We start from the raw sequence: 54,277 nt of genomic DNA, 5'->3' as shown, positions 1-54,277 counted from the left end.
CCGACGCCTGCGGGTTCGCGCGCTTCCACTACGCCGGGGTCTCCGTCGGCGGCGCGATCGGCGCGACCCTGGCGGTGCGGTCTCCCCGGCGGGTGCTGTCGCTGGCGATGCTCTGCTCCTCGGCCCGCTTCGGCGAGCCGGAGACGTGGCGGGAGCGGGCGCGGCTCGTCCGGGCCGAGGGCACCGGGCCGCTCCTGGAGGCCGCGGCCCGGCGCTGGTTCGCCGGGCCCGTCCACCGGGACCTCCTCGACGACCTCGCCGGCGCGGACCCGGCCGGGTACGCCGCCTGCTGCGACGCGCTGGCCGGCTACGACCTGCGCGGATCGCTGGCGCAGATCACCGTCCCCGCGCTGGTCCTGGCCGGCCGTGAGGACCCCGCGACACCACCGGCACACGCCCGGCAGCTCGCCGACGGCATCCGCGGGGCCGCCCTGGTGGAGGTGCCCGGCGCGGCGCACCTGGCCGGCGTCGACCGCCCGGAGGCCGTCACCGCCGCCCTGCTCGCGCACCTGCCCGCCGTGCAGGGCATGGCCGTGGAGGGCATGGCCGTGCGGCGGCAGGTGCTCGGGGACGCGCACGTCGATCGGGCGGTCGCCCGCACCACGGACTTCACCCGTGATTTCCAGGACCTGATCACCCGCTACGCCTGGGGGGAGATCTGGACCCGCCCGGGCCTGGACCGCCGGACGCGCAGTTGCGTCACGTTGACCGCGCTCGTGGCCCGCGGCCACCTCGAGGAACTGGCCATGCACGTGCGCGCCGCGCTGCGCAACGGCCTGACCCCCGACGAGATCGGTGAAGTGCTGCTGCAGACCGCGATCTACTGCGGGGTGCCCGCCGCCAACGCCGCGTTCGCCGTCGCCCAGCGCGTGCTGGACGAGACCGGGGAGGGACCGGTGCTCCCGTGAGGGCGTCCGGTGAGGGACCGGGGCGCCCCTGGCCTTGTGGCGGCCGCATCTCGTGCATCGCGATCACATCGCTCGGCTTGAGGTGCGGCCGGCGTTCAAGGGTGAGGGAAGATCCAAGGCCGCCCGGTACGGCGTCAGGTGGCGACAAGCTGGCGGGTGATGCCGGGATCGCTGATCCTGGCGTCGTCCGCCAGCAGGAACGCCTTCGACAAGATGACCGACAACATCCCGCCGTCCTCCTCGAACGGCAGGAACACCGATGAGGCGGAGGGGTCGCGGCCGGGGACGATGCACAGGTAGGCGTCGTTCGGCTCCATCAGGATGTTGCCCGATCCCAGATGGATCCGGTAGGTGCGCAGGTGCCCGCGCACGCGCAGGAACCGGTCGGTCAACTCCACCCGGTCGGCGATCTTCAGCCGGGGCAGCAGCCGGGCCAGCGCGTCATGCCGCGTTCGAGCGGTCTCGCCCAGTTCGCCGAACCCGTACGACTGCCAGTAGCCGTCATGCCCGGCTGCCGCCTGCTGGTCGAGCCCCAGGGACCCGACCCCTACGGCGAGGTCGGCGTCGCGCAGCAGCTCCGAGAACACCAGCGGCGGCACCTCGGTGAGCGGCGCGTCGCCGGGGAGATCCGCGTGGCGGAACCGGATCGCGTCGGTGGCGGCGCAGGAGGCCGTGCCGTAGTCGTCCTGATGGGGGTCGGAGGCGACCTGCATGCCCCAGCTCGCCTGCCAGCCGGCGAGCGTCTTGACGGCCGCCCCCACGTCGCCGCCGCACTCGTAGTCCCAGTGACCGATCGACAGCCCGCTCCAGCCGCGTTGCTCCAGCAGCGCCTTGGCCTGCCCGTAGCGCACAAAGTGACCCTTGAAACGGTCGGAGTGGGTGCGGGTGCGCTCCTCGGCCGGGGTGAGCAGGTAGACCTCGCGGAACGCCTGCTTGAACGGTTGCCTGACCCCCCGCTCCAGCAGGTGGTCGCGCCAGCCGCGCACCCCCTCGGCGCTCTCCTGGATGGGGTGCCACAACCGGACGGGTGTGTCGGCGCCCGGCCGCACGGATCCGCCGCTCGCGTCGGCCAGTGCCCAGCCGCCGCCGCTCCTGGCCGGCAGCCCGGCGAACCCGTCGGGGAGCCGCCAGATGAGGGCGCGGGTGTAGGGGCCGGTGACCGGATGGTCGAAGAAGTACTGCCCGGCCTCCTGCCAGGACAGCTCGCGTTGGACGATGAGCATCTGCTCCAGGCGCAGCCGTTCGGCGGCCTGCGTGCGCTTGAGGTCTTTCAGCGTGGCCTTGAGATCGGCGAGCACCGGATCCTTGCGGATGGACTGGGGCGCCGACTTGACGACGCGTCCGGACGCGTTGACGAACCGCAGCACCGGCCCGTCGACGTCGAGCCGGACGACGCAGTCGCCGACCTGCTCCTCCCGGACCCCGTCGGGGCCGAGCCCGAAGGCCGGAACCGTCCGGTCGACGAGCTGTTCGTGGCTCAGCCCCTCTTGCACGGCCACCGCGTCGAGGGCATCGGACGCCTTCGCCAGCAGGGCCGGTCTGCGCAGCCTGGCTCGCACGCGCGCGAGCACGCCCACCGTGTCGAGGCCGCCCCGCTCGGCCAGCACGTTCAGTGCGGCGTTGGCCAGCCGCTCGTTGCGGCAGACGGCGGCGCCGCCGGTGCCGTTGCGCCCGATGCCGCAGTTCGTGGCGACGTCGCCGAGCAGCGTGGGCACCCAGGGCGCGTCGATCACCTCGCAGGTCCACAGCATGCCGCGCAGCGGGAGGGCGGTGCGGCGGGCGAGGAAGACCCTGCCGCCGGGCTCGCGGCTCTCGCGGTGGGTCGCCACGCGGGAGAGGATCTCGCGCAGCACCGCCACGCCGTCGTCGGTGAGCAGCGTGCGGACCTTGGCGAGCCAGGCCTCGCTGGGCCTGCCGGCCTTGGCCTTGCACCAGTGCTTCAGCAGGGGCAGCACGGCGGGGTGAGCCAGCCGGTCGGCGTACTTCCCCGCCATGGCACGAGCGATGGGATCGCCGTCCCAGACCAGGCTGCGCACGACCCCGGCCGCCCCGTGCTCCGGGGGCTCGGTCAGGACGCGCTTCAGCTCCTTGCGTAACGCGGCCCGGCCCGGGCTGCGGTGGGCCGGGTGCCACGGCGGCGCGTCACCGAGGATCCGACGGCGTTCGGAGTATCCGAGCGTCGCGATGGCGGCCAGCGGAATCCGGTACAGCTCGGCGTGCCCGGTGTGACCGCAGCTCGACAGCGCGTCGGCGACCTCCCACAGGACGCGTGTGTCCTCGAACGTCCAGGGGATGTCGCCATCGGCCACCTCGCGCACCGAGCGGAGCACCTCCTCGGGGTACTCGTGGCCGCCCTCTTCGCCCAGGCTGAGCCGCAGCTGCACCCACATGCCGAACGCCCTGCGCCCGGCCTCGTCGGCGCCGGGCCGCCCGCCCGCGTCGTACAGGGCGAACAGCTCACGCGGCAACCCCGTGAGGTGGTGGTCGAGCAGGTAGCCCTGGGACTTGGGAAAGTCGTCGAGGACGCCCATGTCAGACTCCGGCCCGCGGCACGGAGCGGACGAGCGCGCGCGGCGGGCCCGCGTCGGCCCGAGCGGGAAGGGCGGTCTCGACCGAGCACCTGGCGGTGGTGTTCTCGTCTCTGAAGGTGGCCGTGGCCATGGGGGGAGCTCCATCGTCGTCGGTCAACGTGACGGGCCATAGGTATCAACGGGCACCGACAATCGCGGTGGGGCCGGCGGCCGGCGGGCGATCCGAGTACAGTCCCGGCCGTGACCGGCCTTCAGACCGCATGCGCGGCCGGGGTCCGTGACATCGGGCCGCGCGGCGACGTGCTGTGCCGCCGTCTTGAACCGCCTGGACGGAGATTTCAGTGGTCGAGGAGCACTCCCTCCACCGTCGGTCAGGGCCGGACGGTGAGGTCGTCGGAGCGGCCGGCTTCGAGGCGCGGCCACTGGGCGATGGGGCGTCCGTCGGTCCGCAGGCTGGAGTCGTCGTCGACCCGCCGCGGTTGCGGCCAGCCGGGAGGTGAATCCTCCTGCGTCTCCTGGCGTCCGTACACGGTGAGGTCCATGAGCGCGTAGCTGTAGTCCATCTCCTCCACGCCGCGGAGGGTCGTCCAGTAGGTTTCGAAGACCCGGTCGCGGTCCCGTACGTAGCACACGAGGTACATCATGCCGAGGCGGCGTCCGACGAGGAGTGTGTCGAGGGAGTCCTGTGCCGAGTACCACGGCATTCGCCAGCCCATGAAGTCGCGGTAGCGGCTGCTTTCGTCGTAGGGCCCCTGGCAGAAGACCGCGTAGGTGATGTCGCGGGAGTGAAGGTAGGACAGCTCCGCGAGATGGGTGTTGCACCACGTGCAGCCTTCGCACTGCCCGGCCGCGGGGTTCCCGGGATACCACATGAAGTAGTAGGCGATGAGCTGCCGGCGCCCTTCGAACGCGTCGAGCAGGGTGGTCGGTCCGTCGGGCCCGATCAGCGTGGTGCCGGCGTCGACCTCGACCATGGGCAGGCGCCGCCGGGCCGCGGCGATCGCGTCGCCTTCCCGGGTGTGCGCCTTCTCCCGAATCCGCAGCCTGTCCAGCTCGGCCTGGAATGCGGCCCGGTCGACGGCCTCGGGCAGGCCCGGCGCGTCGGCGGCGCCGGCCCCCGCCGGCTTCGGCGGGACCGACCCCGCCGCGCAGCAGCCGGAGCCCGGCGACGCCGGCCCGGCGCGATTCGTGGACTCATCCTCCATGGCCGTCTCCTGTCGTCGTGGTCATGTCGGTGCCTCCGCCCGCTCTGGTGACAGCCTGTTCATCATCTTGTTTCCCGCAGGGTCTTCCCTACCCCCACGGGGATGTGCGGTCCTGTCGCTCTATCGGCAAAACGCGACCACTGACTGCTCTCAGCCCTTCGCCTGGGCTACCTCGCCGTCACGAACACCTTCACCGCGCTGCGGTTGCTCCGACGGGCGATCGAGACAAGGACGTCGAGATCCTTATGACGTGCCTGAGTCGCGCACCGCGTCTGAATACGGACCCCCGCTCTGCAGCGGGTCCGGGTGGCTGAGGTACGGGATAACCGGCCTTATCACGTACATCGAGGCTCCTGGAGTGGGAGGCAAGGGGCTTCCGCTGTCCTCATTTATCGAATATCGTCGATGGGCGATGAATGAGAACAAGGGGCCCTTGCCGCGTGCGGAGGCCGAGGAGTACGCGAGCTGGTTCAAGGCACTGGCCGACGCCACCCGCATCCAGCTCGTCTCGCTGCTGGCCCGGCGGCGGGAGCCGATGACCGTCGGGCAGATCGTGGAGGCCTCCGGGGTGGGCCAGTCGACGGTCTCCCACCACCTGAAGGTTCTGGCCGAGGTCCGGTTCGTCCTGGTGGAGCGGCGCGGCACCAGCAGCCTGTACCGGATCAACGAGGCCTGTGTCGGCTGCTTTCCCACCGCGGCCGACGTGGTGATGGGCGCTCCGGCCCCGGCCGCTCCCGCGGCGGAGAAGGACCCTGCGCCATGACCCGTGACGCCGCCGACAGCCTCCGCCCCGAGGCCGCTGGGCCGATCGGAGCGCCCGGGGCCGACGGCCTGGTCGTACGTCCGATGGACGACGGTGACGCCGAGCAGGTGCTGGCGGTCTACCAGGCCGGGCTGGACGGCGGGCAGGCCGGTTTCGAGACGACCGCGCCGAGCTGGCGGGACTTCACCGCGGGCAGGCTCGCGCACCTGTGTTTCGTCGCGGTCGATCCCGGGAGCGGTGCGGTGGCCGGCTGGGTGGCGGCCTCGCCGGTGTCGTCGCGGTGCGTCTACGCCGGGGTGGTCGAGCACAGCGTCTACGTCCACCCCGGCCACCGGGGCCGAGGCGTCGGCCGCCTGCTGCTGGGCGCGCTCGTCGCGGCCTGCGAGGAGGCCGGGATCTGGACGATCCAGTCCGGCGTCTTCCCCGGCAACACTCCCAGCCTGCGCCTGCACGAGGCGTTCGGCTTCCGCGTGGTGGGCGTGCGCGAGCGCATCGGCCGCCACCGCGGCGTCTGGCGGGACGTGGTGCTGCTGGAGCGGCGCAGCACCACCGTCGGCACCTGAGCCCGACGGGAGGCGGCCGGGAAGTGTTCATCCGCCGTTCGCCGACCCCGAAATCGATATCTGCCAATATCGGTGTCCATCGACATAGACGTCAGTCGATGCACGCGGCTGCACGCGCCGACCCGATGGAGGAAGACGATGACCGACACCGACAACCCGGGCGAGCTGACCATCGACCAGCGCCTGGCCGTGGCCACCGCGGCCAGGCGCCTGGGCGAGGAGTTCGCCGGCACCTTCAGCGCCGAGACCATCGAGGGCTTCCTGCACGCCAGCTACGACCAGTTCGCCTCCCGCGCCGCGATCGCCACCTTCCTTCCGCTGCTGGCCGAGCGCTTCGCCCGACAGCGCTTGTGCGCCCTGGCCCGCGTGGAAGGCCACAGCGACGGCCGCCCGATCGTGCTGTTCTTGTGCACCCACAACGCCGGCCGCTCCCAGATGGCGCTCGGCTTCTTCACCCACCTGGCCGGCGAGCACGCCGTGGCCTGGTCGGGCGGCTCGGAGTTCGCGACCGAGATCAACCCGGCCGCGGTGGCCGCCATGGCCGAGGCCGGCATCGACATCTCCCGTGAGTTCCCCAAGCCGTGGACCGAGGAGATCGTCCGCGCCGCCGACGTGGTGGTCACCATGGGCTGCGGGGACGCCTGCCCGGTCTTCCCGGGCAAGCGCTACCTGGACTGGGAACTGGACGACCCGGCGGGCAAGGGCGTCGAGGAGGTCCGCCCGATCCGCGATGAGATCGAGCGCCGCGTCCGGGCCCTGCTGGCCGACCTGGACGTCCCCGTCTCCTGACCGCCGCCGCTCGCCCGGGGCCGCCTTCCGGCCCACCCATCGACATATGTCAATATAGATGGCTGACGAACTCGCTGGACCGACGCGCTGAGCAGGGAGAACGATGGAACCGCTGGAACCGCTGGAGTGCTGCGCGCCGCTGGCCCGCGAGCCGATCGACCCCGGCCGGGCCGCCACCGTGGCACGGGTCTTCAAGGCCCTGGGCGACCCGGTCCGGCTGCGCATCCTGTCGATCGTGGCCAGCCACGCCAGCGGCGAGGCGTGCGTGTGCGACCTGACCGCCGCCTTCGACCTGTCCCAGCCGACCATCAGCCACCACCTGAAGGTCCTCAAAGACGTCGGCCTGCTCACCTCCGAACGGCGGGCCTCGTGGGTGTACTACCGCGTGGTGCCCGAACGGCTGGCCGAGCTGTCGGGCCTGCTCGCCGCGCCTGCCGCCATGACCGAACACTGAAGGAAACGCTCATGTCCTCTCCTGCCCGTACTCCGGCGTCCGCCGCGGTCACCGATCCGGGCGTCCTCAAGGGCCTGTCCGTCCTGGACCGGTTCCTGCCGGTGTGGATCGGCGTCGCCATGGCCGTCGGCCTGCTGCTGGGACGCCTGGTTCCCGGTCTGGACACCGCGCTGGAGGCGGTGCAGGTCGGCGGGATCTCGCTGCCGATCGCACTCGGCCTGCTGCTGATGATGTACCCGGTGCTGGCCAAGGTCCGCTACGACCGGCTCGGCACCGTCACCGGCGACCGGCGGCTGCTGATCAGCTCGCTGCTGCTGAACTGGCTGCTCGGCCCGGCGCTGATGTTCGCCCTGGCCTGGATCTTCCTTCCCGACCTGCCCGCCTACCGGACCGGGCTGATCATCGTCGGGCTGGCCCGGTGCATCGCCATGGTGCTGATCTGGAACGACCTGGCCTGCGGCGACCGCGAGGCCGCCGCCATCCTGGTGGCGATCAACTCGGTCTTCCAGGTCGTCGCCTTCGCCGCGCTCGGCTGGTTCTACCTGGAACTGCTGCCCGGCTGGCTCGGCCTCGGCGAGGGGACCGCGCTGGAGGTCTCCGCGGCCGACATCGCGCAGAGCGTACTGGTCTTCCTCGGCATCCCGCTGCTGGCCGGCTACCTGTCGCGCAGGCTCGGCGAGCGCGCACGCGGCCGCGACTGGTACGAGGGCCGGTTCCTGCCGCGCGTCGGCCCTATCGCCCTGTACGGCCTGCTGTTCACCATCGTCGTCCTGTTCGCCCTGCAGGGCGACACCATCACCTCCCGGCCCGGCGACGTCGCCCGCATCGCATGGCCGCTGCTGGCCTACTTCGTCCTCATGTGGGGCGGCTCGTTCCTCGCCGGGCGGGCGATCGGCCTGCCCTACGACCGCACCGCCACGTTGGCGTTCACCGCCGCGGGCAACAACTTCGAGCTGGCCATCGCGGTGGCGGTCGGCGTGTTCGGGGTGACCTCCGGCCAGGCCCTGGCCGGGGTGGTCGGCCCGCTCATCGAGGTGCCCGTCCTGGTCGCCCTCGTCTACGTCAGCCTGGCCGGCCGGCGCCTGTTCTCCACCGCCCCGAAGGGAACCGCTCATGTCTGACACGCCCGCCAAGCCCAGCGTCCTGTTCGTGTGCGTGCACAACGCCGGCCGCTCCCAGATGGCCGCCGGCTGGCTCGCCCACCTGGCGCAGGGCCGCATCGAGGTCCGCTCCGCGGGCTCGGCGCCCGCCGAGACGATCAATCCCGTCGCCGTGCAGGCGATGGCCGAGGCCGGCGTCGACATCACCGCCGGAAAGCCCAAGGCGCTCACCACCGGGGCCGTGCAGGACTCCGACGTCGTGATCACCATGGGTTGCGGAGACGCCTGCCCGTTCTTCCCCGGCAAGCGGTACGAGGACTGGAAACTGGACGATCCGGCCGGGCAGGGCATCGAAGCGGTGCGCCCGATCCGCGACGAGATCCGCGCCCGCATCGAGAAGCTCATCGCCGAGCTGCTGCCCGCCTGAGCGCCGAAGGCCGGTGCCGGCCGACCGCCGCCCGGATCCGGGCGCGTAGTGCGCTCACACCCACCGACGTTCACGGCCGGGTTCGACCGGGTGAGCGAGATCGCGCTGACGTCGATGCACGTGGTCATCGCCGCGGTGGTGGCGGGCGGGCTGCAACTGCTGGCGCGCCCTTTGACGAACTCGGCCCGAAGCGGTCGTCCGGCCGCCGCCTGAGCTCTCCCAGGGGGTCAGCGGCCCGCCATGGGGGTTGCGTCCGCCGGGAGCGGTTCGGGCACCAGCGTGGGGACGAGGCGGACGAGGACGACCATCGCCACCAGCTCGACCAGCGTCTGGGTGACCACCGCCAACGGGGCGATGCCGAGCGCCGGCGGCAGGGCCAGGGCCAGGGGCAGCACGACCAGGGAGTTGCGGGTGGCGGCGGAGAACATCACCGCCCGCGTGGCCGCCACGTCCAGGCGCGCCGTGCGGGCGGCGAGCCTGCCGACGGCCACGGCGAGCACCACGAAGGCGGCGTACAGCGGGATCACCCGGGCCAGCGCCGTCACCTGGGCGCCGACCGAGGCGATCTGGGAGCCGACGACGACGGCGAGGGTGGCCATCATCAGCGGCACCATCGATGCGGCCATGGCCTCCTCGGCCGCCCGCCCGGCCCGGTGCCGGCGCGCCAGCGCCTGCACGAGCGCCGCGGTGGCCAGCGGCGCGGCGATGAGCACGCCGAACGCCTCCAGAAATGGGGCCATCTCCACCACGGCCAGCACGTCGGGGCCCGCGAAAGCCAGCAGGTAGACAGGCAGCAGCAGCATCTGCACCAGCATCAGCAGCGGCGCGGCCGCCAGCAGCCGCGCTCTTGCTCCGCCGGCCAGGCCGGTGAAGACGATCACGTAGTCGATGCACGGGGTCAGCAGCACCAGCAGCAGCCCGAGCATCAGAGCGCGCTCGTCGGCGACGAACCGCGACAGGCCGTAGACGATCGCCGGGACGACGGCGAAGTTCGCCGTCAGCACCGTCGCCAGGAAGCGCACGTCGCGAAAGGCCCGGCCGACCTCGGCCGTCGGCACGGCCAGGAAGGTCGCGAACAGCAGCAGCGCCAGCACCGGGTTGATCGCGCGTTCCAGTACCGGGGCGGCCTGCGGGGCGAGGAGTCCGGTGAGCGCGCCGGCGGCGATGGCGGTCAGGTAGAGGGCGATCTGGTGCTCATCCCACCAGGCGACCGCGCGGGGCATGCTCACCGTTCTCCCTGGTTCTTCTGGTGCTTCTTCGCGCGCTCGGGCCGGCAGACGCTCTTCGGCTGGGCCAGGAGCAGCTCGGCGATCTCCGGCAGCGGCAGGCCGAGATGCTGGGCGGCCTCGATGAACGCCGGCCGCTCAAGAGCGCTCTCGTCGTAGTCGCGGTAGCCGTTGGGCTCGCGGCGGGCCTCGATCAGCCCGATGCCGTCGTAGTAGCGCAGCGTGGTCGCGGGCACGCCGGACCGGGCTGCGATCTCGGAAATGCGCACCCGGCCAGGCTAGAGGTTCGAGTCGACTGGAAGGTCCAGCCAGGCGTTCGTCACGCAGGCCGTGCGGGCAGGCCGGCGAACCGGAAGGCCCCGCGGCGGCTATTCGGCGGGTGTGGCGCTGCGGCCGCGCCGCCGCCGCAGCGCGACCGCGATGCCGAGCCCGCCCAGAACCAGCAGCGCGAGGGCGACGGTCCAGGAGCCCAGCCCGTCGACCCAGGCGGCCAGCGTGTTCTGCAGCCTGGCGGCGGCAAGGAGTCGGCCTGGGCGGTGATGGGGGTCAGCAGCCCCCGCACCCGCAGCCGGAAGCACCGCAGCCGGAAGCACCGCAGCCGGAAGCACCGCGGCTTTGCCCGGAGGCGGCCGCTCGGGCGGTGCGGCGCCGGTGCAGCCACCACATGCCCGCCGCGGCGGCGATCAGCACCCCGGAGATGGCCAGCAGGGCGTTTTCCAGCAGCGCGGCGCCGGCGCCGGTCAGCAGCCCGCCGGCGATCAGCAACGGCAGCGCGCAGCAGGCCGCGCACGCCAGCACCGCCAGGGCGGCGGCGACCTTGCTGCGGGTCGGGGGCTCGGTGTCCGGGCCCGCCGCGGGGCGGTGGGCGGCGGTGGTCGTGGGCAGGGTGGGGCGGTCGGCAGGCAGCGTCATCGGGGATCTCCTTCGGCCAGGTCGGCGAACGGCAGCGGGCAGTCGGCGCAGGTGCAGTGGGTGAGGCTGTCGCAGCGGGCGGCCACCACCTGCTCCAGGGCCGTGCGGATGGTCCTCAGGTCGGCGATGCGCGCGTTGACCTCGGCGAGTTTGGCTTTCGCGCGCTCTTGCAGGTCCGGGTTGGGGTGGCCGCGCCGGCCGGTGTCGATCAGGTCGGCGACCTCGTCCAGGGTGAAGCCGAGCCGCTGTGCGGCTTTGATCACGCCGAGCAGGGCGACCGTGCCGGGCGGGTAGATGCGGTGCCCGCCGGGACTGCGCTCGGGTTCGGCGATCAGGCCGCGGCGCTCGTAGTAGCGCAGGGTCTGGATGTTGACTCCGGCCCGCTCGGCGACCTGGCCGGTGCGCAGGTGCAGCCCGTCGAAGAAGGTCTCCATCACACGCCCGCCTGGGCCGCGGCGGCATCGGCGGTGCCGAACAGCGCGGCCAGCAGTTCACCGGCGCCCTGCGGCGCGGTCACGGTGAACACCATGCCGCCGGGGCCGACGGTCAGAGTGAAGGTGAAGAACGAGCAGCACGCGAATTCGGCGGCCGCCAGCCGGGCCAGCTCCACCGCGACGTCGGCGTCGTGGTCGTAGGTCAGCCGAAGTCCGCCCCCGACCGGCGCACGCCCCGTGGCGGGGGCCAGCCCGGCCTGCCAGGCAGCGACGCGCTCGCGCATCGCCTCCACACCGCCGCCCAGCGTGCACACGATGTCCGGCCCGTCGGCCGCGACGTCATCGGCCAGGGTCAGCGCGACGCGGGCGACCGGGATACGCGGGGCGGTGACCGCCGACGCCGCGCTCAGGCACGCGCACCCGCCACTAGAGATCTGATCTGCCATGACGGCCTCCCGCCGGTTGGTGTGCTTCGACGGTAAGGCTGTACCTGGGTACCGGATGCAAGTCCGTTACGGCAGAAGTCGCCGGAGAATCTCCGCGACGTCCTGATGGACGTCCGGATGCCCGAAATGGACGGCGGCTAACGCCCTTGCAGAGTCCTGACGTTGTCGCCGAACGTCCAGTTCTTCGAACCGTCCCAGTTGATGGACCAGGTCATCAAACCCTTGAGGCCGCCGTTGAAGGCGTTCCAGCTCTGGGCGACCAGAGCGGGCGACATGTGGCCGCCGCCGGCGCCGGGCTGGGCGGGCAGACCGGGGACCTGCTTGTCGTAGGGAACCTTGATCGTGGTGCCCTGAACGACCAGCCCGTCGTTCAGACAGGTGGTCTGGGCGGTGAAGCCCTGGACCGTGCCCGCGGAGTAGGAGTCGCCGGAGCAGCCGTACATGCTCCCGTTGTAGTACTGCATGTTCAGCCACCAGAGGCGGCCGTTGTCGGCGTACTTCTTGATGATCGGCAGGTAGGCGCCCCAGATGGAGCCGTACGTCACGCTGCCGCCGGTGACGTAGGCCGTCTCGGGGGCCATGGTCAGGCCGAAGTCCGGCGGCATCTGGGCGAGCACGCCGTCGATGATGCGGATGAGGTTGCTCTGGGAGGGCGAGAGGCGGCTGATGTCGCCGCTGCCGGTGAGGCCGGTCTCGATGTCGATGTCGATGCCGTCGAAGTTGTACCTCTTCAGGATCGGCACGATGGTCGCGACGAAGCGGTCGGCGACGGCGCTGGAGCCGAGGTCGATGCCGGCGGTCGCTCCGCCGATGGACATCAGGATCGTCAGGCCCGCGGCCTTGGCCTGGCACATCTCGGCCGGGGTGGCGACCTTCACGGTGGAGTCCATGCCATCCTCCCACAGTACGGTGCCGTCGGAGCGGATGACCGGGAAGGCGGCGTTGACGACGTTGTAGCCGTGCTGCCGGATGCGGGGGTCGGTGATCGGCGTCCAGCCGAACGGCGGGTGCACTCCGTTGACCGCGCCGTCCCAGTTCTCCCAGTAGCCCTGGAGGACCTTACCGGTGGGCCTGCCCTTCACCGCACAGGTGCTCTCCGTCGGAGAGGGCGTGGGAGAGACCGTGGGGGTGGAGGAGACCGTGGGAGAGACGGTGGGGGTGGAGGAGACCGTGGGGGAGGGCGTCGGGGTCCCTCCGGGCCCGTCGAGGCTGACGTCGTCGGCGTGGTAGGTTCCCTGCCCGTACCAGCCGTGCAGGTAGACCGTGGCGCTGGTCTGGCCGGTCGCGGTGGTGAAGGAGACGGTGAGCCGGGTGTAGGCCGCCGCCGACGAGGTCCAGGTGGAAGCGCCGCCGGTCACGCCGAGATAGACGTGGTCGCCGCGCACCCAGGCGCTCAGCGTGTAGGCGGTGCCGGGCTGTACGGGCACGGTCTGGGTGCACCGGGCGGTGTCGGAGTCTCCGGCCGCGCCGGCGAGTGCCTTCGTGCCGGAGCGGACCGGGGAGCCGGTCACCGATCCCCGTGCTCCTGTGCAGGTCCAGGGGGAGAGGGTCCCGCTTTCGAAGCCGGGGTTGCCGAGCAGGTTGGCCGCGTGGGCCCGTACCTGTGCCTGTGCGACGAGCGTGCCCGCGACCGCGAGCAGGAGCGAGACTGCGAGCGTCAGCAGGCGGGAGGTCCGTTTCATGGGCAGCCCTTCGGTCACCCGGCCGTGGGATCACCGGGAATTGACGGGGGAGCCGCGATGACGGAAGTCGCGATCCGCAGATTCAATGAATTATCGGAACAAGCCGCCCGGATGTCCATGGCCGGCGGCCGATCGCGGCCCGGCGGCGACGGTTCGGACGCGCCTGTGCTGCACGCGTCCAGGCGACGATCACCGACCGGCCGCCTGCCACCTGCACCGGCCTGCGCCAGGTCGGAAACGCGGTGGGCCGGGCCTCTCACACGCCGGGAACCTCCACCATCACCCGGGCGAGCGGCTTGCGGGTCAGATCGGGCACCTCGGCGTCGCGCGCGGCATGACCGACCGGGAACAGGATGTAGGGCCGCTCGTTGGCCGGCCGCCCGCAGATGCGGGTGAGGAACGCCATCGGATTGGGCGTGTGGGTGAGCGTGGACAGCCCCATGGTGTGCAGCGCGGCGATGAAGAGCCCGCAGGCGATGCCGACGCTCTCGTTGACGTAGTAGTGCCTGACCCGGGTGCCGTCGGGGCGGACGCCGTACTTCTCGGCGAAGCAGACCACCAGCCAGGGCGCGACCTCCAGATAGCCCTTGTCGGGGCCGGTCTCCAGCGGGGCCAGGGCCTCGCGCCACTCCGGGGTCAGCCGTCCGCCCTCGTAGTTCTCCCGCTCCTCGATCTCCGCGGCCTCCCTGACCCGCCGCTTCGTCTGCGGATCACCGATGACCGCGAACGTCCACGGCTGCTGGTGCGCGCCCGACGGTGCGGTGTTCGCGGTCCTGACCGCCAGTTCGACGCACTCGCGGGGCACCGGCTCGTCACTGAAGAAGCGCACGCTCCGCCGCCGGTCCATGTGCTCGAAGAACTCCCGGCCCCGGGTGACCATCTCCGCTCCGGGACGACGGTCGGGACGGTACGGGACGAACGGGTGGGAGTGCTGTCGCGCCATGAGGGCCTCCATCGCTGCCGGATCTGCCGGCGTAGTCTGGAACACCCTCACGATCCGGGCAACACCCCGGCCGTCATACTGACGAATCGACGGTTCCGGCGAGGTCCCGCACCACGGAGGTGGACAGATTGGCAGCGCGCAGGAGGGGCCTGGACGATCTGGACCGCAGACTGCTCCAGCTGATCAGGGCGCGCCCGCGGACCGGTCTGCTGGAGATCGCCCGCCTCCTCGGCGTCGCCCGGGGCACCGTCTCGGCCCGGCTGGACCGGATGGTCGCCGACGGCGTCATCACCGACTTCGGCCCGAACCTCTCCCCGGACGCCCTGGGCTACCCGGTGCAGGCGTTCACCACGCTGGAGGTGGAGCAGGCCTCCCGCGCCGGGATCTCCGCCGCGCTCACGGCGATTCCCGAGGTGCTGGAGGCGCACATCGTCACCGGTCCCGGCGACGTCTGGTGCCGGATCGCCGGCCGGGACCACGAGCACGTCCAGGAGGTCATCGACCGCGCCCTGGCCATCCCGGGCGTACGGCGGAGCAGCACCGTGATCGCTCTGTCCACCGTGGTCGCCCACCGCGTCCAGCCCTTGGCCGACAGCGCAACGGCTTGAGGTCGCGCACTCGGTGCCGAATCGATTCTTGAAACGGGGCGTCGACCCCGCCGCGTCATTCTGTTTTACCGATAACGGCCGTCGCACAATCAAGGAAACGGCGCATTAAGGATCGGCGAGCACTGAAGCTCTCCCTAATAAACATTAGATTCTTTCGTGGCGCAAGCTGACGGAGGGAAACTTTCCGGTTACAGGCCACGGCAACCGTAGGTAATTCTGGAATTTTTACGAATGGCCAGGTCGTGACAGGCGGGTGAGGAGATTTCTGCGCCTCGTTTTGGCGAGCATATAGATGTCTGGGTATCGCCGTCCGATTCGGGGATTTTGTGATGGTTAACGAAATGTGCCTACCATCGCCCACGTGACAAGATCGTTCTCACTTCCAAGCAAAGGCGCTCGTGAAGACGAGACACCCCTGTCCCGGCACCGCGACTTCAGGCTCCTGCTGTCCGGAGCCGCGGCGAGCCAGATCGGGACGCAGGTCACACTGGTGGCGCTGCCGCTGGTGGCCGTCCTCGGGTTGAAGGCCTCGGCCTTCGAGGTCGGCCTGCTCACCGCCGCGGAGACCGCGGCGTTCCTGCTCGTCGGCCTGCCCGCGGGAGCATGGGTCGACCGGATGCGGCGTCTGCCGGTGCTCATCGGCACCGACGTGGTGCGCGCCCTGGCGATGGCCAGTGTGCCGCCGGCGGCGATGACGGGCACGTTGACCATGGTCCAGCTCTATCTGGTCGCGCTGGTCACCGGCGTCGCGACCGTCTTCTTCGACATCGCGCACCAGAGCTACCTGCCCGCCCTGCTGCCCAAAGGCCGGTTGGTGTCGGGGAACGGCGCGCTGGAGACGGTGCGCTCCTGCGCGCAGGTGGCCGGACCCGGCCTGGCCGGAGGGCTGGTGCAGCTGGTCGGCGCCCCGCTCGCGGTCCTGGTCGACGCGGCCGGCTACATCGTCTCCGCCCTCTTCCTGCGGCGCATCCGCACCGCCGAGCCTCACCCGGCCGCCGACGGCGAACGCCGCTCGCTGCGCGCCGCGATCGGCGAAGGACTGGCGTTCGTGCTGCGCCACCCGCTGCTGCGGGTGATCGCCCTCAGCACGGGAGTGGCGAACTTCTTCTCGGCCCTCCTGCTGTCGGTGCAGACGGTCTTCCTGGTCAGAGTGCTGGACCTGTCGCCCGGCGCCATCGGCCTGACCCTGTCGGGGGCGGCCGCAGGCGGCATCCTCGGGGCGCTGAGCGCGGGGCGGATCGCCGCAGCCGTCGGCCAGGCCCGCATCATCTGGCTCTCCACCCTGGCCACGGGGCCGTTCGCGCTCCTGTGGCCGTTGGCCGCAACGGGTCCGGCCGCCGCGCTGTTCGCCCTCGGCTCCGCGATCGTCTTCTTCGGCGCCGTGGTCTACAACATCGCCCAGGTCAGTTTCCGCCAGACGCTCTGCCCTCCCGACCTGCTCGGCCGGATGAACGCCACGATGCGTTTCCTGGCGTGGGGCGCCATGCCGCTCGGCGCGCTGGCCGGCGGGGTGCTCGCCCAGTCCTTCGGTGCGCGCACCGCCGTGTGGGTCTGCGCCGCCGGATTCCTGACCGTCCCGCTGCCGCTGCTGCTCTCACCGCTGCGAAGGCTGCGTGATCTTCCCTCCGGTACGGCCGGCCGGTGAGCGCGTACGGACGCACGCGGAAGGAAGCCGTGCACCCCACCATCACCCGCCGGTACCTCGACAGATTCCACGCACTCGGCCGGGAGGCCGAAGAGCTGCTCCCCGTGACCGGCGCCCAGCGGCGGTTCCTCCTGCTGCGCAGGCTCGACCGCCGGGCCGGGCCCGACCTCGTCCCGCTCTTCTTCGCCTTCCCGCGCGGTGCGGTGGACCCGCGCCGGCTCGCGGCGGCGGCCGGCCACCTGGCCGCGACGCATCCGGTGCTGCGGGCCCGCCCCGAGGTGGTGCGCGGCACGCCCGTGCTGCGGGCGCACGCCCCCGCCGTCCCGGTGGACCGGGTGCAGGTGCGGCAGGACGAGGACCCGGCCGCGGCCCTGCGCCGGGCCCTGTCCGGCTGGAGCACGCAGGGAGCGCCCCTCCGCCTCCTGCTCGCCGAAGACGCGCAGGAGGAGACACTCGCCGTCGTCATGGACCACGTCGCCTGCGACGAGCAGTCCATCGGCCGCATCCTCGGGGAGCTGTCCGACGCCTACCGGGCCGGCCACGATGCGGCGGACGTCCCACCGCACCGGGTGCGCGACGAGCTGGAGGCCTACCGCGAGGCCGTACGCATGCAACTCGACGCCGAGGAGCGCGCCTCCACCCCGGCGGCCGCGGCCTACTGGGGAACGCGGCTCGCGGGACTGCGGCCCGCCGCTCCGCCGGCGCCCGCCACAGCCCCCGGCGGAGCCGTCCGGCGGCGGCTCCCGGCGGCCGCCGTCGAGAGCAGGACCGCGGTCTTCCCCACGCTGCTGCGGGCGTGCTCGGCCGCGGCGCGCGTGCTGTACGGGGAGGACCACGTGCCGCCGCTGGGCTACCCGTGGGGCGGCAGGCCCCTGGCGGCGCCGCCGGTGCTCGGCTGCTTCCTCAACACCGTCGCCTTTCCCGCCGACGGCCGCGACGATCCCGCGGCCGGCTGGTGGGACGACCTCGACCACGCCGACGTCCCCTTCGACGAGGTGGTCCGGGCGGCCCGCTCCTCAGGCGCGCCGTGGCAGGGCGAACTCGACGGCCTCGTCACCTTCGAGGATCTGCACCGCCGCCCGCCCCTGCTGCTGGGCGCGGTCCAGGGCCGGGAGGTCCACCTCGACGGACGCCCGGTCCGGGCACCGTTCGCCGTCTCCGTCTCCTACGGCGCCGACCTGCTCGTCCGGATGACCTGGAACCGGCAGGCGCTGCCCGACGAAACGGCCAGGGAGGCGTTCGCCGCACTCGTCGAGGCCCTCCTGCTCTCCTGATCCACCTCCGACACCCCTGACCGGCCGTCCGACCGACGGCCCCACCCTCCGACACCCCTGACCGGCCGTCCGACCGACGGCCCCACCTTCCGACACCCCTGACCGGCCGTCCGACCGACGGCCCCACCCGGCGGGCATCCACCACGCCGCGATGCCGCCTGCCATGAAACCCACCACCGAAGGGTCGACCGTGTTCGAACTGTCCGCCTCGCAGCAGATCGTCTGGCTGCACGAGGAAATGCTGCCCGGCAGCCGTGCCTACAACTTCACCGCGACGCTGGACCTGCGCGGCACGCTCGACGAGACGGCGCTGCGCGCCGGGCTCGCCGCGGTCGTGGACCGGCATCCCGGCCTGCGGCTGGAACTCGTCGCCGGTTCGGGCAACCCGCCCATGCAGCGGGTGCGCGAGAACTGCGCGCCGCGGTACCGCACCGAGGACCTCTCCGGCGCCGCCGACCCGGAGGCCGCCTTCGCCGCGCTGCTGCGGGCCGAGGCCGAACGGCCCCTGGACACCTGCCGGGCGCCGCTGCTGCGCTGGTGCCTGGTGCGGCTGGCCGACGACCACCACCGCCTCATCCACGTGGAGCACCACCTGATCCACGACGGCCACTCGTTCGCGATCCTGCTCGAAGACGTGTTCACCGTCTACGGGGCCCGCGTGCGGGGCGAGCAGGTGAGCCTGCCCGAGGCGCGCTCCTACGCCGAGCACGTGCGCGCCGCCGCGGCACGCGACCGCGGGCGGAGCCTCGCCTACTGGGCCGGGGAACTGCACGGCGCCACGTTCGACCTGCCGCTGCCCGGCCTCGTCCGGCCCGGCGCCGTACGCCGGCACAACGGCGGGCAGATCCGCCGGTCCATCGACGCCGGTCTGGCCGAACGGCTGCGCGCCCACGCGCAGGCGGCGGGGCACACGCCGTTCTCCACCCTGCTCGGCCTGTTCGCCGAACTCATGCGCCGCCACAGCGGCCGCACCGACCTGGTCGTCGGGACCGCGGTCGGCAACCGCCCGCAGGGCTTCGAGCAGACCCTCGGCATGTTCGTCAACACCATCCCCCTGCGGTTGCGCCTCGACCCCGCCGCAACCGCGACGGAGGCGGTGGACGAGGTCACCGACACGCTCATCCGCGCGCTGCCCCACCAGGAGGTGCCCGTCCAGGAGCTGACCTCCGCCCTGGGCCTGCACACCGGCGGCGCGGACAACCCGCTGTTCAGCGTCATGTTCAGCGCGCACGACGCGGCCCTGCCGCAGACCGGGACGCCGGGGCTGGAGGTGTCGCTGTACGAGGGGTTCAACACCGGGACCACCCGTTTCGACCTCGACCTGGTGCTGCTCCCCGACGACCGGCGCGGGGTCGGCCCGCGGCGCGGCCCGGCGGGCATGACGCTGGTGTGGGACTACGACGCCGACCTGTTCGAGGAGGAGACCGTCCACCTGCTCGCGGACCGCTTCGCGGCGCTGGTCGAAGCGTACGCGGACGCTCCGGCGGACCGCCTCGGCGCGCTGGCCGCGGCTCCGGCGCATCCGGGGCGCGCCTGCGCCCCGGTCTCCGAGGAGGTGCTGGACGTCCTGGCCGGGCGCGACCCGGCACGGCCCGCGGTGGTCAGCGGCGCCGAGCGGCTGACCTACGGGGAACTGGAACGGCGGGTCGCGGAACTCGCCGACCGGCTGGAAAGGTCGGGGGTGGGCGCGGGGCAGCCCGTCGCCGCGGTGCTGCCGCGCGGCCTGGACTCCGTCGTCGCCCTGCTCGCCTGCCTGCGCACCGGCGCCGTGTACTGCCCGCTGTCACCCGACGACCCGCCCGCCCGCCTGGAGGCACTGCTGGGCGGGCTCGGCCCGGCCCTCGTGCTGGCCACCGCGCAGACGGCGCTGTCCCTGCCCGCCCACAGCCCGCCGCCGGCGCTGCTCGACCGGGCGGGCTTCCCCGCCGCGGTCCCGGCCCGGCGCTTCGACGGCGCGGCCTACATCATCCACACCTCCGGATCCACCGGGGTGCCCAAGCCGGTCCTCGTCGGCCGGGCCGCCCTCGCCAACCACGTCTCGGCCGTCGTCGAGCGGTACGGGCTGGTCGCCGACGACCGCGTGCTGCTCTTCGCCCAGCCGGCCTTCGACGTGGCACTGGAGGAGATGCTGGCGTCGCTGGCCGCCGGAGCGTGCCTGACCGCCCCCCAGGTCGACGTGCCGGCGGGCACGGAACTCGTCGCCGTGCTCGCCGCCCGCCGCGTCACCGTCGCCAACCTGCCGACCGGCTACTTCCTGGCCGTCCGCGACGAGCTGGGCCAGGCGCTGCGCGACGGCCGCTGGTCGCCCCGGCTGATCGTGCTCGGCGGCGAGCGGCTGCCCGCCGACGCCGTGGCGGGGCTGCTGGACGACCTGGAGAGCACGGGCGCGGCCCTGGTCAACGCCTACGGCGTCACCGAGGCCGCCATCACCTCCACCGCGCACACCGTCACCCGCGGCGACCTCGCCGCCGGTGCGGAGATCCCCCTCGGCACGGAACTGGCGGGCGTGCGGGTGCACGTCCTGGACGCGGGCCTGCGCCCGTTGCCGGCCGGTGCGGTCGGTGAGCTGGCCATCGGCGGCTCCGGCCTCGCCGACGGGTACGTCGGCGAGGAAGCGGCCACCGCCGCCCGGTTCGTCCGCGCCTGCGGTGAGCGCGTCTACCTGACCGGTGACCTCGGCTACCGGGACGCGGCCGGGCGGCTGTGGTTCCTGGGCCGCCGCGACAACCAGGTCAAGCTGCGCGGTCACCGCATCGAGCTGGAGGAGATCGAGGTCGCGGCCTCGGCCGAGCTGGGCGGTCGGCCGTGCGCCGTCGTGGCCGTCCGGAACGCCCCGGCCGGCCCGCACCTCGTCGGGTTCGTACAGTCGCCCGTCCCGGTCGACCAGCGGGAACTGCATCTGGCCCTGTCCCGGCGGCTGCCCGCCGCGCTCGTGCCCGGCCGCTGGGTGCGGCTGGAGGCGATGCCGACGCTGCCCGGCGGCAAGCCCGACCGCGCCGCCCTGGCGCGCACCGCGGGCGAGCTGCCGCAGACGGACCGCGACGCGGCGGCCGAGGCGGGCGATCCGGCCGTGGCCGTGCTGATGGAGGGCTGGAAGGACGTGCTCGGGCACGACCGGCTCAGCCCCGACTCCCACTTCTTCCAGGTGGGCGGGCACTCGCTGCTGGCCGCCCAGCTCGCCGCGTGGCTGGAGTCCCGCCTCGGGCACCGGCCGCCGCTGCGCCTGCTGTTCCAGAACCCCGTCCTGGCCGACCAGGCCCGCGCCCTGGCGCAGGCCGCGCAGGCGCCGGAGGTGCCGGCATGACGGCGCCTTCGGCCGTCCTCGAAACCGGGTACGGCGAACTGGTCGGCGCCTTCGAGACGTTCATCCGGCGGGAGCTGGTGCCGCTGGCGGCCGACCTCGGCGAGACCGCGGACCTGCCGCCGGCGGACCTGCGCGACTACACCCGGCGGCGGTCGGCCTCCCTGGGCTTCTACGCCGGTGACTACCCCGAGGAGCTGGGGGGCGCCGGCATGCCGTTCAGCGCCGTGGTGCAGCTGCACCACGCCGCGGGACGCAGCGGCTGCCCGCTGGCGCCGTACGCGCTCGCCGGGTCCGACGGCCCCAGCCCGCTGCTGGTGCACGGCACCGACGAGCAGATCGAGCGGTACCTGGTCCCGCTGGTGCGCGGCCAGGCGGCACGCTGCCTGGCGCTGACCGAGCCGCAGGCGGGTTCGGACGCCTTCCACCTCACCAGCACCGCCACGCGAGACGGCGACGGCTGGGTGCTCGACGGCCGCAAGACGTTCGTCAGCAACGCCGACCACGCGGACTTCGCCATCGTCATCGCCGGCACCGACGCCGGGCCGACCGCGTTCGTCCTCGGCATGGACACCCCGGGCCTGCGCATCGGCCAGCGCTACGAGGGCATGTCGGGCGAGCCGCTGTTCGAACTCGTCCTGGACCGGGCCCGGGTGGGCGGCGACGCCGTGATCGGCGGCGAGGACGGCGTCGGCACCGCCATGGAGCGCGGGATCGACAGCCTGTCGCGAGGCCGTCTGGTCGTCGCCGCGCAGTGCAACGGCATCGCCGAGTACGCCCTGCGGCTGGGCGTGGAGTACGCCCGCGAACGCCGGGCCTTCGGCGAGCGCATCGGCGCCCACCAGCACGTCCAGGAGCACCTGGTGAGCAGCCGCGCCGAGGTGGAGGCGGCCAAACTGCTCACCCTGGCCTGCGCCCGGCTGGTCGACGAGGGCACGGAAGACCCGGAGAACGCGGCCCTGGCCAAGCTCACCTCCTCGCAGACGGCGATGCGCGTGGTGGACCGCTCCTTGCAGGTCCACGGCGCCACCGGCTGGGTGCGCGGCCACCCGCTGGAGTTCCTCTACCGGTACGTCCGGATGACGACCCTCATCGAGGGGACCTCGGAGATCCAGAAAGTGATCATCGCCAGGGCCATGGGCCTCGGATGAAGAACAGTCGGATGAAGCACAGGGAGGACACCATGACCACCGTTCACGGCGGCGAACCCGGCACCGGCCGGGACCTCGGACTCAGCGTCCGGACCGGCGGCCCCGCGCCCGCGGCGCCCGCACCGGGCGAAGGCGTCCTGGACTGGTACGACGCCCAGGTGCGTCGCCACCCCGGCCTGCCCGCCGTCGAGGACGGCGACCGGGTCGTGACCTACGCCGAACTCGACGCCATGGCCGCCGCCGCAGCCGACGCCCTGCGCGGCGAGGTCGGCCCCGGCGACCTGGTCGGCGTCTGCCTGGAACGCTCGGCGGCCCTCGTCGCCACAGCCGTCGCGCTCGCCCGGCTCGGCGCCGTCTACCTGCCGCTGGGCCCGCGCCCCGGCCGGCGGCGCCTGGAGGCCGCCGCCCGCGACCTGCGGGTCCGCTGCCTGGTGGGCGAACCGGCCCTGGTGGGCGAGGGAGAGCGGCTGCCGCTGCCGGGCGCCCCGGTCGCCGCCTTCGCGTCCGCCGCCCGGCCGGCACCGGCCGGAACGTTCTACGCCGTCCTGACCTCAGGGTCCACCGGCGCCCCCAAGGCGGTCGCCGTCGGCGCCGGATCACTCGGCACGCTCGTGCGCTGGTACGGCGAGCGCACCGGCCTCGGACCCGGACAGCGGCACAGCCTGCTCATCGGCGTGGCCTTCGACCCGCACCTGATGGAGCTGTGGACGGCCCTGGCCTTCGGAGCCACGCTCTGCGTCGCCCCCGACGGGGTCCGCTGGGACCACGACGTGCTGACCGGCTGGTGGCGGCAGGCGCAGATCACCGTGTCCATCCTGCCGACCCCGCTGGCCGAGCCGCTGCTCGACCGCGCCTGGCCGGCCGATCTGGCGCTGCGTCACCTGGTGATCGGCGGGGACCGGTTGCGCCGCGCACCCGGAGGCGACGTCACGGCCCGGGTGCACAACGTCTACGGTCCCGCCGAGGCGACCGTGGCCACCACCGCGCACACCCTGCGACCCCGGCAGGCCGACGACGAGGCGCCCCCTCCCATCGGGCTGCCCGTGGCCGGGGCCCTCGTCTGCGTCACCGACGAGCAGGGCCGGCCGGTCCCCCGGGGGCAGGCGGGTGAGCTGCGCATCGGCGGAGCCTGCCTGGCACTCGGCTATCTGGACGCGGAGCTGACCGCCCGGCGCTTCGTCCCGCCGCCGCCCGGTGTGGCCGCGACCGGCCGGGTCTACCGCACCGGAGACCGCGTACGCATGCGGGCCGACGGTGTGCTGGAGTTCCTCGGCCGCCTGGACGACCAGGTGAAGGTGCGCGGGGTGCGCATCGAGCCCGCAGAGGTCGAGGCCGCGCTCGAACGCGACCCCCGGGTGCGGCGGGCCGTGGTGGCGGCCCGCCGTACTCCGGCGGGCCCGGGGGAGGACGGGACGGGCCTGCTGCGCCTGGAGGCCTTCGTGCTGCCGGCACCGGGCGGGCGACCGGTCACCGATCACCTGCTGCAGGCGGTGCGCGACTGGCTCCCCGAGCAGGCGGTGCCCGCGCGCGTCCACCTCGTGGACTCCTTCCCGCTCGACGCCAACGGCAAGGTGGACCGCGCCGCCCTGGCGGCCGCCGTGCCCGCGGCCGGCGAGCGGCCGGCCGCCTCCGGGCACGCGGACGGGCACGCGGACGGGCACGCGGACGGGCACGCTGACGGGGACCAGACGGCGCGGGTGGTCCTGCGCCTGTGCAGGCGGCTGCTCGGCCGCCCCGAGCTGACGCTGCAGGACGGCTTCACCGCCTCCGGAGGCGACTCGGTCACCGCGGCCCGGCTGCTGGCGGCCGTCCAGGACACCTACGGCATCCGCATCAAGGCACCGGAACTGCTGCGCCAGCCCGACCTGCGCGGCCTCGTCGCGCTGATCGACGTCCGGCGGGCCGTCGATGCCTGACCCGTCGCAGGAGGAACCCGCCATGCGCCTCGAACCGGCCGGCGTGCCCGGCATGATCATCGACCACGCGCGACGCCGTCCCCAGGCGCTGGCCGTCACCGACGGCCGGCACACCCTGACCTACGGGCAGCTGGTGACGGCCGCCCGCGCCCTGGCCGCCGACCTGACCGCCCACGGCCTCACCCCGGCGACGGCGGTCGGGCTGCTGGCCCCCCGGTCGGTGCGCGCCGTCGTCGGCCAGCTCGCCATCTGGTGGGCGGGCGGGCACTACGTGCCGCTGGACCCGGCCTACCCGCGTGCCCGCACCGCTCAGATGCTGCAGGACGCCGGCGTCCCGTTCACCCTCGGTGACAAGAAACCCCTGGAGTCGGCGGGCATCCCGGCGCACCGGTCGCTCGTCCTGCCCACCGACCCGCCCGCGGGCGAGACCACGGGCAGACCCGCACCGCCCTGCGACCCCGAGGCGCTCGCCTACGTGATGTACACCTCGGGGTCGACCGGCCGGCCCAAGGCCGTGGCGGTGCCGCACCGCGCGGTGACGCGCCTGGTCACCGCGCCCGAGTACGCGACCCTCACCGCGCGGGACCGGGTGCTGTTCCACTCGCCGGCGACGTTCGACGCCTCGACCTTCGAGGTGTGGGCGCCGCTGGCGTGCGGCGCGGCCGTGGTGGTGTCCGCCGCCGAGCAGCCGTCCCTGGAGGACCTGGCCAGGGACGTGGAACGGCACGGCGTCACCGTCGCCTTCTTCACCACGGCACTGTTCCACCAGCTGGCGACACGCCGGTCCAGGGTGTTCGACGTGCTGCGCACCGTGCTGGTCGGAGGCGAGGCCCTCTCGCCGCGCCACGCGCGTTCGGTGCTGCGGGCCTTTCCCTGGCTGGAACTGGTCAACGTCTACGGCCCCACGGAGGCCACGACGTTCACCACGGCGCACCGGATCCGGGACGGCGACTGCGACGCGGCCGTGCCCATCGGCGTGCCCGTCAACGGAGCGACCGCCCACGTCCTCGGCACGGACGGCGAACCGGTGCCGCCCGGCACGACGGGGGAGCTGTGGATCGGAGGACCGCGCCTGGCCAGGGGCTATCTCGGCCGGCCCGAGCACACGGCGGAGCGCTTCGTCGAGCACGCGTCGGCCGGCCGGCTCTACCGCAGCGGCGACCTCGTCTCGCTCAGACCGGACGGGACCCTCGACTTCCACGGCCGTGCCGACGACCAGGTGAAGGTACGCGGCTTCCGGATCGAACCCGGGGAGATCGAACACGCCCTGCGCGAGCACCCCGCCGTCGACGCGGCGGCGGTGGTGGTGCACCGCTCCGAGACCGGCGACGCGCGCCTGGCCGCCTTCGTCGTTCCCGGCGGGGACCGATGGCCCGGGACCGCGGCACTCCGAACCGACCTGGCCGAGCGCCTGCCCGCCCACCTCGTGCCCGAGCTGTGGACCACCCTGGAGCGGTTGCCGCTGGCCGGCACGGGCAAGGTCGACCGCCGGGCGCTCGCCGGCCTCCCCCCGGCCGGGAACGCCGGGGCCGAAGCCTCCACGCCCCCCGGGCCCGCGGCCATGTCCCCCATCCAGCAGGCCGTCGCCGAGGTGTGGTCCCGCGCCCTCGACGCACCGGTGACCGGTCCGGAGGCGGACTTCATCGCCCTGGGCGGACACTCCCTGCTCGCCCTGGGCATCGTCGAGGACCTGCGCGAAGAGCTCGGGGCCGAGCTCTCCCTGCCCGATTTCTTCGCCTTTCCCACCGTGGCGGGACACGCGGAGCTGATCGAACGAGCCCTGCTCGAACTCCACGGCACCCCGACGGAGGCCGCAGATGAGCACCATGCCTGACCCCGCCCGCGCCGCCCGCCAGGCGGCGCTGCTCGAGCTCGCCCGCGGGCGCGCCGCCGCGCGTCCCCCGATCCCCCGCCGCCCCCCGGGATCCGGGCCCGCGCCGCTGTCCCACGCCCAACGCCGCATCTGGCTGATGGACAGGCTGGGCCAGGGCGGCCATCTCTACAACGTGCCGTTCGCGACCCGGGTACGCGGCCCGCTCGACCTCGACGCCCTGTCAGGCGCGCTCACCGAGCTGGTCCGCCGCCACGAGGTGCTGCGCACCCGCTACCCGCACACCGACGGCGAACCGTACCAGGACATCGCAGCACCGGAGCCGGTCCCGCTGACCGTCGTGGAGGGCGGGACGGAGCAGGTCCTGCAGGAGGCCGGGCGCCCCTTCGACCTGGCCACCGGACCGGTTCTGCGGGCCCTGGCCGTCCGGCACGGCACCGACGACCACACCATCGTGGTGACGTTCCACCACATCGCGGTCGACGGCGGTTCACTCGGAGTGATCGCCTCCGAACTCACGGCCCTGTACGGCGCCGGCCCGGCGGCTCTGCCGGAACCGCCCCCGCTGCAGTACGCCGACCTCGCCCAATGGGAGACCCGGCAGGAGGGCGAGGCCGATCTCGAGGCGGGGCTCGCCTACTGGACGCGGCGGCTCGACGGCGCGCGACCCGGCCTGCCGCCGGGGGCCGGGGCCGCCGCACGCAGCGGTCTCGGCCGGACGCACAGCGCTCCGCTGGCCGTTCTCGACCGGTTGCGCCTGACGGCCAGGGAACACGGGACGACACCGTTCACCGTGGTGCTCGCCGGCGCGTTCGCCGCACTGCACCACGCCACGGGAGAAGAGGATCTGGTCATCGGCTGCGCGAGCAGCCTCAGAGACCGGGCGCAGACGCGCGCGCTCGTCGGGTTGTGCGTCAACACCCTGCCCGTGCGCGTGGACCTGTCCGGCGACCCCGGCTTCGACGTCCTCCTCACCCGGGTGCGGGAAGCGCTGCTGGAGGCGCAGCAGCACCGGCACGTCCCACTGGACCGGATCGTGGAGCGGCTCGGCGGGGCGGCCCGTGACGCCGGAGGGCTCCCGCTGCCGGCCGTGACCGCCGACCTCGTGAGCGCGCCGGCGGCGCTCAGGCTCACCGGCCTCGACTGCGAGGCCGTCGGCATAGAGCTGGGCGCCGCCAAGTTCGCCGTCACCTTCGCCGTCGAGGAGGACGAGGGCACCCCTGCCGCGCGCTGCCTGCTCCAGCACGACAGCGCGATGCTGGAGGAAGAGCAGGGGGCGGCGCTGCTGCGCTCCTTCGCCGGGATCCTCACCGCGGTGGCCGGCGACCCGTCCCTGGCTCTGTCGGAGCTTCCCGGCGGACGGAAGGCGGCCGCCGCGGCGGCCGCGGAGGAGGACACCGCCGAAGACACCTCCGCGACCGCCGGTGGGGGACCGGCGGCCCAGGCCGGCATCCCGGACGTGGAGCGAGCGGCAGGGGTGCTCGCCGGGTTCCGGGAACTGCTGGGCGACGGCGTCGGCCTGGACGGTGACTTCTTCGCGGCAGGCGGGCACTCCCTGCTCGCCGTACGGCTCGCCGAACGGCTCCGGGCCCGCCTCCGCCTCCCGGTCACCGGGCTCGATGTGATGGAGCACCGCACCCCGCGCGCGCTCGCGCTCGCACTCGACCGGCGGGAGGGCGCCCGCCGCGCGGCGGCGGCTCCGCGGCGGACCGCCGGAGCCCGCGCCGGCACGGTGCTGCTGACCGGCGGCAGCGGCGGCGTGGGCGCCTTCGTGCTCCGGGAGCTCGCAGCACAGGGACGTCCGGTACGGGCCCTGGTACGGCCCGAATCGGCCCACCTGGTCTCCGGCGAGGGGGTCGAGGTGGTGGAGGGCGACCTCGCCGACCGAGACAGCCTGCGCGCCGCCGTCACCGGAGTCGACGCAGTGATCCATTCCGCCTGCACCTTCACCTCCCCGGAGGTGGACGTCGCGGCGATGCGCGCGCTCGTGGACGGCTGGCGGGAGGGCGCCCGGGGCGCTTTCGTCTTCGTCAGCAGCGTGGACGCCTACGGCAGACCCGCCGCGTCGCAGGTCGCCGAAGGAGCCCCCACGCAGGAGCCGCTCACCGCCTACGGGCGGGGGAAGGTCGAATGCGAGCACATACTGCTGGAGGGAGCGGACCGCGAGCGGGCCGGTGTGGTCCGTGCACCGCTGGTATGGGCTCCGCACGACCGGTTCCGGGCTCAGCTGCGCTGGGGCGCGACGGGACTGCTCTACCAGGCGGCCCTGGCAGGGGAGGAGATCGTCCTGCCCGATCCGGCCGAGGGGGCGCACCCCTGGTACGGGGTGGCGTGGGTGCACGCGGCCGCGCTCGCCCGTGCCCTCGTCACCTGCCTGGACCGGCCGACGGGCCGGGTGGTCAACGCGGTGAACGGCCACGTGAGCTGGACGGAGTTCACCGATCGGCTCCTGCGGTCGCTTCGCAGCACGAGTGAGGTCCGGCTGTCCCGTCAGGCTCCGGCGGATCTGTGGCATCCGTGGCGTTACGAGGCCGAGGCGCTGGCCGGTCAGCTGGCCGAACAACCGGGGGAGGACTGGCGGAGCACGCTGTCGGTCATGGTCTGACCGCCGATCCGCCTGCCAGGACCCCATGGGCACGCTTCCCCGTCCGGTACATACGGCACCGGACGGGGAACATCGGCTGGAGCCGCCCCGGTCCGGCAGACACGCCGTGCTCTGCGGCTGAGTACGACGACTGGCGGCAGCCGGCGCGGTCCGTCTGCTGCGGCGGGCGTGTCAGAGAAGCGCAAGCGCCTTGGCCAGGCCCGGGTCGTGCCCGGTGGCCAGGTCGAGAGCGGTCATGGGGGCGTGGTGGTCGACCGGTACGCCGATCGTGTCGATGATTTCGCGGGCGGGGCCGAGGTGGCGGACCTTGGGCAGGATCAGGACGCTGCCGTCGTCGAGGAGGTATCCCTCGCCGGGGCCGGAGACGGCCCCGGCCGTGCGGGTCCCGACGAGGGTGCCCAGGCCGTTGCCCTTGACCGCCGCGCTGAAGTCGTCGCAGGCCGAGGCGCACGCGCGATCGGTGAGGACGATCAGGCGCGAGCCGAGCAGCGGGACGCTGTCGTCGGTCCGGTTGGGCACGCAGTCGCCCTTGAGCTGGCAGAAGTAGCTGGTGACCTTGCCGTGCGCGAACGCGCCGAGCAGCCGGGTCACCTCGCGAGGTGACCCGCCGCCGTTGCCGCGCAGGTCGAGGACCACCGCCTTCGGCTTGCCCTGCAGCTTGGCGATGACCTGGTCGGCGGCGCCTTCGTGGAATCCGGGCAGCCGGACGTAGACGGCGCCGCCGGGGAGCGTCTTCGACGTCGCCTTCGGGGGCTGCCGCGTGATGGGGCCCTTCCTGATCTCGACGGTGCGGGTGCGTCCCGTCGTGGGGCGCTTGAGCGTGAGCCGTACCGGGTCGGAGGCGAAGACGTCGATGATGGCCTGGTTCACGGTGTCCCCGATGACCGTCGGCACGCCGTTGGCCTTGACCATGATGTCGCCGGGCCGGATGTCGGCCTTGGCGGCGGGGCTGCCGGGCAGGACCCGGGTGATGAACAGCGGCGGCCGGGCCGCCGGGTCGAACCGCGGGCCCTGCTCGGCCGACACGCCCACGATGCCTATCCCGACCGGCCCGCCCTGCGGCGGCGGGGTCGGCCTGACCCAGCGGGCGTGGTTGTCCTGGAGTCCGGCGACCATGCCGGTGATCGCGGCACGCAGCGCGGCGGGGTCGCCGGTGCCGAGGACCTTCGCGAAAGCGGCCCAGTCGGCGTCGCGGTCACCGGTCAGGGCGGGCAGCCGGAGGTCGGCCCGGTCGGCGCCGCGCCGGATCAGATCCTGGGTGTAGGCGGCCATGGCGCTCTTCAGCAGCGCCCTGGAGTCCAGGACCGGGCCGCTGTAGTAGTTGTCCAGCACGCAGAAGTACGCCTGCCGGAGGGTGTTCACCGAGGTCGGCGGCACCGGCTGCGGCGGTGGCGCCGTGGCGGCGGCGCAACCGCCGCCCGGGGTGGAGACCGGCTGGGGCGTCGAGGCCGATGCGGGCGCGGAAGCCGTCGCGGACACGGTGCAGGCCGTCACCAGGACGGCGGCGCAGAAGGTTCTGATCATGGCCGCCAGCATGGCCGGGGGCCGGTTGCACGGCCGTGAACGCAACCGTTAACGCCGCTGTCACCGCCGTTCGTGTAGGAACGTCGGCATGCGGGTTCTAGTGGTTGAAGACGAACGTGACCTGGCCGATCTCGTGGCGGTGGGACTGCGCCGCCACGCCATGGCCGTCGACGTGGCCTACGACGGGGCCGCCGCGGTGGAACGGCTGGCGGTTCACGACTACGACGTCCTGGTGCTGGATCGGGATCTGCCCGAGATGCACGGCGACTCCGTCTGCCGTGAGCTGGTGGCGCGCGGGAGCCGTACGCGGATCCTGATGATGACAGCGGCGGCGTCGGTGCCGGAGCGGGTGGCGGGTCTGGGGATGGGAGCCGACGACTACCTGCCCAAGCCGTTCGACTACGCCGAGCTGGTCGCGCGGGTGCAGGCGCTGGGGCGGCGCAGCCGGTCGGCGGTACCGCCGGTGCTGACGCGGCGCGGAATCGTGCTCGACACCCACCGGCTGCAGGCCTCGCGGGACGGCCGGCACCTGCACCTGTCGCTCAAGGAATTCGCCGTCCTGGAGGTGCTGATGCGGGCCGACGGCGCGGTCGTGAGCTCCGAACGGCTGCTGGAGGAGGCCTGGGACGAGCACACCGATCCGTTCACCACGGTGGTGCGGGTCGTCGTCAGCCGCCTGCGGACCAAACTGGGCGACCCGCCCTGCATCCAGACCGTCCCCGGTGCGGGATACCTGCTGTGACGACGATCCGGGTACGGCTCACGCTGATCTACTCCGGACTGTTCCTGCTGACCTCGGTCGTGCTGCTGGTCACGGTCAACCTCCTGCTGCGCCAGGCGCTGCACACGCGGATCGCGCGGCTGCCGACGGGAGTGCTGGCACCGCCGGCGCCGGGGGCGCCGACCGGCGGGATCCCGCCGCGCCCGCCGCTGCCCGACCTGGTGGAGGACGTGATCGGCTACCAGTGGCAGGTGACCGGGCTGACGGTCGGGATCCTGACGCTGGTCTCGCTGCTCGTCGGATGGCTGGTCGCCGGACGGATCCTGCGGCCCGTCCACCAGATCACCGCCACCGCGCAGCGGCTGTCCCTGTCGACCCTGCACGAGCGGATCGCGCTCGCCGGGCCGGAGGACGAGCTGAAGGAACTGGCCGACACCTTCGACGCGATGCTCGACCGGCTCGAACGCTCCGTCGCGGCGCAGCAGCGGTTCATCGCCAATGCCTCCCACGAGTTGCGGACCCCGCTGGCCGTCCAGCGGGCGGCGATCGAGATCGGTCTCCCCGAGGACGTCGGCGAGATCCGCGACACGCTCCTGCTCCACAACCGCCGCGCGGAGAACCTCATCGACGCCCTGCTGGTGCTGGCCCAGGCGGAACACGGCCTGGACAGCAGGAGTCCGGTGGCCCTGGACCAGGTGGTACGGCTCGCCGTGGCGGAAGGGGGTTCGGACGGCGTCACCGTGACAGTGCGGACCGAACCGTTCGTCGTCGAAGGGGATCCCGTCCTGCTGAACCGGCTCGTCACCAACCTCCTCGACAACGCGGCCCGCTACAACCATCCCGGCGGGACCGTCGAGGTGACGCTCTTCCGCGGAGTCCTGACGGTCCGCAACACCGGCCCGCACGTGCCCCGGGAACGTCTGGGCGACCTCTTCGAGCCCTTCCGGCAACTGCACACGACCCGCGGGCGGGGCGCCGGACTCGGACTGTCGATCGTCGCCTCGATCGCGAAGGCGCACGGGGCCCGGGTACGGGCCAGTCCCAATCCGGGTGGCGGGCTGGAGCTTGTCGTGGTCTTCGCGGGATCCGACTGACGGCGCTGGTCAGCGTATGGAGGGCTGCCGACGAAACTCCTCGATCCGCGGCGATCCAGGCACCGGTAGGTGCCTGGATCCCACGCCATTAAAGATCGTCTTCCACCTCGCCCGCGCCGGGCCGGGCGATCGGCTGCTCCGGCCCGGCCCTTCGGGCGGGTCAGCTACGGCCGAGCATCTCAGCGGTGAGGATGCCGCCACCGAGGCCCCAGCCGCCATCGGGGACCTCCTCGAGGAGGACCAGGGTGGTCGCCCGGGCGCGCTCGCCGTACACGTCGGCGTAGGCGTCGGTGACGGCGTCGATGAGCTTCTTCTTGGACTCGGGGGTCAGGGTGTCGGCGGGGACCTTGAGGTTGGCGAACGGCATGATGATCACCTTTCGTGTGGTGGTGGTTCAGTCAGAGCGAGGCGGTCGAGGACGGTGCGGTCGACCCGTTGGGTGCGAGGACGTTGACGTCGTAGCCGGCGGCGACGAGGGCCTGTCTCACGGCGGCCATCAGATGATCCCGCCGTTCGCGCGCACGACCTGCCCGTTGATCCAGTGCCCGGCCGGGCTCGCCAGGAAGCAGACGACCTCGGCGATGTCCTCGGGGGTGCCGAGCCGTTCCAGCGGCGGCTGCTTGGCGAGCTGCTGGATCGTCGCTTCGTCCTTGCCGTCCAGGAACAGTTCGGTGGCGGTCGGGCCGGGCGCGACGGCGTTGACCGTGATGTTCCGTCCGCGCAGCTCGCGGGCGAGCACCAGCGTCATCGCCTCGACGGCTCCCTTGCTCGCGGCGTACGCCCCATAGGTGGGGAACTGCAGACCGATCACGGAGGTGGACAGGTTGACGATCGCGCCCCCGGCACGCACGCGACGTGCGGCCTCCCGGGCCATCACGAACGCACCGCGGATGTTGGTGCGGTGCAGGGCGTCCAGCTCGTCCAGGTCGAGGTCGGCGATCGGGGACAGCGACAGCCGCCCCGCCGAGTTGACGACCACATCGACCCCGTCGAAGGACTCCTCCGCCGCGTCGAACATCTCCGCGACGGCGCCCTCGTCGGCCACGTCGGCCTGGACCGGGATCGCCCGGCCACCGGACGCCGTGATCTCCCCGACCACCTGCGCCGCGGCGGAAGCCGCCCCTTGGAACCCCACCACGACCGCACAGCCACGCGCCGCCAGCGCCACCGCGATCGCCTTGCCTATTCCACGGGAGCCGCCGCTGACGACGGCCACACGTTGATCACTCATGGAGAACCCCTTGGCCTTATCGTCGGTATGGATTGGCCGTACCGACGTTACGCCATGACGGTAGCACAGATTCGTACCATCGCTAGTGCCTGGCAGTATCATTGATCGCATGGCAGAGGCAGATCCGCTCCGCGCGGCGATGATCGAGGCCGCGGAGCGGCAACTGGCGTCGTCCTCAGACCACGAGATCGCGACACGCGCGGTCTGTGAGGCGGTCGGCGTGAGCCAGCCCGTGCTCTACCGGTTGTTCGGTGACAAGCGGGGGCTGCTCGACGCCGTCGCCGACCACGGGTACGAGCGGTACGCCGCGCTCAAGGCCGCCCAAGAGCAGACCGGTGACCCGGTCGCCGACCTGCACGCCGGTTGGGACGGTCATATGGCGTTCGCTCAGGCGAACCCGGCCCTCTACCAGCTGATGTTCACTCCGCGGCCGTGGTCGCACTCGACGGCGCGAGATCGCGTGATGGACCTGCTGGTGGCGGCGCTCACACGGTGCGCCGCGGTGGGCGCGCTGAAGCTCGAGCCGCGGGCCGCCGCCCAGCTGATCTTGTCAGCGAACATCGGGACCGCCCTGGACCACATCGCCAGACCGGCCCTGTTCGAGGATCCCGCACCGTCCCACCGCATGCGCGACGCCGTGTTCTCGCACGTGCTCACCGAGACGTCCGTCCAGCAGGACGCCGACCCGCTGCGGACCGCTGCGCTGCGCTTCCGCGCACAACTCCAGCTCGGCGGTACCGAGGCCCTCGAACCGGTCGAAACCGCTCTCCTGCAGCGATGGCTCGAGCGCATCACACAGCCCTGACCAGGTAAGCGACCAAGTGATGTTTCCCGGATTTCGTGGAGTCGCCTTGGTCGACTGGCATGCCCGGCCCTGCAGCGAAGAAGGCGAAGCCCGATCGTGTCATACCCGGGTCTGACACGAAAGAGCAGGCCACGGTCCGACGCCCCGGGCGAGACCCCGCGAGAGGGTCGTGGACATGACATCCGACTTTCCCGGCCGCTGGGCCGGTGGCGCGACCATGGTGGCGGCACCGCTGCTCCTCCTGGCAGGCGCCCTGCTACGCGTGCCGTACGACTTCTTCTACCCTGCTCAGCTCGCCGCGCACGAGAGTGAGCCCGCGCTGCTGACCGCCTCCTACGCCCTGATCGCGGCCGGCACGTTCCTGCTCTGGCCGGCCGTGGCTCTGCTCGCCGCCAGGATCGGGCCGGGATGGGGGCTGGCAGGCGGGCTTCTCGCCATGTCGGGGCTGTTCGCCCGGGTCTTTCACGCAGGCGCCGACCACATGGCGTTCCGGCTGACCGACGTCGTGGGCGCGGACCTCGCCACGGAGGTGGTGTCCGAGACGTACGGCGCCTTCCAGCCGCTGTCGTTCCTGAACGTCGCCATCCTGGCGGGCTGGCCGGTCCTGGCGTTCGGTGCCTGGCGTGCCGAGGTGCTCGGCCCGGTCCGTGCGCTGGCCCTGGCGTCGGCGGCGGCGCTGCCGCTCGGCGTGCTGAAGGGCACCACACCGCTGTCCCTGGTGGCCCTGGCGGGGCTCGCGATCGCGTTCGGCCCGTACGGCTTCGCCGTGCTGACCGCCCACCCGCGACCGAGCAGGGCAGCCGTGCTGCGGTGGGCGCCCATTACGCTGGCCGCGGTCGGACTGATGGTCGTACTGGGGCAGGCGGGATGACATGGAACGATACGGCCGGCACGTGGAGCGGCTGCCGTATGCCGTCGATCTGGTGGCAGCCGTCGCCGTGACCGCGGTCTACCTGGACTTCGCGCGTACGCCCGCCACGGACGGCCTGCCCGCCTACAGCGGTCCGGCGTGGCCGGCCTGGGCTGTCGCGGCGGCGGCCGGGCTGCCCCTCGCGGTGCGCCGCCGTTGGCCGCTGCCGGTCCTCGGCGTCGTACTCGCCGCCCTCGCCGGCGCGTCGATCCTCGACCTGACGCGCGAGCCGTACATCTCAGGAGGATTGGCCGCCTACCTGGTGGGGCTCGCGGAACCCACGCGCCGTTCCGTGCCCGCCCTGGCCGTCGCGCTCCCGGTGGCGGCGGCGGGGGTCTACCTCGGCGAGGCGGTGATCACCCCGTCGGGCGGCGCGCAGGACGCGGCCGGGCTGGTCGCCCTGGTGCTGGTGGTGATCGGCGGCGCGTGGGCGGCCGGGTTCACCGTCCGCTTCCGCAGGGTGGAAAGCCGCCGGAAGGCCGGGCACGCGCTGGTGGCCGAACGTCTGCGCATCGCGCGCGAGATGCACGACATCGTCTCGCACAACCTCAGCCTCATCGCCGTCAAGGCGGGTGTCGCGGCGCATGTGGCGGCGGACGACCCGCAGGAGGCCGTCACGGCGCTCAAGGTCATCGAAGAGACCAGCAGGTCGGCGCTGACGGAGATGCGCCGCGCACTCGGCGTCCTGCGCACCGACGGCGTTCCGATGGGACCGGCGCCCGGTACCGGAGGCCTGGACGGGCTCGCGGAGGAGGCGCGCCGGGCGGGGATCGAGATCGCTCTGGAGGTGCGCGGCCTGTCAGGCCTCAGCGAGGGAACGCAGCTGACGGTCTACCGGATCGTGCAGGAGGCGCTCACGAACGTCGTCAAGCACGCCGCCCCGACCCGCTGCGGTGTCACCGTGACAGCCCGCGGCGGGAGCGTCGCCATCGATGTCGTCGACGACGGGCCCGGCGGCCCGCGCCGCAGACTGCCGGGCGGGCACGGTCTGCTGGGCATGCGGGAGCGGGCCCTCATGCACGGCGGGACCTTCACCGCGGGCCCGCGTGAGGGGGGCGGCTTCGCGGTGTCCGTACGGCTTCCGCCCGAGGGGGAGAACAGCCCTTGAGCGGCGTCCGCGTTCTGATCGCCGACGATCAGGCCATGGTGCGCGGCAGCTTCCGCGTCCTCGTCGACCACACACCCGGCCTCCAGGCGGTGGGTGAGGCGGCCACCGGTGCCGAGGCCGTCGAACTGGCCCGCGCGCGCAAACCGGACGTCGTCCTGATGGACATCCGGATGCCCGACGTGGACGGCATCGAAGCCACGCGCCGCATCTGCGGCGATCCGGCGACGGCAGGCGTCCGCGTGCTCATCTTGACCACGTTCGACCTGGACGACTACGTCTACGCGGCTCTTCGAGCGGGAGCCGCGGGTTTCCTGCTCAAGGACACCCCTCCGGCGGAGGTGCTCAACGCCATCCGCGTGGTCGCCGGCGGGGACGCGCTGCTCGCGCCCTCGGTCACCCGACGGCTCATCGCGGAGTTCGCCTCCCGCCCGCGACCGGGGCGTCCGCCGGCCAGGAGCCTCGACGGCCTCACCTCCCGCGAGCGGGAGGTGCTCACGCTGATCGCCCACGGCTTGTCCAACGCCGAGCTGGCCGCGCGCCTGCAGTTGAGCATGGCCACGGTCAAGACGCACATCGGCCGGCTGCTGGCCAAACTCCAGGCACGCGACCGCGCGCAGCTCGTGATCGTCGCCTACGAGACCGGCCTCGTCTGACATTTCCCGCGTTCCGAGGCATGCGAGCACGTGTGATCGGGACCGTCGGCGGCACGGCGGGGCCGCGGCAGAGGGAAAAGGGATGGATCAGGGTTTCCCTGGTCCGTAGCCTGCCGTCATGGATCGTCTGGAGCGTGCCACCGGTGCGGTGATCGGTTCGGCGGTGGGCGACGCCCTCGGTGCCCCGTTCGAGTTCGGTCCGGCGGGGGCGTTCTCCGCGCGGTTCCCGGCACCGGGCGCCGGGGGAGAGATGCATGCGGGCGGCGGCTGGGAGGCCGGTGAGGCCACCGACGACACGCAGATGGCCGTGCACGTCGCCGAGTCGCTGCTGGAGCGCGGTGGGTTGGACTTGCAGGACGTCTTCGCCCGCTTCCAGCGGTGGGCGGCCGACGATCCCAAGGACATCGGGGTGCAGACCGAGGACGTGCTGAGCCGCGGCCTGCCCTGGGACCGGGCCGCTGCCGCCCACTACCGCAGCAGCCACCGGGCCGCCGGCAACGGCGCGCTGATGCGGGCGACGACCTCGGCGGTGTACTTCGCCCGCGACGGGAGAGCGGCCACGATGGAGGCCGGTCGCCGCCTGGCCGCGCTCACCCATGGCGATCCGGCGGCGTGGGAGGGCACCGCGATCTTCCACGAGCTGGTGCGCCTCGCCCTGGACGGCGCCGACCCGCTGGCGGCGCTGCCGGAGATCCTCGCCGCCGTTGACCCCGAGCACCGGGAGCGGTACACCGTCGTCCTGGACCCGGCCTGGCACCCGAGCCGGGCGACCGAGTTCAACGGCGCCGTCTGGCCCTGCCTGGGCTCGGCGGTGTGGGCGGTGCGCACCACCTCCGCCTTCGAGGACGCACTCCGGGCCGCGGTCGACCTGGGCGGGGACACCGACACCGTGGCCGCGGTCACCGGCGGCCTGGCGGGCGCCGTGTACGGGCTCGGCGCGATCCCGGCCCGCTGGACGGAGCCGCTGCACGTCCCACTGCCCGGCAGCGGCGGCCGGGTGCTGTGCCTGCCGCACCTGCTCGACCTCGCCCGCCACCTGGTGGAGCGGGTCCCGGTGCAGGATGGTCCGACCGGGTGATGTGGTCAACGCCGTGTCCGAGCCGAGCGACTCCAGGAAAGCGGGACGACCACCGGCAGGATGCTGGCCATGGAGATTGAATCTGCAGATTAAAAGCTGACGGATTCACTGCCATCCGGCGCCGCGACGTGCCGACTTGTACTGTTCTGTCCGCCAGTGTCCCCGCCGTTATGCCGGGCGCTGTCGCCGCCGTGCCGTGCCGTACCGCGGCAGGCGAGCAATCACCGAGCAAACATGGCCGCTTGACCCGTTCGGTCGTTCCCGCGGTAGCCGTTTCAGGCGGTGATCACCTGGATTTGGGATTCCAGTCCGGCGAAGTCATCGGGGTTCCGGGTCACCAGAGGAAGACCGTTGGCCGCGGCGACCGAAGCGATCAGCAGATCGGCGAGCCGCTTGCGCGGCTGGCGGCCGAGGTCCAGCACGAGCGCGTAGATGATCCCGTAGGCACGGGCGGCATCGGTGTCGAAAGGGATGGGATCGAAGGTGGACTCCGCCCACTGCAGGACCGCCTGCCGTACGGCTCGCGCGTCGGCGGTCTTGGCCGCGTGCGGACCGGCCGCGAGTTCGGCCATCGAGACGGAGCTGATCGCCGGGTGTAGATCGCCTGGTCGGCAGCCGAGCGTGCCGGCGATGTGCTGCTCGTCGAGCCGTTCGAGATCGATGACGGCGGAGGTGTCCAGCAGGAGGTTGTGCGGGTCGCTCACCGATCGTCCCCGAGCAGGGTGTCGGAGTCGATCGCGGCATCGACGTCACTGCGGAACTCGGCGTAGCCGATGCGTGGCAGGCGGGCGGCGGTGCGCCTGAGCTCGCTCCACGGTACGAAGGTCCGGCGGCCGGTGACCAGCCGGAGCGCGTGGGCGCGGACCTCGACCAGCTGGTCGGGGGTCAGCTGCTCGACGAGGTGGTGCACGTCGTCGTAGTCGTGGGCGGCGGTCATGTCTTCGAGTGTACGCACGACCCCTACCCGGGCGGAGGGAAATACCGTGGGCGCAGGATTCGCGGTCCGGCTGTCGCGGATCCGGATCGCGCCGTCCCATGCCGTGGGGTTCTTGCGGGCCTCGACGGCCAGCCGGGTCGCGCGCTCGCGCAGCTCGTCGGGGTACTTACGGGGAGCAGCCATGATCGGCATCCTTCCGGGTCTTCGATGTCTCCATCAAACCCGGGGCGGTTCACTCGGAGGTGGTCTGGAGTTCGTGGACGGTCCACCAGCGGTGCGCGGCGATCGCCTCGCGTTCGTGGGGCTCCTGGCCGGACGGGGCCACGGTCAGGTGGTCGACGCGGATGAAGAAGAACGAGTCGACGGCGTGCAGGGTGAGCTCGCCGAAGCGGGCGGGGCCGGAGGAGACGGCCACCACCGGGCCGAGCCGCTGCGGAGCGATGACGTGGCCGGTCTCCTCGGACAGCTCGCGTGCCGCCGCCTGAGGGAGGGCCTCCCCGTCGTCGACGCCGCCGCCGGGAGTGGCCCAGAAATGAGAGGCGGGTAGGTCGTCGGATGCGCGGAAGCGGAACAGCAGGAGCCGGTCATCGCAGTCGACCAGCAGGATCCGGGCGCTGGCCCGTACGGCGGGGGCGGTCATTCCGCCGATCCTAGGCGGTGCCACGAGGAAGGGAAGGGGAGGCGCTCAGCCTGCCCATCGGCTGCCGCGTCCGGTCTCGTCGTCGATGACGCCGCACCGCTGTGCGGAGTACGGCAGGCTGTCGCGTGGGCCGGGACTCTGCACCGCTCGGCTCGCCGAGGCACCGCCGTCGTACGGCCGACCGTTGAGGATGTCCATGGCTACTGGCGATCGTGAGGCTCCGGTGCTGACCGTGGTCAGCGGCCCTCCGGGATCGGGGAAGACCACCCTGGCCCGTGAGCTGGCGCGGACACTCGGGTTCCCGCTGGTCTGCCGGGACGAGATCAAGCAGGGGATGGTGCACCGTACTGCTGCGGACGGGCCGGGCGGTGCGGACCTGCTCAACCGGCGGACGCTCGGGGTCTTACGACCCTGCTGCGAGCCGGGGTGAGCGTGATCGCCGAGGCCGCGTTCCAGGACCGGCTGTGGCGTCCGGGCCTGGAACCGCTGGCCGACCTGGCGGAGATCCGGGTGTCCGCTGCACGGTGATGCTGCCGTCGCTCATGAGCGGATCGCCCGGCGCGCCGAGACCGACGCCCACCGGGCCGCGCACGCCGACCACGACCTGCTGGCCGCGATCACCGCGGGCGCGTACTCGACGGACTCCTTCGTCGGGATCTCCCTGCCGGTGCCGACTCTGACGGTGGACACCGGGACCGCGCAGGGCCATGACCCGGCTCTCCAGGACATCGTCGCCTTCGCCTCAGGAGCAGTGGAGCAGGTCACCTGTCGTAGCCATGGCCGCCGCCTACCATGCCATGACGGTGGTCCCCCATGCTCATGTCAGAAAGGCACGGAGCCATCTGGACCCTGTTCCGGGTAGATGCCGTTCTCTTCGTATGCGGAAGAGGATGTCAGAGGTTGATCGATGTTCGTAGAGGCGGCGGTACCACCATCCGTTGAAGGCTCCCGATCGCGTCCGGGGACGTGACCCTCTTCCGCGCTGCTCAACCGTTGCGCGCCCTGCGGGATTCGGACCTGCGACCGTCGGATGAAGAAGTCCGGTGCTCTGTCCAGCGCATCTCCGTGTTCCTGCGGCTGCTCCCGAGAGGCGGCCATGGTGAGAGTGCGGCATTCCGGCGCTCCGGTGGCGGTCAGCGGTTCCGCAGCGCCGGGGCGCCGCTGGAACGCCGTACGGCGGGACGCGTCACAGGCCGATGACGAAGTCCGGGTTCATCGTCTCCTTGTACTGATCGGCGAAGATCTTCGCGATGAGTTCACCGCGGGTCGACACCTCGACCTTCTCGAATATCTGCTTGAGGTAGCCGCGAACGGTGTGGGGGGAGAGGGAGAGCCTGGCCGCGATCTCGGCGGTGGCCAGGCCGGCGGAGACCAGGCGGACGACCTGCTGTTCCCGCGGCCCGAGTCGATACGCCCTGATGATCAGCGGTGCCACCTCGGCGGCCTTGGCCGGTTCGATGACCAGAGCCGTCCTGCCGCCCTCGTTGTTCGCCTGCCGCAGCGCGAAGCCATGGATGACCACCCAGCGGCCGCCGACCTGCAACCGGGCCCGAGCGGTGCCCGTGTCGCGCCCGGCGGCGATGGCACGTGCCTTGTTCACCACCGCCCGCAGTTCCGCGGGTATGGGGACGGCGTCGGGGCCGTCATGGCTCAACCGGGTGAACGGTAACCGCTGCAGCCACGTCTCCGCGGGCTCGTTGAGCGATTCCAGTGCCCCCGTCCGATCGAACATGAGCAGCCCGGGGGCTTCGGGCAGACCGATGAGCGGGGTCGGCCGGAGCAGGACCGAGCGTCGGAAGGACTCCCCGATGGGAGCGGACAGACTCGCGAGCAGCTGCTCCTCGCGGAGGGTGAACGGCTGTGAGCCCTCGGCCCGCCACAGGCACACGTAGCCCCACACCTCGTGGCCGATCCGGAACACGCACCGGAGTTCGTCGCCGAGTCCCAGCGGGAGGTTCACGTTGTGGTAGCGGGAGCTGCGTGCCGGATGCCCGCCGGTGGCGCGGTACAGCGACGCGGCCGGTGTCTTCAGACGGGCCAGCGTGTGGAAGTGGTTGACGTCCTCCACGAAGAACTCGTTCTCCCAGTACCGGTCGCAGGACTCGCCGGAGCCGAGGTTCTCCAGCCGCGAGGGCGAGGTAGCGAGCATCGTCACGGGGTCGGCCGCCGCCCAGAAGGAGGCGTCGAAAGGGATGATCTCGCGCAGCAGGCGCGAGAGCGTGGACAGGAACTCGCCGTCGGCGATCCCCGTCCGGGTCAACCGCTGGATCGACTCGAACGGGCGCCTGGCCGGCGTTCCGCGTAAGGCAGACTCCACCACCTGATCCTGAGCGCCCGGACGCGACCGCGCAACCCCTCGAATATGGGGAATCCGGTGCCTGTCTACCACCCGATCGCGGGGTGCCACGACCGGTGGGCCGCCGTGCAGTCTGGGAGACGACAACAGAGCTGGCCGGGACGGGGTCTCCGGATCGGGGGCTCACGGCGATCTGACCGGGTAACGGAGACGGGGCGCGTTCCCCGGCCCGTCACGCCGGGGTGACGAGCCCCGGATCCCTCGTCGCCGGGTCGTGCCTCCGGGCGCGCTCGGCCATCAGGCCAGGATACGGACACCGCTCCGATCGATGAGGAGGAGACCATGAAACGCGCCGTCCGCGGCGCGGCCGCGCTCGCGGTCGCGGGATTCACCGTCTTCACAACCCTTCCCGCCTCCGCCTCCGCTGGATCCGCCGCCTCCGCCCTTGCGCAGGCGGAACCCTTGAGGAAGAAGACGTTCATCTGGCGCGGTTACATGTCGGCGGGCATGTGCACGATCGAGCCGGGCGCGACATGGACGCTGTACTCCAACGGCACGGCGCGCCTGAACGCCATCGTCTCCAGCCTCGACGGCGACGATGCCTGGCTGATGTGGGCACACCTGAAGGACAGCCGCGGCCGCCAGATCACCGACATGCAGGTGTACGGCAGCACCAGCACCAAGTTCGTCAGGAACCTGCCCGATGGGCGGGACTATCGATGGATCGCCTGGGGCCAGTTCGACCCCGACCTGTTCGACACGATCAAGCGCATGTCGCTGAGCAAGCACTGCTGACCGGGATCCCGGCCCGCTGCACCGCGGGCGATCCCGCGAGGACCCGCCGCCTCTCCCCGCATTGATCAGGCCTTCCCGGTGATGATGGAACGCTCCATAGGGAGGGCCGCGAGATCCGGGCCGGGGTCGCGCTCATGGAGGCGCCCCCGGCTGCGGTGTCCGGGGGCGGCAAGCGATCGCGGCCGGAGCCGCACCCAGGAAAGCCCCCGCACGGGGCCGCGACTTCAGGAGTACGACATGGACCGCCGGATCTACCGTCCTGTGACGGTCGCCTTCGCCCTCTGCGTGGCACTGCCGGGGCTTCCCGCCGGCGCCGGCAGCGCCACGACCGCCACCACGGCGTCCGCCGCGTGCGACCCCGCGTTCCAGCCCTATGGGCTGATCGGTGAGAAGTGGCGGGCCTCGGGCGGGGAGAACGGCGTTTTCGGTTGCCCTGTACGCGCCGAGTACGGCTTTGCCGGCAACAGCGCCCGCAGACAGGACTTTCTTAACGGCCAGATCGGCTGGTCCCCGGCTCTGGGCCCGAGAGCGATGGTCCGAACGTACCGGTCCGGTGACCGAGCCGTCTTCCAGTGGGGGTCGACCGGACGCGACTGGGACTATTTCGAGGTCCGCTACTCCTTCAACGACGGAGCGGTCAAGCGGTACACAGTGAAGCGCCGCGACCCGTGGAACGGCGGGTTCAGCAGGCCGATCACCGGGCCAGGGCCGGAGCCCCTGGGGAGCAACCGCCCCCTCCACTACTTCTCCGTCCGAGGCTGCGATCACAGCGGCCTTCTCCAAGCCGGCTCCGACTGCGGTGGGTGGTCGCTACCAGGGCGGTTGTGAACGCCGCCCGCGCACCACCCCGGCGCTGGCGGCGTGAGGCGCCGTGTCAAAGCGGCACACGGTCGCCGCATGTGATCACATCGCGATCTACCGATCCACGCCATCAGGCGCCAAGATCATGATCTTGGAACGGCCGTGGGGCCACGTGAACGCCCCGCCCCACGTCGAAGGCCACCTCCCGTGATCGGGAGGTGGCCTTCGCGATCCCGTGCGGCGGTGAAACTCGCTTACGGCGACAGGTTCAGTCGCTCACCGAGTCGTTTGGGAGATCGGGAGCATGCGGGCTTTGAACTCGGGATGAAGCAGGCTTCCGGGTCGCTTGAGGGCGGTGGAGCCGGCCGCATCGCTGAGTGAAGGCGGTCAGCCCGTTCCGCGTCAGGCCGGAATCTTCTTCTCGTGCCAGGTGTAGTAGAGGAAGGTGCTGTCGGGCCCGGTCAACGTGCCGTAGATCTGCCAGAAGCCGTTGGCGCCAAGCGAATAGCGGAAGACCTTGTCCCCGGGCCGGTCGTCCACGAACGTCTCACTCGGTGACCCGTTGGACCAGCTCCATACCTCGATCGTGAACGTCGAGTCGTCCGGGACATCGAGGCAGACCTCGTACGTGGTCGGTGACGGGCCGCCGAAGCGGTAGGCGAAACCGTCCACCGCAGGCCTCTCGACATTGGTGGGGACGTAGCTCTTCGAGATCCGGGTGTACCCGCCTGCGGAGCAGTCAATTGCGGAGGTGGCGGCGGAGGCGGGGCTGGCGCCGGTGAGCGTGGCGCCGAGGACGCCGGCGACGAGAACGGAGATGATGCGCTTCACGCTTCTCCTCATCCCTGCAGTGGCTCTCCAACTAAGTAGTTGAAGCTTGTACTAATCCTGACCTAATTGCCACATCCGGACAAGCCTGGGTGGGAATCTGCACATGCCTAAGTCAAGAGGCCACGTTCAGTGAACCGCTCCGGCTTTCATGGAGGCCCCGCACCCGCTTGCCCGCATCGAGGCCGATCGCCTCACCGCCCTGGCAGGACCGCACGGACTGCGAGTCCAGCACCGCCGCCGACGGCTGCGGGTCGCGGCCCTCGGCGGCGCGGACCATCTCGCGCAGCGCGTCATGGACGCGATCCCAGGTGCAGTCGGGCGTCCAGGCGAGAAACCACCGGTAGGCCGCGTCCCACGGCGCCAGGTCATCAGACCGCGTCCCGCGGCGCCCTGCAGGTCATGCGGGACCAGCTGCCAGGCGCAGTCGGTGCCCAGCACATACAGCACCGTGTCGACGATCAACCGGCGCGGGAACTTCAACGGGCGTTCCCCCCCCGGCGCGGGTCCCGCTTCGGCAGCAACGGCGCGATCACCGCCCACTGGGCATCGGTCAGGGACGTATCGTAGGCGGGCTTGCAGGTGCAGACACACATGCCGGTGATCCTGGCGAAGCCGTGATCCGCGAGGATCACCACCCGGCGGCTACAAGCCGAAACCGGTCAATTACCCAACACTTTCTCAGGCGACCTTCACGGTGTGGTCGCCGAAGTCAGCCACCACGTCCAGCGTTCCCCCCAGGGCGGTGACGTAGGAACGCAGGGTGTCCAGGCCGCCGATCTGGCCGTGCTCGATCTGGGACACGCGCGCCTGGGAGACGCCCATACGCTCGGCCAGGAGCTTCTGGGAGACGCCCAGGCGCTTGCGCATCTCGGCGAGCTGGGCGCCGCGCAGTTCTGCCCGGAGCTGCTCGCGGTCGGCCTCTCGTGCGGCGATGCGCTCGGGGGAGTCCCACTCGGGGTCGATCTCACGGACCCTGGCCTTGGTGTCGGACCACTTCACGAACTCGCTCATCGCCGTTCCTCCTCCTTCTCGGCACGGTATGCGGCGTAGCGTTCCTCCGCCAAGGGGATCGCCGTGCGGTACCACCGGTTCCATTCCCCGGTCTTGTCACCGGCGACCAGCACGATGGCCTCCCGGGTGGGATCGAAGACGAACAGTAGGCGAATCTCCGCCTCGCCCGGCACTCGGGGCCGTAGCTCCTTGAGGTTGTGCAGGACGCGGGAATGGTGGATCCGGTCGACCAGCGGGCGGCCGAGCTTCGGACCCTGTAGGGCGAGCTCGTCCAGCGCTTCCTCGATCTTCTCCGCGGTGGCCGGGTCGTTCTTGCAGATGTCGAGGAACCAGGCGTTCACTTCGGCGTGCAGTGTGATCTCCCAGGCCATACAGCGAATATAACAGATCCTTATATTGCGTCCGGGCTGTTGCGGGAAAGTCGTATTGCTTGAGCCATGCATCTCCCCGAAGCGGTCCGCCTGCCGTTCGGCTGACACGGGCCGGGGCGACATCGTGCAGTCGGCCGATGCCGCCGTCACCGAGGTCCGGCGCCGCGTCACCGTCCAGGTACGGGGCCGCCGCGAGCACAAGGGCAACCGTGGGTAGGAACTGCGCGGGCCGGTTGACCCGCTCAGCGGCCCGGAAGCACGGCTCTCAACTCGATCCCGTGATCGAGGACCCGTGCGCACTACCGAAGAAGATCGGGCAGCCGAGCCTGGACGCGTGGAACGCCACGGGAAGACCTCCTGGGTCCGTTGGCTCCGGCTCGTATCCATCCCGAAGGGCATGTCATCGCCGGGTGGTTGTGCTACTTCTACAACTGGTGCGCCGCCTCGGGCCTGCCCGACCTCGAACGTCGCGCCTCCGCGGTCGAAACCTGGTAGCCCGAGATCCTCGCGTTCCTGCGGACCGGGATCACCGACGCGGGCTCCGAGGACACCAACTGTGTGATCAAAACGGTCACCCGGGACGCGTACGGCTTCCGCGATCCCGAGAACCAACGGCTCCGCACCCGCTGCGCCGCCACTCGAAAGAGCCGCGGGCATCCCGGTCCCGCTCGACTTCGAAGAGACCGGATCACGAACCGGATCTGAGCGATCAGTCGATCCATCGGAACCACGCTTGCTCGCCGTCGATGTGCAGGATGAACTCCGCGACCGGCTTGCCGGCGGGGTTCACCAGGGTGAGCTGCCCGTTGATCCGTTCGTAGACGTCTTCCCAGGCGTCACCGTCGAAGTCGTCGTCCGCTTCGACGAGGGCGAGGTCTTCGGCGAACAGCGGCGCTACGGCCGCGAAACCGGGCAGAGGAGTGAAACGGCCGTGCAGCCAGGGGAAATCGGAGTCGTTCACGTGGATCTCCCCGACGGTCTCGTCGCGGCGACGCAGCCACCAGATCGGGGCGTCCGCTCCGTTGCTCATGATCGGTCCTTCGGTTGTGATGGATGTCTGGTATTCCTCACAGATGCCTGGCCGCGCCGTCCAGAACGCAGGCGAAACCGTCGGCTTTGACGATGATGTGCCCGCCGTCGATGGTGGCGGTGGTGTTCGGGACGAAACTGCCGGCGTCGTCCCAGGGTTCGCCGACGATGCCGGGCCACCACAGATACTCCTGCGGTGTCGGGCCACAGACCAAGGCGCTGCAGAAGCCGATGGTGGCGAGGACGTCGTGCTCCCCGTCGGACCAGACCCAGCCATCGGCTGTCACGGTGCTCACCGGGATTCTCCTCGGACCGGGGTAGAAGAGCATGCCAGGAGGGGCCGACGAATCCACCAAGACCGCCGCGCGGCCGTCGACACGGCAGGGATACGCCACCCACATCCGTCTTCACCTCACCCCGAACGTGGGCCGGATCCGGTTGCGGGAGCTGACGGTCCGGGACGTCAGCAGGATGCTCACGGCGCTGGGGGCGCGCCGCTCACCGGCGGGACGCCGGTTGCCGCCGGCGACCGTGGTGCGTATCCACGCCACATTGCGGGCCGCGTTGAACACGGCGGTGCGGACCGGATTGATCCCGGCCAACCCCGCCACCGGAGCCGAACTCCACCGCCCCCGGCGGCCGTATCCGGTGGTGTGGACTGCGGGGCGGACGATTCGATGGCGGCAGGAGGGGGAGCGTCCGGTGGTGGCGGTCTGGACTGAACGGCAGCTCGCGATCTTCCTGACCGGAGTGGCGCAGGATCGCCTGTACGCCGCCTGGTGGCTGGCCGCGCTGCGCGGTCTGCGGCGCGGGGAGGTGGCCGGGCTGCGCTGGACGGACGTCGAGCTGGAGGCCGCGGAGTTGACCGTGGCGCAGCAGCGGGTGCACGCCGAAGGCCGGGTGGTGGTGTGCCCGCCCAAAAGCGCCGCCAGTTGCCGGGTGGTGGCCCTGGACGAGGAGACGGTGCGGGTGCTGACCTGCCATCGGGAGCGCCAGGAGCGGCAGCGTGCGGCCGCGGGGCCACGCTGGAAGGAATCGGGGTACGTGTTCACCACGGTCGAGGGGGCACCGCTGCGGCCGCGGACTACCTCACGGGCCGGTTCCGCAGACTGGTGACGGCCTCAGAACTTCCTCCGATCCGGTTGCACGATCTGCGGCACGGCGTCGCGACACTGGTGCTGGCGGCGCACACCGATCTCAAGGTGGTCCAGGCGATACTCGGGCATGCCAGCGTCGTGCTCACCGCCGACACCTATGTCTCGGTGCTGTCGGTGATCGCCCACGAGGCGGCTCAGGAGACGGCGCGGCTGGTGCTGACCGCCGCGGCGGCTCTCTGCCGTGATCAGAGAGCCTGACTCACATCTGCCTCAGGTTTGCCCCATACCGTGGCGGTCCGCGGGCGTGGTGAGGGTCTCCGCAGGTCAGGCCATGATCAAAAGCGCGCCCTGCAGGATTCGAACCTGCGACCGTCGGATTAAAAGTCCGTGGCTTGAATGCCATCTAATGTCACGGCGTGCCATCTGGTGGCATCCTGTCCGGAGTTGTCCTTTTTGTCCTGTCGGACTGTGTCATTGCGTGCCGGGCCATACCGCGACATGCGAGCAACCACCGAGCAAACATTGGGGCCCTTGACCATTATTCACCAGCGCTCAGCGCGAGCAACCTGATCCGGCGAAACACTGAGTAAAGCCTCGTAAGAGGGGTGCTGAAGCGACACGCGCCCCGCTCCGACCCCTACCTTATGTAAGTGTCCGCGTACAAGCCCGGATCACCCGGCTCGACGTCCGCCGATGTGATCGACTCGGTGATGTCCTCAGGGAGTACCGGCATGCGGCTTGACCTGGACGGATGGATTTTCGGCACCCGCAGCCCTGCCGCCCAGATGATCTATCTAAACGGCATTGGGACGCTGGGCTTCGACCCCGCCCGTTTCCAGACGAAGCCGCCAGCCTGCTACCGGGCCTCCTGGCAGCTGCCCGGCCCGGACTTCCACCGGCAGGCGACGACGAGCTTACGAACAACAAGATCCACCGCTATCTCACGGCTTCACCTCCTGCTCTGCTGGACGCACGAAAAACGCTCAATGGATGACGAATCGAGAATGAACCCCCTCCATCCAGCCCTCGTCTAGCTCTCGTCCCGTTACTCGCCCGACGAGGATCAGGGCCGACGTGATACAGGTGGCGATGGGCGGACTGTAGCCGTTGACGGAGAGCTCCAGCAGATGCGTCCATTCTGGCGGCATGCTCTCGTACGCATCGTTGACCATGTCGTCGTCGACCGCGTCGTACAGGTGCGTTTCCTCCCATGCGGAGTATTCGATCAATCCCGGGAGAAGATCGGGATCACTCTCCCAGGAGGTGTCTTGGTCATCAAACAGGAGGCCACTTGCATAGGAGTCGAGAGCGTAAGGGTCGGTGCCATTTCGCACGCCTGGCCGTGTCGCGCTGAACGCGGTGATGTAGTGCCCGTCGGCTGCGTAGAGGACATCGTGAACCCCGTTTACCGTCCAGCTGACCTGCAGTGCGCGGCGGTTTCCTGCTGACAGCGCCACCGGCGGATCGAACGGTGTGGCACCCAAGACCATGATCTGTGTCCAGCTCTCGGTGAGCGGACCCATCCACACAATGCCGGCCTGGTCGCCAAGGTCCAGACCTGTACTCACGTCGTTCCACCTGCACCTGACCTCCGATGCAGGGTCTGCGCCGATCCGCTTTGCAATGTCGGATAGATCTGCGCTGTCTACCCACAACCCATGGAACGACATGCCCATTCTATACTTATGGGCCAGGTGCCAAAGCCTTTCGGACTGTCTCATTGATCTCCTTATGCTGAGACGGGGCGCCGCTCAAGCGGCGCCCCGTATTGGCCTAGCTCACGGCGACCCAGAAATTGTTGCCGAGGAGGACGCGGTATCTGGCATAGAACACACCAAGATCGCCACCGGCGACCGAGTTATGGTGTCCCAGGACGGCCTGTACCGAGAAGTTTCCTGTTCCGTGTTCGGGATGCTGGTAAGCGCCGCCTTGCATCGTTGAGGCGAAGGGGTATTCGTCACATTCTTGCCATTCTTCCTTCGGTGCCCCATTGGACTCAAGAGGGCGGTCGGCAAAGAACTCGTCGCAAACCGCGTTCTTGGCTTTAGTGTTTGCTTTGTAGCGCGCACTGTTGGCACTGATGCGACTGATTGAGGCCCGTTCCGGGCTTCCCTTCTGGGCATTCCAGTTGCCCGGAATATGCTTCGTAAGGCCATCAGTCTTGAATGGCACAGTGTTCTGAGGTTGCGTGAATGCTTTTTGGATATGCCGGGCGACCTGCCCGTAATCCCAGTTCCAGGCATTCAGGCGTAGCACCCGACTGGCCCCATAGAAGATGCAGCCACCCTTATAGTGTTCGATGGCTCCTCCCATGCCGCGGCTGTCGCAGCGGACCCGCGGTGCGGTCTCACGGAGACGCTCAGGATCCAGGTTCACCCATGACGGGTGACCCCATCCCGGAATTGTCTGCCGGTCGCTGTTACTCGGATTCTTGGGGTTGTTGTACGTCAGCCAAGGTTCGATGGTGCAGCGGCTGATGTTATCACCCGCAGTACCGTCGTCCATGGATCGGACGATGAACTCATTATCGCCCTTGTTGATCCATTTCGCCACGCCTGCCGTACGGTTCGCCCCACTGTTGTCAGCGTCTGAGGCGACAACTGAGCACGCCCTGCTGCCTCCCGTAACTTTAAGCTGAAGCGAGAGCGTCTTTTCGAGAGCCTCGTTGTCGACGCCTTCCCCGCCGATGAGCTGCTCAAGGAATTCGGGAAACTGGGACGAGAAATCGTCTACTCTACTCCAGACCTTGACGTTGCGGGGGTGCATATAGCCGCCGCCGACGACTCCTGTACCACTGCCATTACCCAGATAGGAGTGCATGACGATGGTCCAGTCGAAGTTTAAGAAGTCGTCGATCTCAGTCCACTTTCTTTCGCATTTACACTCCTGGTCGTACGCTTCTGTCTCTTCGTAAATGGCGAAATTGAGATGCCGACTCCAGCAACTCGTATAGGTGACGACCTTGTCCCACCCCAGGGCCCCGGCGTTGATTCGCTATGCCTCGTTTCGGCGGGTTGATCAGATGTTGTAGACGGCGAAGACGTCCTGGCGGTCGAGAAGGTCGCGGCGGGCGTGGGCGATGTTGGCGCGGCCGGCCAGACGAACGGTGCTGATCGCCAGGTTGCGGAAGCCGGCCAGGGCTCTGGGGGCGGTCCCTGTCCTCACCTGGGAGGCGTCTTCGTGAAACGTCACATCCCGGACCCAGTGGAGACGATTCTCCACGCCCCAGTGCGCACGCTCGTAATGGTTGAGGTGCGCAGGACCGGCCAGATCGGCGGGCAGGCTGGTGATGCCGTACACGATCTCTTTGCCGGTCCACACTCCGTCCAGGCCGCCGACGTCGCGGCGCAGCCGGAAGGCCTGCCGGGCACCGGGGAACAAGGTGTCATCGGCGGGAGCGGTGCGGATCGTGCGGCGCTCGCTGCGGCCGTGCCCACGATCACCTTCGGTGGCGGTGGCGGCGCTCCACTCGGCATCCGGGCCGGCCAGCAGGACCTCGATGGCGGCGCGCACCAGCGGCTGGTTGCCCTTCACCAGGAGCACGTAGTGGGCGCCCAACCGCTCGGTGATCAAACGCGCGGTCGCCTTGGTGGTGTGCAGTGCATCCATCGTCAGCACCATCCCGGCCACCGGCAGCCGTTCCAGCAGCGCGCGGGCGGCCGATCCCTCGCCCCGCTTGCCGGCGACCTGGCACTGGCCCAGGATCACTCCGTGCTCATGGCTGATCGCCCCGACCAGGAAGGCCCGTCCGCCCTCGGCGAGGCGGGCTCCGCGGCTGACCTTGCCGTCCAGGGCGGCGCCGGGCAGCAGGCCGGCCGGGGCCCGAGGGGTGAGCCGCCGCTGGGCCGCGCGTCGTTGCTCACGCTCGATGGGGCCGGGTGTGTCGGGGATCTGCGGCACCGGCGCCGCCGTGCGGACCACCTCGGCCACATAGCCGCTGATCGCCGCGTCCAGCGCGTCGGCGTCCAGGTCCGCCAGGACGCGGCGGAAGGTCTTTTCGCTGGGCACGACGAACAGGCCGGTGAACGGATCACGGTAGGCCCCCAGCCGCTTCAGTACGGCTTGCGGGGTCCGGGTGGCCCACTGCCGGATCGCCGTGATGCTGTCGCCGCCGACCACGAGCGTCGCGCACGCGGTCAACGTCAAGATGACCGGCAGCCGGTGCCGCAGCCCGCAGGCCGAGCGCTGATCGGGTACGGCCGCCAGGCGGCGTATCAGCGCTGATTCCACCACGGCCGGATCGGCGGCCAGTTCCGCTTCCCACAGCGCCAGGTCGGCGAGCTGGTCAAGACACGGGACGCGACGGGGGCTGGTCGGGGAGGATGGGGACACGAGCGCGGCTCCTGCGATGATCTTCGGATTCGACACCTGAAAGATCAGCAGAAGTCGCGCTCTTTCGTCTTCTACCTGACTGAACGCTCAACGCTGCCATACCGCATCAGAGCCCAGGAACGCCGGGGCCCTGTGTCCCACCCGTCGGCGTTCGCGTTGCTATCTCCTGCCCGGGCGTCTCGCTCTGCCTCACAGGTGTCCAAGGACATTCGCTCGTAGTCGAAGGCGGGCAGAGCCCGGGGGGTGACGGTTCGGGGCGTGGCCTCTGCGTTCGTGGCGGCATTGGCGGCGGCTGCTGGCAAGGCCAGCAGACCTGAGATTTCCTCCCTGCTCAAGGCTTGTGGGTAGAGGCGGGTGTCGTCAACGTCGCCTTGCATCCGGGCGCCCACCCGCACCTTGGCCGCGCTGTTCCAGGACGGGAAGCTGATCGGTGCGGTCTGCACCAGCTGACCGTTGAGGTAGAGCGAGGCGGTCTTAGCGGTGGCGTCGTAGACGCCAGCCAGATGGAACCACTCATTCACGGGTGGCTCGACGCCGGACTTCACGCCTTCGTGCGTAGAATCCGCGGTGTCCGCGGTGGCCAGGGTAAAGATTAACCCGTGGTCGGGCGTGTTACCCAGGCGGAACGGCGCCTGGTGGACGCCTCTCTGTTCGATGATGCTGTAATCACCGTCCTTGTCAGCCCACCGGACCCACGTCGCCACCGAGAAGCTTTGATCGGTCCGGAGCACCGGCCCCGCCGTTGTCGCGAGCGGCTCTTCGCCTGGATGGATAACGTCCACATGGACCTGTTGCCAGTCCGACCAGGCCGAGGCGGCCTGCTCGGTGACCGCGCGCAGACGCCAGCGGACCTTCCACCCGTCAGTGAGTGTGCCAGCTGGGATGGCGATGCTCGCTTGAGTGCCGGAGGCGACGCCGTCCACGGCGCCGGTCCAGATCTGGCCGGTGCCCTGCCCTTCGGGTGAGGCCGGGTCGTGCTCGATCTCGGCCTCGGCGCGCAGCGCCTGGCCGGTCGGGTGGGTGAGGGTGGCCTGCAGCGTGGGAGTGAGCATGGTGCTCACCGTTACGCCGTTCACCACCTTCGACGGGGTGATGGTCAGGCCGGTGGCGGTGGGCTTGGGCAGGCTGACGGTGAAGGACTGCCAGTCCGACCAGGCCGAGGCGGCGGTGGCCGAGACCGCGCGGGCCCGCCAACGTACCTTCCAGCCGTCGGCCAGTGTGTCTGCTGGGACGGTGATGCTGGTCTGGGTGCCGGCCGGCACGTTGTCGGCGCTGCCTGCCCAGATCTGACCGCTGCCCTGCCCTTCGGGTGAGGCCGGGTCGTGCTCGATCTCGGCCTCGGCCCGCAGCGGCTTCCCGGCCGGGTCGTTCACCTGAGCCAGCAGCGCCGGGGTAAGCGTGGAGGTGACGGTGGTGCCGTCCACCTGCTCGGACGGGGTGACCTGCAGCGCGCCCACAGCCGGTTCGGAGACCGGATCCGGGACGTTGACGGTCAGGGTCTGCCAGTCCGACCAGGGTGAGCCGACCGTGGTGGCGGTGTTGATCGCCCGAACCCGCCAGCGCACCTTCCAGCCGTCGGCCAGCTTCCCCTCGGGCATGGTCGCCGACGCCTGGGTACCGGAGGCAACGTTGTCGAGGCTCCCGGCCCAGATCTGCCCCGCCCCTTGGCCGGTCGCGGCCGGGTCGTGTTCAACCTCGAACTCGGCGCGCAGCGGCTGGGCGGCCGGGTCGGTGACCGTGGCGCGCAGGGTCGGGATCGCACTGGTGGTCACGGTGGTGCCGTCCACCACCTGCGATGGGGTGACCTGCAAGGCGCCGACCGTCGGGTTCGGCACGTCCACGGTGGCCGTCTGCCAGTCCGACCACGCCGAGGTGGTAGCGGCGGTGGCGTTGGCCGCGCGGGCCCGCCATCGGATCTTCCAGCCGTCGGTCAGCTTCCCGGCGGGCACGGTAACGGTGGCCTGGGTGCCGGAGGTGACCGCCGGCGAGGCACCGGCCCAGATCTGGCCGCTGCCCTGCCCGGTGGCGGCCGGGTCGTGCTCGATCTCGAACTCACCGGTGAGGCTGCCGCTCGCGCTGTCGGCAACCGTGGCGGCCAACTGCGGGGTGAGCGAGGTCGTCACCGTGGTGCCGTCCACCGCCTGCGCCGGCGTGATGGCCGGGGCCGAGACGGTCGGCGCGGAGGCCGGGCCGCTGGTGGTGATGGTCAGCTTCGGCGGCATGCTGAAGTCGGTGTCTTCAGAGGGCTTTACGTGAGCTGATGTCCCCTTCGTCGCTTGCACCGGACAGTTCGGGCTGG

The 54,277-nt window shown here is 71.3% G+C and carries 59 protein-coding genes (1 of these 59 cut by a window edge); 30 read left to right on the top strand and 29 right to left on the bottom strand.

All coding sequences use genetic code 11. The features are described from left to right. Positions 1–908: the 3' portion of a bifunctional 3-oxoadipate enol-lactonase/4-carboxymuconolactone decarboxylase PcaDC gene (gene pcaDC / locus IEZ06_RS25105; RefSeq protein WP_373293934.1), read on the top strand. Its footprint begins 211 nt before the window's first position; the window shows 908 of its 1,119 coding nt (coding positions 212–1,119); the start codon falls outside the window, past its left edge; the stop codon is at positions 906–908. Positions 909–1,042: 134 nt separating this feature from the next. On the opposite strand, the gene IEZ06_RS25100 is transcribed toward pcaDC, so the two are convergent. From IEZ06_RS25100 to IEZ06_RS25095, 3 genes are all read right to left on the bottom strand, one after another. After that, positions 1,043–3,439 (bottom strand): DUF4132 domain-containing protein, encoded by a 2,397-nt coding sequence (locus tag IEZ06_RS25100; protein ID WP_189239135.1) that lies wholly within the window; start codon positions 3,437–3,439, stop codon positions 1,043–1,045. 1 nt (position 3,440) lies between these two features. Next, positions 3,441–3,569 (bottom strand): hypothetical protein, encoded by a 129-nt coding sequence (locus IEZ06_RS37300; protein ID WP_268245628.1) that lies wholly within the window; start codon positions 3,567–3,569, stop codon positions 3,441–3,443. A 241-nt stretch (positions 3,570–3,810) separates the two neighbouring features. Further along, entirely contained in the window at positions 3,811–4,644 is an 834-nt protein-coding gene (locus IEZ06_RS25095) for a DUF899 family protein (protein ID WP_189239134.1), read from the bottom strand. Positions 4,645–5,056: 412 nt separating this feature from the next. Here IEZ06_RS25095 and IEZ06_RS25090 point away from each other — a divergent pair, with 412 nt between their 5' ends. The 7 genes from IEZ06_RS25090 to IEZ06_RS25060 all read left to right on the top strand — a co-directional run bounded on the left by IEZ06_RS25090 (position 5,057) and on the right by IEZ06_RS25060 (position 8,953). Then, on the top strand, positions 5,057–5,407 hold the full coding sequence (locus tag IEZ06_RS25090) for an ArsR/SmtB family transcription factor (RefSeq protein ID WP_189239133.1): 351 nt from the start codon (positions 5,057–5,059) through the stop codon (positions 5,405–5,407). Continuing rightward, the gene (locus IEZ06_RS25085; RefSeq protein ID WP_203872172.1) at positions 5,404–5,970 is read left to right on the top strand and encodes a GNAT family N-acetyltransferase; all 567 of its coding nucleotides are present in this window, start codon (positions 5,404–5,406) and stop codon (positions 5,968–5,970) included. The genes IEZ06_RS25090 and IEZ06_RS25085 overlap by 4 nt, the downstream gene beginning before the upstream one ends. Before the next feature lie 138 nt (positions 5,971–6,108). After that, positions 6,109–6,759: an arsenate reductase ArsC gene (locus IEZ06_RS37520; protein WP_189239132.1), complete on the top strand. Its 651-nt coding sequence runs from the start codon at positions 6,109–6,111 to the stop codon at positions 6,757–6,759. Between the two features lie 103 nt (positions 6,760–6,862). After that, entirely contained in the window at positions 6,863–7,213 is a 351-nt protein-coding gene (locus IEZ06_RS25075) for an ArsR/SmtB family transcription factor (RefSeq protein ID WP_189239131.1), read from the top strand. A gap of 11 nt (positions 7,214–7,224) precedes the next feature. Further along, entirely contained in the window at positions 7,225–8,334 is a 1,110-nt protein-coding gene (gene arsB, locus IEZ06_RS25070; RefSeq protein ID WP_189239130.1) for an ACR3 family arsenite efflux transporter, read from the top strand. After that, positions 8,327–8,740, top strand: coding sequence for an arsenate reductase ArsC (locus tag IEZ06_RS25065; protein ID WP_189239129.1), 414 nt, complete (start codon positions 8,327–8,329; stop codon positions 8,738–8,740). The genes arsB and IEZ06_RS25065 overlap by 8 nt, the downstream gene beginning before the upstream one ends. Before the next feature lie 48 nt (positions 8,741–8,788). Next, positions 8,789–8,953: a hypothetical protein gene (locus tag IEZ06_RS25060; RefSeq protein ID WP_189239128.1), complete on the top strand. Its 165-nt coding sequence runs from the start codon at positions 8,789–8,791 to the stop codon at positions 8,951–8,953. 14 nt (positions 8,954–8,967) lie between these two features. Here IEZ06_RS25060 and IEZ06_RS25055 read toward each other — a convergent pair whose 3' ends face one another. From IEZ06_RS25055 to IEZ06_RS25020, 8 genes are all read right to left on the bottom strand, one after another. Then, complete coding sequence (locus tag IEZ06_RS25055; RefSeq protein WP_189239156.1) at positions 8,968–9,963, bottom strand: bile acid:sodium symporter; 996 nt, start codon at positions 9,961–9,963, stop codon at positions 8,968–8,970. Between the two features lie 2 nt (positions 9,964–9,965). Next, entirely contained in the window at positions 9,966–10,235 is a 270-nt protein-coding gene (locus tag IEZ06_RS25050) for a MerR family transcriptional regulator (protein ID WP_189239127.1), read from the bottom strand. Positions 10,236–10,334: 99 nt separating this feature from the next. After that, positions 10,335–10,544: a hypothetical protein gene (locus tag IEZ06_RS25045; protein WP_189239126.1), complete on the bottom strand. Its 210-nt coding sequence runs from the start codon at positions 10,542–10,544 to the stop codon at positions 10,335–10,337. Further along, entirely contained in the window at positions 10,513–10,878 is a 366-nt protein-coding gene (gene merT, locus IEZ06_RS25040) for a mercuric ion transporter MerT (RefSeq protein ID WP_189239125.1), read from the bottom strand. Before merT ends, IEZ06_RS25045 begins: the two co-directional genes overlap by 32 nt. After that, positions 10,875–11,312: a MerR family transcriptional regulator gene (locus tag IEZ06_RS25035; RefSeq protein WP_189239155.1), complete on the bottom strand. Its 438-nt coding sequence runs from the start codon at positions 11,310–11,312 to the stop codon at positions 10,875–10,877. The genes merT and IEZ06_RS25035 overlap by 4 nt, the downstream gene beginning before the upstream one ends. Next, a complete protein-coding gene (locus tag IEZ06_RS25030; protein ID WP_189239124.1) occupies positions 11,312–11,758 on the bottom strand; it encodes a hypothetical protein in 447 nt (148 codons plus the stop codon). Before IEZ06_RS25030 ends, IEZ06_RS25035 begins: the two co-directional genes overlap by 1 nt. Before the next feature lie 137 nt (positions 11,759–11,895). Beyond that, positions 11,896–13,440 (bottom strand): carbohydrate binding domain-containing protein, encoded by a 1,545-nt coding sequence (locus IEZ06_RS25025; RefSeq protein WP_189239123.1) that lies wholly within the window; start codon positions 13,438–13,440, stop codon positions 11,896–11,898. A 256-nt stretch (positions 13,441–13,696) separates the two neighbouring features. After that, positions 13,697–14,383 carry a nitroreductase family protein gene (locus tag IEZ06_RS25020; protein ID WP_189239122.1) on the bottom strand — a complete coding sequence of 229 codons (687 nt, stop codon included), beginning with the start codon at positions 14,381–14,383 and terminating at the stop codon, positions 13,697–13,699. Between the two features lie 128 nt (positions 14,384–14,511). Here IEZ06_RS25020 and IEZ06_RS25015 point away from each other — a divergent pair, with 128 nt between their 5' ends. From IEZ06_RS25015 to IEZ06_RS24980, 8 genes are all read left to right on the top strand, one after another. After that, complete coding sequence (locus tag IEZ06_RS25015) at positions 14,512–14,991, top strand: Lrp/AsnC family transcriptional regulator (RefSeq protein WP_189239121.1); 480 nt, start codon at positions 14,512–14,514, stop codon at positions 14,989–14,991. Between the two features lie 361 nt (positions 14,992–15,352). Further along, positions 15,353–16,636, top strand: a complete 1,284-nt coding sequence (locus tag IEZ06_RS25010) for an MFS transporter (protein ID WP_189239120.1) — start codon at positions 15,353–15,355, stop codon at positions 16,634–16,636. Between the two features lie 29 nt (positions 16,637–16,665). Then, a complete protein-coding gene (locus IEZ06_RS25005; protein WP_189239119.1) occupies positions 16,666–17,910 on the top strand; it encodes an amino acid adenylation domain-containing protein in 1,245 nt (414 codons plus the stop codon). 190 nt (positions 17,911–18,100) lie between these two features. Next, positions 18,101–21,214, top strand: coding sequence for a non-ribosomal peptide synthetase (locus tag IEZ06_RS25000; RefSeq protein WP_189239154.1), 3,114 nt, complete (start codon positions 18,101–18,103; stop codon positions 21,212–21,214). Then, the gene (locus tag IEZ06_RS24995; protein WP_189239118.1) at positions 21,211–22,362 is read left to right on the top strand and encodes an acyl-CoA dehydrogenase family protein; all 1,152 of its coding nucleotides are present in this window, start codon (positions 21,211–21,213) and stop codon (positions 22,360–22,362) included. The genes IEZ06_RS25000 and IEZ06_RS24995 overlap by 4 nt, the downstream gene beginning before the upstream one ends. A gap of 32 nt (positions 22,363–22,394) precedes the next feature. Then, positions 22,395–24,278 (top strand): non-ribosomal peptide synthetase, encoded by a 1,884-nt coding sequence (locus IEZ06_RS24990; protein WP_189239117.1) that lies wholly within the window; start codon positions 22,395–22,397, stop codon positions 24,276–24,278. A 22-nt stretch (positions 24,279–24,300) separates the two neighbouring features. Then, positions 24,301–26,112, top strand: a complete 1,812-nt coding sequence (locus tag IEZ06_RS24985; protein WP_203872174.1) for a non-ribosomal peptide synthetase — start codon at positions 24,301–24,303, stop codon at positions 26,110–26,112. After that, entirely contained in the window at positions 26,096–28,714 is a 2,619-nt protein-coding gene (locus IEZ06_RS24980) for a condensation domain-containing protein (RefSeq protein WP_203872175.1), read from the top strand. Before IEZ06_RS24985 ends, IEZ06_RS24980 begins: the two co-directional genes overlap by 17 nt. A 171-nt stretch (positions 28,715–28,885) precedes the next feature. Here IEZ06_RS24980 and IEZ06_RS24975 read toward each other — a convergent pair whose 3' ends face one another. Further along, positions 28,886–30,238, bottom strand: a complete 1,353-nt coding sequence (locus IEZ06_RS24975; RefSeq protein ID WP_189239115.1) for a S41 family peptidase — start codon at positions 30,236–30,238, stop codon at positions 28,886–28,888. Between the two features lie 88 nt (positions 30,239–30,326). Here IEZ06_RS24975 and IEZ06_RS24970 point away from each other — a divergent pair, with 88 nt between their 5' ends. Beyond that, a complete protein-coding gene (locus IEZ06_RS24970; protein WP_189239114.1) occupies positions 30,327–30,980 on the top strand; it encodes a response regulator transcription factor in 654 nt (217 codons plus the stop codon). Continuing rightward, positions 30,977–32,053, top strand: coding sequence for a HAMP domain-containing sensor histidine kinase (locus IEZ06_RS24965; RefSeq protein WP_189239113.1), 1,077 nt, complete (start codon positions 30,977–30,979; stop codon positions 32,051–32,053). Before IEZ06_RS24970 ends, IEZ06_RS24965 begins: the two co-directional genes overlap by 4 nt. Before the next feature lie 160 nt (positions 32,054–32,213). Here the strand turns inward: IEZ06_RS24965 and IEZ06_RS24960 are convergent, their stop codons facing one another. Together IEZ06_RS24960 and IEZ06_RS24955 are read right to left on the bottom strand one after the other, a co-directional pair. Continuing rightward, positions 32,214–32,420: a tautomerase family protein gene (locus tag IEZ06_RS24960; RefSeq protein ID WP_189239112.1), complete on the bottom strand. Its 207-nt coding sequence runs from the start codon at positions 32,418–32,420 to the stop codon at positions 32,214–32,216. Positions 32,421–32,549: 129 nt separating this feature from the next. Beyond that, positions 32,550–33,284 carry an SDR family oxidoreductase gene (locus tag IEZ06_RS24955; RefSeq protein ID WP_189239111.1) on the bottom strand — a complete coding sequence of 245 codons (735 nt, stop codon included), beginning with the start codon at positions 33,282–33,284 and terminating at the stop codon, positions 32,550–32,552. 109 nt (positions 33,285–33,393) lie between these two features. On the opposite strand from IEZ06_RS24955, the gene IEZ06_RS24950 reads away from it, so the two are divergent. The 5 genes from IEZ06_RS24950 to IEZ06_RS24930 all read left to right on the top strand — a co-directional run bounded on the left by IEZ06_RS24950 (position 33,394) and on the right by IEZ06_RS24930 (position 37,838). Further along, the gene (locus IEZ06_RS24950; RefSeq protein ID WP_189239110.1) at positions 33,394–34,089 is read left to right on the top strand and encodes a TetR/AcrR family transcriptional regulator; all 696 of its coding nucleotides are present in this window, start codon (positions 33,394–33,396) and stop codon (positions 34,087–34,089) included. A gap of 175 nt (positions 34,090–34,264) precedes the next feature. Further along, positions 34,265–34,960: a hypothetical protein gene (locus tag IEZ06_RS24945; protein ID WP_189239109.1), complete on the top strand. Its 696-nt coding sequence runs from the start codon at positions 34,265–34,267 to the stop codon at positions 34,958–34,960. A gap of 1 nt (position 34,961) precedes the next feature. Next, a complete protein-coding gene (locus IEZ06_RS24940) occupies positions 34,962–36,107 on the top strand; it encodes a sensor histidine kinase (protein ID WP_189239108.1) in 1,146 nt (381 codons plus the stop codon). Next, positions 36,104–36,760, top strand: coding sequence for a response regulator transcription factor (locus IEZ06_RS24935; protein ID WP_268245627.1), 657 nt, complete (start codon positions 36,104–36,106; stop codon positions 36,758–36,760). Before IEZ06_RS24940 ends, IEZ06_RS24935 begins: the two co-directional genes overlap by 4 nt. A 118-nt stretch (positions 36,761–36,878) precedes the next feature. Then, the gene (locus IEZ06_RS24930) at positions 36,879–37,838 is read left to right on the top strand and encodes an ADP-ribosylglycohydrolase family protein (protein WP_189239107.1); all 960 of its coding nucleotides are present in this window, start codon (positions 36,879–36,881) and stop codon (positions 37,836–37,838) included. 275 nt (positions 37,839–38,113) lie between these two features. On the opposite strand, the gene IEZ06_RS24925 is transcribed toward IEZ06_RS24930, so the two are convergent. From IEZ06_RS24925 to IEZ06_RS24915, 3 genes are read right to left on the bottom strand one after another with little or no spacing between them, the layout of a single operon-like run. Then, entirely contained in the window at positions 38,114–38,542 is a 429-nt protein-coding gene (locus IEZ06_RS24925) for a type II toxin-antitoxin system VapC family toxin (protein ID WP_189239106.1), read from the bottom strand. Continuing rightward, on the bottom strand, positions 38,539–38,958 hold the full coding sequence (locus IEZ06_RS24920; protein WP_189239105.1) for a hypothetical protein: 420 nt from the start codon (positions 38,956–38,958) through the stop codon (positions 38,539–38,541). The genes IEZ06_RS24925 and IEZ06_RS24920 overlap by 4 nt, the downstream gene beginning before the upstream one ends. Before the next feature lie 49 nt (positions 38,959–39,007). Next, positions 39,008–39,415, bottom strand: coding sequence for an NUDIX hydrolase (locus tag IEZ06_RS24915; RefSeq protein ID WP_189239104.1), 408 nt, complete (start codon positions 39,413–39,415; stop codon positions 39,008–39,010). A gap of 85 nt (positions 39,416–39,500) precedes the next feature. Here IEZ06_RS24915 and IEZ06_RS37725 point away from each other — a divergent pair, with 85 nt between their 5' ends. Beyond that, complete coding sequence (locus tag IEZ06_RS37725) at positions 39,501–39,845, top strand: AAA family ATPase (protein ID WP_373293929.1); 345 nt, start codon at positions 39,501–39,503, stop codon at positions 39,843–39,845. Positions 39,846–39,955: 110 nt separating this feature from the next. On the opposite strand, the gene IEZ06_RS36625 is transcribed toward IEZ06_RS37725, so the two are convergent. Continuing rightward, the gene (locus IEZ06_RS36625; RefSeq protein ID WP_203872178.1) at positions 39,956–40,105 is read right to left on the bottom strand and encodes a hypothetical protein; all 150 of its coding nucleotides are present in this window, start codon (positions 40,103–40,105) and stop codon (positions 39,956–39,958) included. Between the two features lie 496 nt (positions 40,106–40,601). Then, the gene (locus IEZ06_RS24905; protein WP_189239103.1) at positions 40,602–41,732 is read right to left on the bottom strand and encodes a helix-turn-helix transcriptional regulator; all 1,131 of its coding nucleotides are present in this window, start codon (positions 41,730–41,732) and stop codon (positions 40,602–40,604) included. Positions 41,733–42,053: 321 nt separating this feature from the next. Here IEZ06_RS24905 and IEZ06_RS24900 point away from each other — a divergent pair, with 321 nt between their 5' ends. Further along, complete coding sequence (locus IEZ06_RS24900; protein WP_189239102.1) at positions 42,054–42,506, top strand: DUF6294 family protein; 453 nt, start codon at positions 42,054–42,056, stop codon at positions 42,504–42,506. 237 nt (positions 42,507–42,743) lie between these two features. Then, positions 42,744–43,334, top strand: coding sequence for an LGFP repeat-containing protein (locus IEZ06_RS24895; protein ID WP_189239101.1), 591 nt, complete (start codon positions 42,744–42,746; stop codon positions 43,332–43,334). Between the two features lie 375 nt (positions 43,335–43,709). Here IEZ06_RS24895 and IEZ06_RS24890 read toward each other — a convergent pair whose 3' ends face one another. The 4 genes from IEZ06_RS24890 to IEZ06_RS24875 all read right to left on the bottom strand — a co-directional run bounded on the left by IEZ06_RS24890 (position 43,710) and on the right by IEZ06_RS24875 (position 45,520). Beyond that, positions 43,710–44,138 carry a hypothetical protein gene (locus tag IEZ06_RS24890; RefSeq protein WP_189239100.1) on the bottom strand — a complete coding sequence of 143 codons (429 nt, stop codon included), beginning with the start codon at positions 44,136–44,138 and terminating at the stop codon, positions 43,710–43,712. A gap of 112 nt (positions 44,139–44,250) precedes the next feature. After that, a complete protein-coding gene (locus tag IEZ06_RS36620) occupies positions 44,251–44,415 on the bottom strand; it encodes a hypothetical protein (RefSeq protein ID WP_229798638.1) in 165 nt (54 codons plus the stop codon). A gap of 401 nt (positions 44,416–44,816) precedes the next feature. Continuing rightward, on the bottom strand, positions 44,817–45,149 hold the full coding sequence (locus IEZ06_RS24880; RefSeq protein WP_189239099.1) for a helix-turn-helix domain-containing protein: 333 nt from the start codon (positions 45,147–45,149) through the stop codon (positions 44,817–44,819). Next, on the bottom strand, positions 45,146–45,520 hold the full coding sequence (locus IEZ06_RS24875) for a type II toxin-antitoxin system RelE/ParE family toxin (RefSeq protein WP_189239098.1): 375 nt from the start codon (positions 45,518–45,520) through the stop codon (positions 45,146–45,148). Before IEZ06_RS24875 ends, IEZ06_RS24880 begins: the two co-directional genes overlap by 4 nt. 366 nt (positions 45,521–45,886) lie before the next feature. On the opposite strand from IEZ06_RS24875, the gene IEZ06_RS37295 reads away from it, so the two are divergent. After that, positions 45,887–46,015 carry a hypothetical protein gene (locus tag IEZ06_RS37295; RefSeq protein ID WP_268245626.1) on the top strand — a complete coding sequence of 43 codons (129 nt, stop codon included), beginning with the start codon at positions 45,887–45,889 and terminating at the stop codon, positions 46,013–46,015. 6 nt (positions 46,016–46,021) lie between these two features. Then, positions 46,022–46,225: a transposase gene (locus IEZ06_RS37720; protein WP_189239151.1), complete on the top strand. Its 204-nt coding sequence runs from the start codon at positions 46,022–46,024 to the stop codon at positions 46,223–46,225. Between the two features lie 4 nt (positions 46,226–46,229). On the opposite strand, the gene IEZ06_RS24865 is transcribed toward IEZ06_RS37720, so the two are convergent. After that, positions 46,230–46,550: a hypothetical protein gene (locus IEZ06_RS24865; protein ID WP_189239097.1), complete on the bottom strand. Its 321-nt coding sequence runs from the start codon at positions 46,548–46,550 to the stop codon at positions 46,230–46,232. Between the two features lie 37 nt (positions 46,551–46,587). Beyond that, positions 46,588–46,845 (bottom strand): hypothetical protein, encoded by a 258-nt coding sequence (locus tag IEZ06_RS24860; protein WP_189239096.1) that lies wholly within the window; start codon positions 46,843–46,845, stop codon positions 46,588–46,590. A gap of 31 nt (positions 46,846–46,876) precedes the next feature. Between IEZ06_RS24860 and IEZ06_RS24855 the strand changes: the two genes are divergently transcribed. Both IEZ06_RS24855 and IEZ06_RS24850 read left to right on the top strand, forming a co-directional pair. After that, the gene (locus tag IEZ06_RS24855) at positions 46,877–47,665 is read left to right on the top strand and encodes a site-specific integrase (RefSeq protein ID WP_189239095.1); all 789 of its coding nucleotides are present in this window, start codon (positions 46,877–46,879) and stop codon (positions 47,663–47,665) included. Between the two features lie 26 nt (positions 47,666–47,691). Further along, positions 47,692–47,904 carry a tyrosine-type recombinase/integrase gene (locus IEZ06_RS24850; protein ID WP_229798636.1) on the top strand — a complete coding sequence of 71 codons (213 nt, stop codon included), beginning with the start codon at positions 47,692–47,694 and terminating at the stop codon, positions 47,902–47,904. 725 nt (positions 47,905–48,629) lie between these two features. On the opposite strand, the gene IEZ06_RS24845 is transcribed toward IEZ06_RS24850, so the two are convergent. The 4 genes from IEZ06_RS24845 to IEZ06_RS24830 all read right to left on the bottom strand — a co-directional run. Beyond that, positions 48,630–49,214, bottom strand: a complete 585-nt coding sequence (locus tag IEZ06_RS24845; RefSeq protein ID WP_189239093.1) for a hypothetical protein — start codon at positions 49,212–49,214, stop codon at positions 48,630–48,632. 205 nt (positions 49,215–49,419) lie between these two features. Continuing rightward, positions 49,420–50,466, bottom strand: a complete 1,047-nt coding sequence (locus IEZ06_RS24840) for a NucA/NucB deoxyribonuclease domain-containing protein (protein ID WP_189239092.1) — start codon at positions 50,464–50,466, stop codon at positions 49,420–49,422. 198 nt (positions 50,467–50,664) lie between these two features. Next, positions 50,665–51,978, bottom strand: coding sequence for an ISAs1 family transposase (locus tag IEZ06_RS24835; RefSeq protein ID WP_189239091.1), 1,314 nt, complete (start codon positions 51,976–51,978; stop codon positions 50,665–50,667). A gap of 71 nt (positions 51,979–52,049) precedes the next feature. Continuing rightward, positions 52,050–54,277 (bottom strand): LamG domain-containing protein (locus IEZ06_RS24830; RefSeq protein ID WP_229798635.1); only part of this gene is annotated, 2,228 nt, incomplete at its 5' end.

It is taken from the genome of Planomonospora antibiotica, assembly GCF_014647955.1.
Lineage (GTDB): Bacteria > Actinomycetota > Actinomycetes > Streptosporangiales > Streptosporangiaceae > Planomonospora > Planomonospora parontospora.
This window is presented reverse-complemented; position numbering and strand designations above follow the sequence as displayed.

What these genes read in the sequence shown, in the direction of transcription:
- IEZ06_RS25100 (WP_189239135.1), bottom strand. Translation starts at nt 3,439, where the DNA reads ATGGGCGTCCTCGACGACTTTCCCAAGTCCCAGGGCTACCTGCTCGAC.
- IEZ06_RS37300 (WP_268245628.1), bottom strand. Translation starts at nt 3,569, where the DNA reads ATGGCCACGGCCACCTTCAGAGACGAGAACACCACCGCCAGGTGCTCG.
- IEZ06_RS25095 (WP_189239134.1), bottom strand. Translation starts at nt 4,644, where the DNA reads ATGGAGGATGAGTCCACGAATCGCGCCGGGCCGGCGTCGCCGGGCTCC.
- IEZ06_RS25090 (WP_189239133.1), top strand. Translation starts at nt 5,057, where the DNA reads ATGAATGAGAACAAGGGGCCCTTGCCGCGTGCGGAGGCCGAGGAGTAC.
- IEZ06_RS25085 (WP_203872172.1), top strand. Translation starts at nt 5,404, where the DNA reads ATGACCCGTGACGCCGCCGACAGCCTCCGCCCCGAGGCCGCTGGGCCG.
- IEZ06_RS37520 (WP_189239132.1), top strand. Translation starts at nt 6,109, where the DNA reads ATGACCGACACCGACAACCCGGGCGAGCTGACCATCGACCAGCGCCTG.
- IEZ06_RS25075 (WP_189239131.1), top strand. Translation starts at nt 6,863, where the DNA reads ATGGAACCGCTGGAACCGCTGGAGTGCTGCGCGCCGCTGGCCCGCGAG.
- arsB (WP_189239130.1), top strand. Translation starts at nt 7,225, where the DNA reads ATGTCCTCTCCTGCCCGTACTCCGGCGTCCGCCGCGGTCACCGATCCG.
- IEZ06_RS25065 (WP_189239129.1), top strand. Translation starts at nt 8,327, where the DNA reads ATGTCTGACACGCCCGCCAAGCCCAGCGTCCTGTTCGTGTGCGTGCAC.
- IEZ06_RS25055 (WP_189239156.1), bottom strand. Translation starts at nt 9,963, where the DNA reads ATGCCCCGCGCGGTCGCCTGGTGGGATGAGCACCAGATCGCCCTCTAC.
- merT (WP_189239125.1), bottom strand. Translation starts at nt 10,878, where the DNA reads ATGACGCTGCCTGCCGACCGCCCCACCCTGCCCACGACCACCGCCGCC.
- IEZ06_RS25035 (WP_189239155.1), bottom strand. Translation starts at nt 11,312, where the DNA reads ATGGAGACCTTCTTCGACGGGCTGCACCTGCGCACCGGCCAGGTCGCC.
- IEZ06_RS25030 (WP_189239124.1), bottom strand. Translation starts at nt 11,758, where the DNA reads ATGGCAGATCAGATCTCTAGTGGCGGGTGCGCGTGCCTGAGCGCGGCG.
- IEZ06_RS25025 (WP_189239123.1), bottom strand. Translation starts at nt 13,440, where the DNA reads ATGAAACGGACCTCCCGCCTGCTGACGCTCGCAGTCTCGCTCCTGCTC.
- IEZ06_RS25020 (WP_189239122.1), bottom strand. Translation starts at nt 14,383, where the DNA reads ATGGCGCGACAGCACTCCCACCCGTTCGTCCCGTACCGTCCCGACCGT.
- IEZ06_RS24995 (WP_189239118.1), top strand. Translation starts at nt 21,211, where the DNA reads ATGACGGCGCCTTCGGCCGTCCTCGAAACCGGGTACGGCGAACTGGTC.
- IEZ06_RS24990 (WP_189239117.1), top strand. Translation starts at nt 22,395, where the DNA reads ATGACCACCGTTCACGGCGGCGAACCCGGCACCGGCCGGGACCTCGGA.
- IEZ06_RS24985 (WP_203872174.1), top strand. Translation starts at nt 24,301, where the DNA reads ATGCGCCTCGAACCGGCCGGCGTGCCCGGCATGATCATCGACCACGCG.
- IEZ06_RS24980 (WP_203872175.1), top strand. Translation starts at nt 26,096, where the DNA reads ATGAGCACCATGCCTGACCCCGCCCGCGCCGCCCGCCAGGCGGCGCTG.
- IEZ06_RS24975 (WP_189239115.1), bottom strand. Translation starts at nt 30,238, where the DNA reads ATGATCAGAACCTTCTGCGCCGCCGTCCTGGTGACGGCCTGCACCGTG.
- IEZ06_RS24970 (WP_189239114.1), top strand. Translation starts at nt 30,327, where the DNA reads ATGCGGGTTCTAGTGGTTGAAGACGAACGTGACCTGGCCGATCTCGTG.
- IEZ06_RS24960 (WP_189239112.1), bottom strand. Translation starts at nt 32,420, where the DNA reads ATGCCGTTCGCCAACCTCAAGGTCCCCGCCGACACCCTGACCCCCGAG.
- IEZ06_RS24955 (WP_189239111.1), bottom strand. Translation starts at nt 33,284, where the DNA reads ATGAGTGATCAACGTGTGGCCGTCGTCAGCGGCGGCTCCCGTGGAATA.
- IEZ06_RS24950 (WP_189239110.1), top strand. Translation starts at nt 33,394, where the DNA reads ATGGCAGAGGCAGATCCGCTCCGCGCGGCGATGATCGAGGCCGCGGAG.
- IEZ06_RS24945 (WP_189239109.1), top strand. Translation starts at nt 34,265, where the DNA reads ATGACATCCGACTTTCCCGGCCGCTGGGCCGGTGGCGCGACCATGGTG.
- IEZ06_RS24940 (WP_189239108.1), top strand. Translation starts at nt 34,962, where the DNA reads ATGGAACGATACGGCCGGCACGTGGAGCGGCTGCCGTATGCCGTCGAT.
- IEZ06_RS24930 (WP_189239107.1), top strand. Translation starts at nt 36,879, where the DNA reads ATGGATCGTCTGGAGCGTGCCACCGGTGCGGTGATCGGTTCGGCGGTG.
- IEZ06_RS24920 (WP_189239105.1), bottom strand. Translation starts at nt 38,958, where the DNA reads ATGGCTGCTCCCCGTAAGTACCCCGACGAGCTGCGCGAGCGCGCGACC.
- IEZ06_RS24915 (WP_189239104.1), bottom strand. Translation starts at nt 39,415, where the DNA reads ATGACCGCCCCCGCCGTACGGGCCAGCGCCCGGATCCTGCTGGTCGAC.
- IEZ06_RS37725 (WP_373293929.1), top strand. Translation starts at nt 39,501, where the DNA reads ATGACGCCGCACCGCTGTGCGGAGTACGGCAGGCTGTCGCGTGGGCCG.
- IEZ06_RS24900 (WP_189239102.1), top strand. Translation starts at nt 42,054, where the DNA reads ATGAAACGCGCCGTCCGCGGCGCGGCCGCGCTCGCGGTCGCGGGATTC.
- IEZ06_RS24895 (WP_189239101.1), top strand. Translation starts at nt 42,744, where the DNA reads ATGGACCGCCGGATCTACCGTCCTGTGACGGTCGCCTTCGCCCTCTGC.
- IEZ06_RS36620 (WP_229798638.1), bottom strand. Translation starts at nt 44,415, where the DNA reads ATGGTCCGCGCCGCCGAGGGCCGCGACCCGCAGCCGTCGGCGGCGGTG.
- IEZ06_RS24880 (WP_189239099.1), bottom strand. Translation starts at nt 45,149, where the DNA reads ATGAGCGAGTTCGTGAAGTGGTCCGACACCAAGGCCAGGGTCCGTGAG.
- IEZ06_RS24875 (WP_189239098.1), bottom strand. Translation starts at nt 45,520, where the DNA reads ATGGCCTGGGAGATCACACTGCACGCCGAAGTGAACGCCTGGTTCCTC.
- IEZ06_RS24865 (WP_189239097.1), bottom strand. Translation starts at nt 46,550, where the DNA reads ATGAGCAACGGAGCGGACGCCCCGATCTGGTGGCTGCGTCGCCGCGAC.
- IEZ06_RS24855 (WP_189239095.1), top strand. Translation starts at nt 46,877, where the DNA reads ATGCCAGGAGGGGCCGACGAATCCACCAAGACCGCCGCGCGGCCGTCG.
- IEZ06_RS24840 (WP_189239092.1), bottom strand. Translation starts at nt 50,466, where the DNA reads ATGCACTCCTATCTGGGTAATGGCAGTGGTACAGGAGTCGTCGGCGGC.